The sequence below is a fragment of the Streptomyces sp. NPDC046215 genome (assembly GCF_040646215.1).
Classification (GTDB): Bacteria; Actinomycetota; Actinomycetes; order Streptomycetales; family Streptomycetaceae; genus Streptomyces; species Streptomyces stramineus.
Genome location: NZ_JBEYZW010000052.1, coordinates 1 through 50,088, shown reverse-complemented (window position 1 = coordinate 50,088; position 50,088 = coordinate 1). Strand labels below are relative to the sequence as shown.

At 69.1% G+C, this 50,088-nt stretch carries 47 protein-coding genes and 1 pseudogene; 21 read left to right on the top strand and 27 right to left on the bottom strand.

The features are described 5' to 3' along the window. The first annotated feature begins 6 nt into the window (after nucleotides 1-6). A complete protein-coding gene (locus ABZ951_RS22165) occupies nucleotides 7-4,503 on the top strand; it encodes an SDR family NAD(P)-dependent oxidoreductase (protein WP_344094262.1) in 4,497 nt (1,498 codons plus the stop codon). A gap of 176 nt (nucleotides 4,504-4,679) precedes the next feature. Then, nucleotides 4,680-5,357 (top strand): hypothetical protein, encoded by a 678-nt coding sequence (locus tag ABZ951_RS22160; protein ID WP_344094187.1) that lies wholly within the window; start codon nucleotides 4,680-4,682, stop codon nucleotides 5,355-5,357. 141 nt (nucleotides 5,358-5,498) lie between these two features. Here the strand turns inward: ABZ951_RS22160 and ABZ951_RS22155 are convergent, their stop codons facing one another. Next, on the bottom strand, nucleotides 5,499-6,800 hold the full coding sequence (locus tag ABZ951_RS22155; RefSeq protein ID WP_344094189.1) for a cytochrome P450: 1,302 nt from the start codon (nucleotides 6,798-6,800) through the stop codon (nucleotides 5,499-5,501). Nucleotides 6,801-6,903: 103 nt separating this feature from the next. Further along, on the bottom strand, nucleotides 6,904-7,941 hold the full coding sequence (locus ABZ951_RS22150; protein WP_344094191.1) for a ketoacyl-ACP synthase III family protein: 1,038 nt from the start codon (nucleotides 7,939-7,941) through the stop codon (nucleotides 6,904-6,906). 323 nt (nucleotides 7,942-8,264) lie between these two features. On the opposite strand from ABZ951_RS22150, the gene ABZ951_RS22145 reads away from it, so the two are divergent. Then, entirely contained in the window at nucleotides 8,265-8,642 is a 378-nt protein-coding gene (locus ABZ951_RS22145; protein WP_344094193.1) for a DUF4357 domain-containing protein, read from the top strand. 82 nt (nucleotides 8,643-8,724) lie between these two features. Here the strand turns inward: ABZ951_RS22145 and ABZ951_RS22140 are convergent, their stop codons facing one another. Beyond that, nucleotides 8,725-9,111 carry a fic family toxin-antitoxin system, toxin component gene (locus ABZ951_RS22140; protein ID WP_344094195.1) on the bottom strand — a complete coding sequence of 129 codons (387 nt, stop codon included), beginning with the start codon at nucleotides 9,109-9,111 and terminating at the stop codon, nucleotides 8,725-8,727. Continuing rightward, complete coding sequence (locus ABZ951_RS22135) at nucleotides 9,111-9,350, bottom strand: hypothetical protein (protein ID WP_344094197.1); 240 nt, start codon at nucleotides 9,348-9,350, stop codon at nucleotides 9,111-9,113. Before ABZ951_RS22135 ends, ABZ951_RS22140 begins: the two co-directional genes overlap by 1 nt. Before the next feature lie 179 nt (nucleotides 9,351-9,529). On the opposite strand from ABZ951_RS22135, the gene ABZ951_RS22130 reads away from it, so the two are divergent. The 4 genes from ABZ951_RS22130 to ABZ951_RS22115 all read left to right on the top strand — a co-directional run bounded on the left by ABZ951_RS22130 (nucleotide 9,530) and on the right by ABZ951_RS22115 (nucleotide 13,451). Further along, complete coding sequence (locus ABZ951_RS22130; protein ID WP_344094200.1) at nucleotides 9,530-9,847, top strand: hypothetical protein; 318 nt, start codon at nucleotides 9,530-9,532, stop codon at nucleotides 9,845-9,847. A 102-nt stretch (nucleotides 9,848-9,949) separates the two neighbouring features. Next, nucleotides 9,950-10,525 carry a transcriptional regulator gene (locus ABZ951_RS22125; protein ID WP_344094202.1) on the top strand — a complete coding sequence of 192 codons (576 nt, stop codon included), beginning with the start codon at nucleotides 9,950-9,952 and terminating at the stop codon, nucleotides 10,523-10,525. Between the two features lie 9 nt (nucleotides 10,526-10,534). Beyond that, entirely contained in the window at nucleotides 10,535-11,338 is an 804-nt protein-coding gene (locus tag ABZ951_RS22120; protein ID WP_344094204.1) for a HEAT repeat domain-containing protein, read from the top strand. 298 nt (nucleotides 11,339-11,636) lie between these two features. Then, on the top strand, nucleotides 11,637-13,451 hold the full coding sequence (locus ABZ951_RS22115; protein ID WP_344094206.1) for an ankyrin repeat domain-containing protein: 1,815 nt from the start codon (nucleotides 11,637-11,639) through the stop codon (nucleotides 13,449-13,451). A gap of 109 nt (nucleotides 13,452-13,560) precedes the next feature. On the opposite strand, the gene ABZ951_RS22110 is transcribed toward ABZ951_RS22115, so the two are convergent. The 14 genes from ABZ951_RS22110 to ABZ951_RS22045 all read right to left on the bottom strand — a co-directional run bounded on the left by ABZ951_RS22110 (nucleotide 13,561) and on the right by ABZ951_RS22045 (nucleotide 25,446). Continuing rightward, a complete protein-coding gene (locus tag ABZ951_RS22110) occupies nucleotides 13,561-14,682 on the bottom strand; it encodes an NUDIX domain-containing protein (RefSeq protein WP_344094208.1) in 1,122 nt (373 codons plus the stop codon). Further along, nucleotides 14,679-15,281, bottom strand: coding sequence for a class I SAM-dependent methyltransferase (locus tag ABZ951_RS22105; RefSeq protein WP_344094210.1), 603 nt, complete (start codon nucleotides 15,279-15,281; stop codon nucleotides 14,679-14,681). Before ABZ951_RS22105 ends, ABZ951_RS22110 begins: the two co-directional genes overlap by 4 nt. Then, complete coding sequence (locus ABZ951_RS22100) at nucleotides 15,278-16,561, bottom strand: MFS transporter (protein WP_344094212.1); 1,284 nt, start codon at nucleotides 16,559-16,561, stop codon at nucleotides 15,278-15,280. Before ABZ951_RS22100 ends, ABZ951_RS22105 begins: the two co-directional genes overlap by 4 nt. Next, nucleotides 16,558-18,588 carry an ABC transporter ATP-binding protein gene (locus tag ABZ951_RS22095; RefSeq protein WP_344094214.1) on the bottom strand — a complete coding sequence of 677 codons (2,031 nt, stop codon included), beginning with the start codon at nucleotides 18,586-18,588 and terminating at the stop codon, nucleotides 16,558-16,560. The genes ABZ951_RS22100 and ABZ951_RS22095 overlap by 4 nt, the downstream gene beginning before the upstream one ends. 410 nt (nucleotides 18,589-18,998) lie before the next feature. Then, entirely contained in the window at nucleotides 18,999-19,337 is a 339-nt protein-coding gene (locus ABZ951_RS22090; RefSeq protein WP_344094216.1) for a hypothetical protein, read from the bottom strand. 15 nt (nucleotides 19,338-19,352) lie between these two features. Continuing rightward, entirely contained in the window at nucleotides 19,353-19,544 is a 192-nt protein-coding gene (locus ABZ951_RS22085) for a hypothetical protein (RefSeq protein ID WP_344094219.1), read from the bottom strand. After that, nucleotides 19,541-19,819 (bottom strand): hypothetical protein, encoded by a 279-nt coding sequence (locus tag ABZ951_RS22080; protein ID WP_344094221.1) that lies wholly within the window; start codon nucleotides 19,817-19,819, stop codon nucleotides 19,541-19,543. Before ABZ951_RS22080 ends, ABZ951_RS22085 begins: the two co-directional genes overlap by 4 nt. Next, on the bottom strand, nucleotides 19,816-20,592 hold the full coding sequence (locus ABZ951_RS22075; protein WP_344094223.1) for a glycosyltransferase family 2 protein: 777 nt from the start codon (nucleotides 20,590-20,592) through the stop codon (nucleotides 19,816-19,818). The genes ABZ951_RS22080 and ABZ951_RS22075 overlap by 4 nt, the downstream gene beginning before the upstream one ends. After that, the gene (locus ABZ951_RS22070; RefSeq protein WP_344094225.1) at nucleotides 20,589-21,170 is read right to left on the bottom strand and encodes a hypothetical protein; all 582 of its coding nucleotides are present in this window, start codon (nucleotides 21,168-21,170) and stop codon (nucleotides 20,589-20,591) included. The genes ABZ951_RS22075 and ABZ951_RS22070 overlap by 4 nt, the downstream gene beginning before the upstream one ends. Before the next feature lie 51 nt (nucleotides 21,171-21,221). Next, complete coding sequence (gene hemC, locus ABZ951_RS22065; protein ID WP_344094227.1) at nucleotides 21,222-22,136, bottom strand: hydroxymethylbilane synthase; 915 nt, start codon at nucleotides 22,134-22,136, stop codon at nucleotides 21,222-21,224. 32 nt (nucleotides 22,137-22,168) lie between these two features. After that, nucleotides 22,169-23,080: an endonuclease/exonuclease/phosphatase family protein gene (locus tag ABZ951_RS22060; protein WP_344094229.1), complete on the bottom strand. Its 912-nt coding sequence runs from the start codon at nucleotides 23,078-23,080 to the stop codon at nucleotides 22,169-22,171. A 155-nt stretch (nucleotides 23,081-23,235) separates the two neighbouring features. Then, nucleotides 23,236-23,814 (bottom strand): DUF6624 domain-containing protein, encoded by a 579-nt coding sequence (locus ABZ951_RS22055; RefSeq protein WP_344094233.1) that lies wholly within the window; start codon nucleotides 23,812-23,814, stop codon nucleotides 23,236-23,238. A 355-nt stretch (nucleotides 23,815-24,169) separates the two neighbouring features. After that, nucleotides 24,170-24,670 (bottom strand): ATP-binding protein, encoded by a 501-nt coding sequence (locus ABZ951_RS22050; protein ID WP_344094235.1) that lies wholly within the window; start codon nucleotides 24,668-24,670, stop codon nucleotides 24,170-24,172. Beyond that, nucleotides 24,667-25,446, bottom strand: coding sequence for a TauD/TfdA family dioxygenase (locus ABZ951_RS22045; protein ID WP_344094237.1), 780 nt, complete (start codon nucleotides 25,444-25,446; stop codon nucleotides 24,667-24,669). The genes ABZ951_RS22050 and ABZ951_RS22045 overlap by 4 nt, the downstream gene beginning before the upstream one ends. A 171-nt stretch (nucleotides 25,447-25,617) precedes the next feature. Between ABZ951_RS22045 and ABZ951_RS22040 the strand changes: the two genes are divergently transcribed. From ABZ951_RS22040 to ABZ951_RS21985, 12 genes are all read left to right on the top strand, one after another. Beyond that, nucleotides 25,618-26,058 carry an NUDIX hydrolase gene (locus ABZ951_RS22040; RefSeq protein WP_344094239.1) on the top strand — a complete coding sequence of 147 codons (441 nt, stop codon included), beginning with the start codon at nucleotides 25,618-25,620 and terminating at the stop codon, nucleotides 26,056-26,058. 3 nt (nucleotides 26,059-26,061) lie between these two features. Beyond that, nucleotides 26,062-27,228, top strand: a complete 1,167-nt coding sequence (locus ABZ951_RS22035) for a helix-turn-helix domain-containing protein (RefSeq protein ID WP_344094241.1) — start codon at nucleotides 26,062-26,064, stop codon at nucleotides 27,226-27,228. Nucleotides 27,229-27,687: 459 nt separating this feature from the next. Beyond that, complete coding sequence (locus ABZ951_RS22030) at nucleotides 27,688-28,545, top strand: helix-turn-helix transcriptional regulator (RefSeq protein ID WP_344094243.1); 858 nt, start codon at nucleotides 27,688-27,690, stop codon at nucleotides 28,543-28,545. Nucleotides 28,546-28,557: 12 nt separating this feature from the next. Further along, nucleotides 28,558-28,764 (top strand): DUF397 domain-containing protein, encoded by a 207-nt coding sequence (locus ABZ951_RS22025; protein WP_344094245.1) that lies wholly within the window; start codon nucleotides 28,558-28,560, stop codon nucleotides 28,762-28,764. 202 nt (nucleotides 28,765-28,966) lie between these two features. Next, nucleotides 28,967-30,385, top strand: coding sequence for a helix-turn-helix transcriptional regulator (locus tag ABZ951_RS22020; RefSeq protein ID WP_344094247.1), 1,419 nt, complete (start codon nucleotides 28,967-28,969; stop codon nucleotides 30,383-30,385). Next, nucleotides 30,382-31,266, top strand: coding sequence for an aminoglycoside phosphotransferase family protein (locus ABZ951_RS22015; RefSeq protein WP_344094249.1), 885 nt, complete (start codon nucleotides 30,382-30,384; stop codon nucleotides 31,264-31,266). Before ABZ951_RS22020 ends, ABZ951_RS22015 begins: the two co-directional genes overlap by 4 nt. Nucleotides 31,267-31,461: 195 nt before the next feature. Continuing rightward, the gene (locus ABZ951_RS22010) at nucleotides 31,462-31,590 is read left to right on the top strand and encodes a hypothetical protein (protein WP_344094251.1); all 129 of its coding nucleotides are present in this window, start codon (nucleotides 31,462-31,464) and stop codon (nucleotides 31,588-31,590) included. Between the two features lie 227 nt (nucleotides 31,591-31,817). Further along, nucleotides 31,818-32,786 (top strand): methyltransferase domain-containing protein, encoded by a 969-nt coding sequence (locus tag ABZ951_RS22005; protein ID WP_344094253.1) that lies wholly within the window; start codon nucleotides 31,818-31,820, stop codon nucleotides 32,784-32,786. Between the two features lie 170 nt (nucleotides 32,787-32,956). Further along, entirely contained in the window at nucleotides 32,957-34,081 is a 1,125-nt protein-coding gene (locus tag ABZ951_RS22000; protein ID WP_344094256.1) for a methyltransferase domain-containing protein, read from the top strand. Between the two features lie 30 nt (nucleotides 34,082-34,111). Further along, complete coding sequence (locus ABZ951_RS21995) at nucleotides 34,112-35,017, top strand: protein kinase (RefSeq protein ID WP_344094259.1); 906 nt, start codon at nucleotides 34,112-34,114, stop codon at nucleotides 35,015-35,017. Then, nucleotides 34,998-35,498, top strand: a complete 501-nt coding sequence (locus ABZ951_RS21990) for a GNAT family N-acetyltransferase (RefSeq protein WP_344098208.1) — start codon at nucleotides 34,998-35,000, stop codon at nucleotides 35,496-35,498. The genes ABZ951_RS21995 and ABZ951_RS21990 overlap by 20 nt, the downstream gene beginning before the upstream one ends. Nucleotides 35,499-35,503: 5 nt before the next feature. Further along, complete coding sequence (locus ABZ951_RS21985; RefSeq protein ID WP_344098209.1) at nucleotides 35,504-36,955, top strand: NF041680 family putative transposase; 1,452 nt, start codon at nucleotides 35,504-35,506, stop codon at nucleotides 36,953-36,955. A 21-nt stretch (nucleotides 36,956-36,976) separates the two neighbouring features. On the opposite strand, the gene ABZ951_RS21980 is transcribed toward ABZ951_RS21985, so the two are convergent. From ABZ951_RS21980 to ABZ951_RS21960, 5 genes are all read right to left on the bottom strand, one after another. Further along, nucleotides 36,977-37,663 carry a pentapeptide repeat-containing protein gene (locus ABZ951_RS21980; RefSeq protein WP_344096142.1) on the bottom strand — a complete coding sequence of 229 codons (687 nt, stop codon included), beginning with the start codon at nucleotides 37,661-37,663 and terminating at the stop codon, nucleotides 36,977-36,979. A gap of 137 nt (nucleotides 37,664-37,800) precedes the next feature. Continuing rightward, complete coding sequence (locus tag ABZ951_RS21975; protein WP_344096144.1) at nucleotides 37,801-38,262, bottom strand: Pycsar system effector family protein; 462 nt, start codon at nucleotides 38,260-38,262, stop codon at nucleotides 37,801-37,803. A gap of 667 nt (nucleotides 38,263-38,929) precedes the next feature. Then, entirely contained in the window at nucleotides 38,930-39,151 is a 222-nt protein-coding gene (locus tag ABZ951_RS21970; RefSeq protein WP_344096146.1) for a hypothetical protein, read from the bottom strand. An 8-nt stretch (nucleotides 39,152-39,159) separates the two neighbouring features. Then, nucleotides 39,160-40,071, bottom strand: a complete 912-nt coding sequence (locus ABZ951_RS21965) for an N-acetylmuramoyl-L-alanine amidase (protein ID WP_344096148.1) — start codon at nucleotides 40,069-40,071, stop codon at nucleotides 39,160-39,162. A 76-nt stretch (nucleotides 40,072-40,147) separates the two neighbouring features. After that, nucleotides 40,148-40,507 (bottom strand): hypothetical protein, encoded by a 360-nt coding sequence (locus tag ABZ951_RS21960; RefSeq protein ID WP_344096150.1) that lies wholly within the window; start codon nucleotides 40,505-40,507, stop codon nucleotides 40,148-40,150. Nucleotides 40,508-42,151: 1,644 nt separating this feature from the next. Between ABZ951_RS21960 and ABZ951_RS21955 the strand changes: the two genes are divergently transcribed. Then, nucleotides 42,152-43,672, top strand: a complete 1,521-nt coding sequence (locus ABZ951_RS21955) for a serine/threonine-protein kinase (RefSeq protein ID WP_344096153.1) — start codon at nucleotides 42,152-42,154, stop codon at nucleotides 43,670-43,672. A 528-nt stretch (nucleotides 43,673-44,200) separates the two neighbouring features. Here the strand turns inward: ABZ951_RS21955 and ABZ951_RS21950 are convergent. After that, nucleotides 44,201-44,980 (bottom strand): methyltransferase domain-containing protein, encoded by a 780-nt coding sequence (locus ABZ951_RS21950; protein WP_344096155.1) that lies wholly within the window; start codon nucleotides 44,978-44,980, stop codon nucleotides 44,201-44,203. A 148-nt stretch (nucleotides 44,981-45,128) separates the two neighbouring features. Then, nucleotides 45,129-45,296 carry a hypothetical protein gene (locus ABZ951_RS21945; RefSeq protein WP_344096157.1) on the bottom strand — a complete coding sequence of 56 codons (168 nt, stop codon included), beginning with the start codon at nucleotides 45,294-45,296 and terminating at the stop codon, nucleotides 45,129-45,131. Between the two features lie 778 nt (nucleotides 45,297-46,074). Between ABZ951_RS21945 and ABZ951_RS21940 the strand changes: the two genes are divergently transcribed. Continuing rightward, nucleotides 46,075-47,487 carry an FAD-dependent oxidoreductase gene (locus ABZ951_RS21940; protein WP_344096159.1) on the top strand — a complete coding sequence of 471 codons (1,413 nt, stop codon included), beginning with the start codon at nucleotides 46,075-46,077 and terminating at the stop codon, nucleotides 47,485-47,487. Nucleotides 47,488-47,851: 364 nt separating this feature from the next. Here the strand turns inward: ABZ951_RS21940 and ABZ951_RS21935 are convergent, their stop codons facing one another. Beyond that, nucleotides 47,852-48,721, bottom strand: a complete 870-nt coding sequence (locus ABZ951_RS21935) for an MBL fold metallo-hydrolase (RefSeq protein ID WP_344096161.1) — start codon at nucleotides 48,719-48,721, stop codon at nucleotides 47,852-47,854. Nucleotides 48,722-48,900: 179 nt separating this feature from the next. Next, nucleotides 48,901-50,088: pseudogene (locus ABZ951_RS21930) on the bottom strand (hypothetical protein); the annotation flags it as partial.

Sequence of the window (50,088 nt, the reverse complement as noted above, 5' to 3'; positions counted from 1 at the left end):
GAGCCGGTGCCCTGGCCGGAGACGGACGGACGGCCCCGCCGGGCAGGAGTCTCCTCGTTCGGCGTCAGCGGGACGAACGCGCACGTCATCATCGAGCAGGCGCCCGCCCGGGATGACGACGCCCCGGACCCGGAAGACGGGCAAACAACTCCCTCAGCCCTGCCGTTGCCGTTGCCGTGGCCGGTCTCAGCGAAGACTGAAGGTGCTTTGCGAGCGCAGGCCGGACAGTTGCATCGCTTGCTCACCACCCAACCCGAAACGGTTCTGGCGGATGTGGGGTATTCGCTGGCGTCGGGCCGGTCGGTGTTTGATCACCGCGCGGTGCTGCTGAGCGGGGATCGGGACGGATTCCTGGCCGGGTTGTCGGCTCTGGCCGCCGGTGAAGAGCACGCCTCTGTGGTCCGGGGGACCAGCACGAGCACCAGTGGCACGGTGCTGGTCTTCCCCGGCCAGGGCGGTCAGTGGGCGGGAATGGGCCGGGGCCTGCTGGAGAGCTCGCCGGTCTTCGCCGCGTCCATGGAGGAGTGCGGGCAGGCCCTGGTCCCGTTCACCGGCTGGGACCTGACCGGCATGCTCAGCCGGCCGCAGGACGATCCCGCGTGGGAACAAGCAGGGGTCGTCCAGCCCCTGCTGTTCGCGGTGATGGTCTCCCTGGCCCGCCTGTGGTCCTCCTACGGCATCACTCCTGACGCCGTCATCGGCCACTCCCAGGGCGAGATCGCCGCCGCCCACGTCTGCGGCGCCCTCACCCTGCGCGACGCCGCGAAAATCATCACCCTGCGCAGCCGGCTTCTGGACGAGATGGCCGCAGACACGGGCACCATGACCGCCCTCGCTCTGTCCGGGGACGAAGCCGGCGACCTCCTGGAACACCACTGGCCAGGCCGGGCCTGGGTAGCCGCACACAACAGCCCCCGCTCCACGATCATCTCCGCCGAACAGACAGTGGCAGAAGAACTCCTCGCCCACTGCCGCGAACACCACATCAGAGCGAAACAGATCCCCGTCAGCTACGCCTCCCACAGCCCCCACGTCGAAAGTGTCCGCGACGAGCTTCTGGCCGGTCTCGCAGACATCACCCCCCGCCAGGGAAACATCCCGTTCTTCTCCACCCTCGACAACCAGTGGAACGACACCACCAACCTGGACGCCGGCTACTGGTACCGCAACCTCCGCCACCCCGTCCGCTTCACCCAAGCCGTCCACACCCTCCACCAGGACGGCCACCACCTCTTCATCGAATGCAGCCCCCACCCCACCCTCACCACCGCCATCCACGAAACTACCGACACCACTCCGAACGAGACGGTTATCCCGGTCACCGTCACCGGAACCCTGCGCCGCAACACCAACGACACTCACCGCTTCCTCACCTCCCTCGCTCACGTCCATACCGCCCGGGCGGTTGACTGGGCCGCGCATTACACCCGGTGCTCCCCTCGGCCTCGTCTCACGGATCTGCCGACCTATCCGTTCCAACGCCAGCGGTTCTGGCTCACCGCAGCGCCGGGCACCGGGGACGCGGGAGCAATGGGCCTGGAACCGGCCGGACACCCACTACTGGGCGCGGCGGTGGCTCTCGCCGAGGGGGACGGGTTCCTCTTGACCGGCCGGATCTCCCTGTCCACCCACCCCTGGCTCGCCGATCACACGGTCGCCGGCACGGTCCTCCTCCCCGGTACCGCCTTTCTCGAACTCGCGCTCCAAGCCGGGCACCACACCCACACCCCCCACATCGAAGAACTTACCCTCCACACCCCCCTCACCCTCCCCGACGACCAAGCGACCGTCCTCCAAATCACCGTCAGCACCCCGGATGACACCGGACACCGGACCCTCACCATCTCCTCCCGCCCCGAAACCCCCCACAACCCCGACACCGACCACACCTGGCAACACCACGCCACCGGCACCCTCCGCCCGGAAGCGTCCGGCCCCCCGACCGCGGCCGACCTGCCGTCGCTCCCCGGCAACCAGGCGGTGGAGGCATGGCCACCACCAGGGGCGGTCAAGCTCTCGGCGGCGGAACTGGATCAGCTCTACGACCAGTACGCGGTCACTGGGCTCGTCTACGGGCCTGCATTCCAAGGGCTGCGAGCGGCATGGTGGCAGGGTGCGGACGTGTTCGCTGAGGTGTGTCTGCCCGAGGAGGAAGCGGGCGAGGCTGACCGATTCGGTCTGCACCCGGCGCTTCTCGACGCCGCCCTGCACGCCGCCGCACTCCTGCCGCATGGTGAAAGAGACGGACAGCCTGTCCTGCCTTTCTCCTTCACCGATGTGTCGCTGACCCTGGCAGGCTCCAGCATGTTGAGGGTCCGGCTCACCCTGGGGCAAGGCACAGGGGAACGACGCTCTGTCTCACTCGCAGTAACCGACGAGACGGGCCGCCCAGTGGCCGCCATCGGTTCGCTGGAGCTGCGCCAAGTGTCGGTGGACGCGCTGCGAGCGGCATCTCCCACTCACCGGCATGAGCACCTCCACGGCCTGGAGTGGCAACGGGGGCCTCGTACGGAGGGAGCCCTGTCCACCCCTGCGGCGACATGGGCCGTACTGGCGGCGAACGCCTACGCGGGGGAGGGCTTCGGGTCGCCCGCCCCGGTCACGTTCACCGACCCGGCCGCCTATATGGCGACTGTGGAAGAGGACGGCACGGAGCCTGCCGGAAATCTTCTGCTGCCGGTGCTCGCCGGCAGCGACGGGCGCACGGGGTGCGGCGCAGTGGAGGACATTCACACGGTCACACACCGCGTACTGGGTCTGGTGCAGGCGTGGTTGCTGGACAGCCGGCTCAATGACAGTCGGCTCGTCGTTCTCACCAGAGGGGCGGTGGCGGCCACCCCCGGCGAGGACGTGCGGGACCTGGCGGGCGCGGCGGTGTGGGGGCTGATCCGCTCCGCACAGTCCGAGAACCCGGGCCGTATCGTCCTCCTCGACCTGGACGATCTCAACCCGGACGGTCTCGACCCGGACGGTCTCGACCCGGACGGTTCACAGGACGTCCGGGCCGCGGTGGCGGCACTGGTGGCAGGGGGAGAGCACCAAGCGGCCCTGCGTGACGGGGAACTGCTCGTGCCCCGCCTGGCCCGGCTCCCCGCCCCCCAGGGAGCGGCGGCCGCCGACGAGGTCCCGGACCCGAAGCCGTTCGGGTCTTCCGGCACGGTGCTGATCACCGGTGGTACAGGGGCGCTGGGCATGGCTCTCGCCCGTCACCTGGCCCACGAGCACGGTGTGCGGCGGCTGCTGCTGGCCAGCCGCAGCGGGCCGGACGCACCGGGCGTCGGCGCGCTCCTGGAAGAACTGGCCGCCTCGGGGGTGGAAGCCACGGTCCAGCCCTGTGACATCGGCGACCGTGCCGCTGTGGCGGCGCTTCTGCGCGGTATCCCCGCCGAGCACCCGCTCGTCGGCGTCGTCCACCTGGCGGGTGCCCTGGATGACGCCACGTTGACCTCGCTGACGCCCCAGCACCTCGACGCGGCTCTCCGACCGAAGTCCGACGCCGCGCTCCACCTCCACGAACTGACGCGCGAAGTCACCACGCTGACGGCGTTCGTCACCTACTCCTCGGCCGCCGGGACGTTCGGTTCACCCGGCCAGGGCAACTACGCCGCCGCCAACGCCGTCCTCGACGCCCTCGCCCACCACCGGCACGCCCACGGCCTGCCGGCCCTGTCCCTGGCGTGGGGCCTGTGGGGAGAGACCAGTGGTATGACCGGGCACCTGGGCCGCGCGGACCGTGAGCGCATGGCTCGCACCGGCATCAGGCCGCTGACCACGTCCGAGGCGCTCTCGCTCTTCGATGCGGCCCTGACCTGCGGCCGGCCCACGCTGGTGCCCGTACGTCTGGATACGACGGGTTTCCGTATCGGCCGCGCCGTCCCGCCGCTCTTCCGGAATCTGGTCCGCGTGCCGGCCCGGCGCTCGCGGACGGACGCGGACCAGGGCCCCGACGTCTTGCGTGCCCGCCTCGCGGCCCAGGACACGGCCGGCCGGAAGAACGTGATGCTCACTCTCACCCGCACCCGTATCGCCGCAGTTCTCGGCCACCCGGGCCCCGAAGCCGTCAATCCCCGGGCCTCGTTCCGCGACCTCGGCTTCGACTCGCTCGCCGCCGTGGAACTGCGCAACGGACTGCACGGAGACACAGGACTCCGCCTCCCCGCCACTCTCGCCTTCGACTATCCCACCCCGGTCGCGCTCGCCGAGCACCTGCTCGAACGGCTGCTGCCGGAGGTCGGCGACGGTGCGGAGGCCGTGCCGCCGGCCTTCGCCGAACTCGGCCGCCTGGAGGCGGCCCTGTCCGGCGTGGTGCTCGGCGCCGACAGCCGCAGCGTTCTCGCCCGGCGGCTGCGTGCGCTGGCCGGAGAGGTGAGCAGAGCGGCGGAACCGGGTGAGAGCGGACCCGATCGCAGTGCCGAGCTGCACACCGCGACCGACGAGGAGGTGTTCGCGCTGATCGACAAGGAAATCGGTGGCAACGGATCGGTGGCATCTGACCGGCAGTGAGACAGCCTCCTCGTCCCTCAAGGCGCCCGGTTCAGCAACCACCGTGGGCCGGGAGTCAGTCGGTCCGCGGCCGCGACACCATGTCAGCTGCCCTTGCGACAGGTCCGAACGGGAAAGTATGACTGCCCGGATGAGTACCATCGGCCGCGAGCACACTCCCAGAAGGCGAGAAAACAGTGACTGACCAGACCGACCCCTCGGACGCCATCAGCCTGGCGGACCAGTACCGCGAGAAACTGACCGCCGACCTGGTGTCCAACGCGGACGAACAGAAGCGCATCACTGCCGAGCTGGAAGCTCTTCAAGCGCGCCTGGAGACCCTCCGCCAGGACCACGCACTGATTCTGCGCATGCAGGAATCACTGGCCTCCCGGCCGCTCGCCGCCGCTGACAGTGCCGAGGGACCGGACACCGCCACGAAGGAGGAGACGGCAGCGGTTCCCCGCCAGCGCCGGGGAACCGCCGCGCGAGCGGGCGCCCAAAAGCCCAAGGCACCCCGCCGAGCAGGGAAGACGGGGCAGCAGGACGCGCCCGTCGAGAAGGCCGCACGGGCTGCGAAGGCCCCCCTGCACGCACTCGTCGCCGCGTGTCTGAAGGAGCACGACGAACCTCGCTCGGCCTCCGAGATCACCGCCACCGTCGCCACGGCCTACCCGGAGCGCGAGGTGAAGCCCACGCTGGTGCGCAACGCCTTGGAAACGCTGGTCTCCCGCGGTCAGGCCCTGCGCACCCGGCAGCAGCGCTCGGTGTTCTACTCGGCGGCGAGCCAGGCGGACACAGCGGACACAGGCACAGACGCAGACCGGACCGCTGGGAAAACCGACGAGCCTGCCGAGGCGACAGCGAACTCCTAAGCCTTCCACCGGCCGGCGGGGTCCAGATGAACGGCGGAGGCGGGGACGAGCCCTTTGCGTGCCCGCCTGCACCAGTGGGCCGGGTCCCCCCTGCGCCTGGCAGGCGGCGCAGGGCCCGCCGTGGCGTTCACGAGCAGGTATTCATCCGGTTCGTCCGGTCCATCCGGCGGTGAAGCGGCACGGCAGTCGACTGATCTTATTGAGAGATGTGCTGGCCGTGTACTGAGGCTCCTCCGCTTCGATATCCGGTAGCCGACGCAACAGAGTGGTGAAGAGGGCGCGCAACTGAAATCTGGCGAGCTGGGCAGCCAGACAGAAGTGGGCGCCACCGCCTCCGAAGGCTACGTGGGGATTGGGATCGCGGCTCAGATCGAAACACTCCGGCTCCGGGAAAATCGAAGCATCACGATTGCCTGAAGGATAGAACATCACCACCTTGTCGCCTGCCTTGATGTGTTGGCCGCCGAGTTCTGTATTGATTGCCGCAGTGCGACGGAAAGTCATCACGGATGTGGCGTAGCGAAGAATTTCCTCAACGGCAGTTCCGATACGCCCTTCCAGGTCCTCCAGCAGCCATGCTCTTTGCTGGGGCAGATCGGTCAACAATTTGAGCCCGTGGTTAATGGTTTGCTTTGTGCTGTCATAGCCTGCAATGCAAAGCAGTACAAATAGGTCGACGATCTCGGAATCGGTCAGCCGTTCCCCTTCGGATTCTGCCTCGACCAATACAGTCATAAGGTCATCGGCCGGCTGGGCTCGTCGCCGCGTGGCCAAATCCAGTGCTACGTCGCGCAGAAAGCGATTACCTTTCATCGCCCCTTCCATGAGGGCGAGCCCGTCCGTAGCCGTTTCGTCGGGTGCGACACTGCTCAACGCGATCGCTGCCGCGACGACGTCATCTTGCTGGTCACGAGAGATTCCGACAATGTCGGAGATCACGCGCATCGGAAAAAGTGAGGAACACTTCTCGATGAAATCTGCCCGGCCGTCAGGGCAGGCGGCCAATTCATCGACAATCTGTCTCGCGTGCGCCTCCATGATCTCTTTCATCTGGGTGACGCGCTTCATCGTAAACGCACCGCAGACCAGTCGCCTCAACTTCGTGTGTCCGGGGTGATCCATGGCGAGAAGGGATAGTGAGCCGTCGAGAGTTCCCTCAGGGATGTCCTCGAACAAGACGCCGGCTCCGGCGATGAACACGCTGTTCTGGCGGCTGACTGTGACGATATCCTCATGCCGAACAATGGCCCAGAAGCCCGCACCCTCACTCGGCGCTGAGTTTCCTTCGATGGGTGGATGCCAGGAGACCGGCCGTTGTTCTCGAAGTACTGCATAAGATTTTTCCCGTTGGGCTGCGGTTTGCGACCAGAAAGCTCGCGATGACAGGTCAACGGGATCATATGGCCTTCTGCCCTCGACGGCCGGAAAGCGGTCGGAAACCATCAACCCTCCACAAGGATTAGTGAACGTCTATGGCATCGACGGGCCTATGGCATCGATGGGCACTTAGCTCTGCAACGTCGAATCCGTCACGATGTTCATCTGTCTATCCACGCTCACCCACCCAGGAAGGAAGCGTGGCGATCTCGACGACCGCAGCTGCCATGCCCAGTCCCGGTCCGTATCCCATGAGGAGAATCCGGTCGCCCGGGCTGAGCTCCTCAGCACTGAGCAGATGGTCCAGGGAAAGCAGCTGATCACTGGCCATGACATGGCCCACCCGGCAACCGTAATCCCAGGTGGACTGCTCCATCTGGAACCCCAGGGCGGCGATTCCGGCGCGGACGTTCTTCAGGCTGCCGTGCGGAAGAGCTACTCGCGCAATGTCTGCGATACCGATTTCAGCGTCCTCAAGGGTGCTGGTGAGCAGCTCGTTCTGCGCCTCCCTCGTCTTCGAAACAAGATCAGGGTAGGACCCTCCGCTGTCACGAAACTCGACCATTCTGGCACCCAGGTCGAGCGGCTGATCAACGGGCAGGGTGGATGGATTCAACGACTGATTCCCCCGGTGAATCCCCTCGAGCTCAGGCACCGCCACGGAATTCACAGAAAGTAGCCGAGCAAACCCTGGGCTCCTGGTGAGGATTGCAGCCGATGCTCCGTCACCCAGCACGTATCCCGGGCTCGCCTGCCACCGATTCACCAACGGTGAACTCATGTTGTCCGACGCGGTGATGATAACCGCCTCAGTGGCGGTGCCTTTCAGATATGCCGCCGCCAGCTCAAGAGCGCCGAAGACACCGTTACAGCCCTGACGTACCCCGACCGCGAGCAAATCACCTCCCACCACTTCCCGCATGAGATACGACTGCGGTAGCCAACCACCAGGGCCCGAGGGAAAGGAATCGACGTAGAGCAGCAGCCCCAGCGTCGATACATCTCCCGTCCAGCGTTCCAGCGCCTGGCGTGCGGCCCGGGCAGCCAATTCCGGAGCCGGCGTTTCTTCGGCAACGGCTACCCCGAGAAAACCCGACTCTTCCGCCACCGCGGCGTCCAGCAACCCGTCATCAATCGCTTGGCGAACGCTCGTGCAGTCGGGTACGTCCACCCCCACTGCGGAAATATAGACGTCGGATGTTCGCACCTGCGCTCCTCTTTTTGAGCTCTGTGCCGGGCCTGGAAGCTCTGTTGAAATGGGAGATAATCGCCATTACCGCATGGGCTTGGCAGGGATGGCGGAAATATCATCGCCGATATATTAGCCATCGGGAGGATGCTGAGAAACCCCTAGTGGCCCCAGATTGTGATTCCGCATAAAACTGCGACGGGATCTGGAGTTTGATGGCCGAGGTGGCGTGGGTGGAGGCGCCGGGTAAATTCCCCCGGGTCGCTGGAGATCGAAGAAGATAGGCTGATTCCGCAAGCCAATCCGCTCGGTGTAGCCATCCTCCGGGAGCCTGTATGCCCATGCTCAGCATTCACTTCGATTCCGCGGTGATCGCGCACTTGGCCAACGCCGGCAGCGACGAGACCATCCACGTCACGCTTGCACCGGGCATCGGGGCCGCAGCAACGACGCCGCCGCCCGTCGTGCCTCGCGGCGCCCTCACCGGCTTGCTGCAGGCGGGGCTCCTGGCCCCCGGCGCCGTGCTCACCTTCCACCGGTACTGGGCCAACCGCTTCGGCCGCGCGGTCGTCACCCCTGACGGTCAGTTCGCCGAGGCCGCCACCGGCAACGTCATCAACAGCTGGACGCTGTGGCACCTTTCCGACGGCCGCACGCTGGACGACCTCCGCCGGGAACTCGCGCTCGATTCCTCGTTCGGTGGGTACACACCCGCGTGACAGGGCGGACGTGGGGCGGAGCGCCGGGCGATGCTCCGGGAATTCCCCTGCGACGTTGCGTGGCCGGTCTCGGGCAGGGTCGCTATCCGGTGTGGCTTGCGGTGGGCCAGGAGCGCAGGAGCGCGGCGATCTGGGGTGCGGTGCACGATGGTTCGAGGAGCAGGTCACGCAGGGCGGTGGCGTCGGTGCGGGTGGGTTTGACGGAGATGCCGGAGGCTTCGAGGTACATCACGCCGCTGGCGGCGGCGACGGTCAGGTTCGAGCGTTCCAGCCAGGGGCAGCGGCCCAGGGTGTGGACCAGGGCCGCGGCACGGGCGTAAGGGCCGTCATAGACCGGCCGGTCGAGGAGCTCGGCCTGATGCCGGGCGCAAGCGGCGACCGGTACCCCGTAGTCGTCGGGAGAGGGGTCGCGGACACCGGCGATCTGGGCGACCTGCAGGATCCAGGCCACATCGACATGCAGCTCCATCAGGCGGCACGCGCCCCGGGACCGGCCTTCCGGGCATCTTCGGCTTCGTCGAAAACAGCGCCGTGCTCCTCGATGAACCGGGCGGCCGCGGCCATGGCCCGCTCGCGGATCCCGCTGGCGTCCTCCATCACGAGCTGCGCCAGATAGTCGCCGAGGGACAAATTGCGCGCCGCGGCCCGCTGGCGGGCCAGTTCCGCGACCTCTGCATCGACGCGTGCACCGAGCTGTGTCTTCCCCATACCGGCACGGTAACAGCTGTTACCAGCGGCGGGCAAGGAAGGAAGGGCCCCCGCGGCCGACGCGGCGGCGGGGGTCCGCACATTTACCAGGTCCAGCCGCAGCCGTCGGTTGTGTGCGAGTGCCCGTGGGCGCCAGCATGAGTCCCCTGACGAGAATCGGGCGACGGGAGTGGTCAGCAGTGAGTGCCATCCGAGACGGCGACAAGGTCCGCATTGAGGCCAACGGTTCAGGCTGGGCCAATGGGACCGAAGGCATCGTGGCCGGCGCCTGGAAAGGCCGCCGACGCGTCAAGATCACCAAGAACGCGCCGGCAGGAGTCAGCGCGGTCCTCCTGGAGGAAGACGCCGTCTGTGCCCGGATCGGGGAGACGGCGCTCATGCCGTTGTGCTCCTCGTGCCAGGGCGGCGGAAAGATCGAATGGGAGGACGAAGAGGGGTGGCAGCATGAGGCGCCGTGCGATACGTGCAACGGAGAAGGAGAAATGGGCCTTGGGTAGCCTGGTGGCGGGGCTTTCGGAACTCCGGGCATGCGCTTGACCGCCGTAGGCGACGAGGCCGGGCAGCGACCGTACTGAGACGGGTGGGGAAGGGCAGGGGTAGTGCCGGAGAGGAACATCGATTTCGGGAAGTTCGGTGCCCGGGGCAGCAAGGGCAGTGATGCTGTCGCGCGTCAGCTCGACGAACTCGCGGGCGGCATCGCCACCCCGGTGACGGCCAAGCGCGGCCTGCTAGCGCGTCTGCATTACCTGACCAGGTCCGGCAAGAGCCGCCAGGCCGCCAGGGAAGCCGGGCTGACGGTCACCGACCGGACGCTGAAAGCGTGGTCGGAGGGCAAACGGTCGCCTACGAAGGCCAACCTGGAACGCATCGACCAGGCATATCGGGTGGTGCGCCGCCAGAACGTCGCCCGGCACCTCCTGGCCCGTCTCAACCGCGAAGGCCGCGGGACGAGGGTGGAGATCCACCCCCTCAATCAATCCCAGGTGCCACGGCCGCTGCAACGAGTGGTGGAGTACCGGACCATGAACATACGCCGCTGGGACAAAATCGTCTCCTCCTGGGCGGCCGGTGACCACCAAGCCCTGGACGATACGTGGACCGCCGACGTGCTCCCGGATCTGGGCTCACAGTGGGGCCAGTACGAGTACGTCACCAATGTCGGCTTCGCCGCCTAGTTTCCGGCTATGGCGATGTTCGTGCACATAACCTCGGCGGCGAACGCGTCGCGCATCCGGCGATCCGGAATCCGCGCGACCGGCTCCGGACAGAGCGGCACGCGCGGGGTCTACTGCTTCCCGGTGCTGCCGTCGTACACCCTCACCCATCAATGGCTGCGTGAACTGGCCCGCTTCGGCAGCCGGGGAGGGCTCGTGGCCGTCCATGTGCGACTGGACGACGACGAGCATGTGCTGGTCGGGCGCTACACGGATCGCACGCGGAACGCCCAGGCCACCGTCCCCGCGGCCGAGGCGGTGCGGCGGATCGCCGCACTGGACGACCCGCGCGGGTGGGAGGTTGTCGTCCCCAGGGCGGTCCGGCCGCGCGAAGTGCACCGGATCCGCGCGGCGCCACAGGTGGTGGGCTGGCGTTACCAGCCGGACGCGCACGGCGTCCGCCCGTGCACCTGTTTCGGTTGCCGGGTGCGCGGAGGGTACGGGGCGCGGCGCCTGCGCGAGCGGGTGCCGCATCCGCTGGACGGTCCGCCGCCACCGGCGAGGGTGCTGCTCGCAACGGTCACGTCAGCAGGCGACCCCGGAGACCCGGCCGTGCTGCGGGAAGCGCTGCACTGGTTCGGCATGCGCCGACGGGGCCCGCTCGCCCGGCTGACCCACCTCGCTGCCCACCCCCACCCCGGTGTGCGGGAGGACCTGGTGTGGGCGGTCGCCGGCTGGTCCACCCCCGGGGTGGCCGAGCTGCTGGATCAGCTTGCCGACGACCCGCATCCGGATGTCCGTGAGGCGGTGGAGATGGTCCGTGAGCCGCAGTGATCGCCGAACCGGCGGATCACCGGGCTGAGTTGTGCCAGACGTGACATGGCCGGCCGTCCGCGCGCAGAACTGTCCTCGCCGCCGCGGGCAGAAGCCGGGCCGCCAGTATTACGGCGTAATGAAGCGGCGAACCAAGCCTTCGGCTTCCGACGGCTTCACGGCCTTTCCTCGCTGCCATCCTGGCGGGGCCAGGGGCCAGTCCGGGACAACGCTCAGGGCCCATTGCGCCAGGCTCAGCGACCGGTGCCGCCTGTGTCCGACACGTGCGGCCTCGGCCGGAGGCCGAACGTCCGAGGGCTTGTCGAAGGCACTGAACGAGGTGGTGCTGCGCAGTGCGGGGCTCTTGCAGACGACCTTGAGGATGTACGGCTTGCCGTCGGTGGCGGGAGACCGCGCAGAAGAAGCTGACAGGGAAGAGTCACGGAGGCGTGCGAAGCGTCGTTCTTGTCCCGGCAGCCATGTTCTGGGGGCGTTGTCAGTGGCGGGTGCCATCATCGGCCGCATGACTTCTTCTCGGTTACTCACTGCTTACCAGTCGGCGGGCGATCAACCTTTTCCGCCCGAGTGGTGGTTCGTGCCCGCCCGGCTGCCGCACAAGACCGTGGTCGGCACAGGGCCGGACACCACCATTCTGCTGACCGGTTGGGAAGTGTGGCCGGATTCGCTGAGCATCCGGCTGAGCGTCTTCCGACGCCAGGCGCACGAGAGCCGCGGCGGCGGCCCGGACGGGCTGCGGTTCACCGTGCTGCTTGCCGACGGTCACCGTGCCGGCACCCTGGACCCGGACCAGTGGAGTACCTCCGGCCATGAGACGGCACAGCCCAGTCTCCGGCTCCTCGGCGGAACGGGTGGACTCTTCCACTACGGGATCAAGCTGCACCTGTCCCAGCTTCCGCCCGAGGGCCCGCTCACCCTCATCACCGAATGGCCCGCACAGGCCGTCCCGGAAACCCTCACGGAGTTCGACGGCACGGCGCTGCGGGTGGCTGCGGAGGAGGCGGTGGAGGTCTGGCCGGACCTGCCGCCGCCGTACGAGCAGCAGAACCGCGGCTGGATGACCATGGGGCCGTCGGAAATCATGGCGCAGCCCCAGCATGTGTTCTTCTCCGAGCCGCAGCACCCGCAATCGGTTCAGCGGGACCGCCCGGACTGGGACTACATGGGGTCCGAGGGCTGGAAAGATCCGGAGGTGGTGCGGGCCCGCCTGGCAGCGGGTGCCGACCCCGACGACCCCGATGCGCGACCGTTGCACCGGGCCGCCGCCGTCGGCAGTCCGGAGGTGGTCCGGGAACTGGAGAGGGTGGTCACCAACGTCGACCGGACCGACGACGAGGGCGTCACGGCTCTGTGGGAAGCCGTCTGCCACGGAGCCGAGGAGAACGCAGCCGTGTTGCTCGCCGCCGGGGCTGACGCCTGGACGGCCCGCATCGGCCGCTGGTCGCCCGGGCGGCTCGCCCTGACCACCCGCCTGGCCCCGTTGTTCGGCGACGCCGTCATGGCCAGCTCTCAGCTCACCGACGCCGAGCTTGCCGCCTTCCGTGCCGCCGACGCGCAGGCCGCGGTCTTCGGCGAGGGCCTGAACACCGAGGGGATCTCGGTGGCCTTCGTCTCCGGAGTGGATGCGACGGAGGCGATCCGCCGACTCGAAGCCGACCCGTACCCGACCGGTTCGGAGGAATACGACCCCTTTGACGACTGGGATCACAGCAGTCGGGTCGTCGGGGTGACCGCGGTGCCGGGCGGTTGCGTACTCCTTCAGCCCACCTTCTATGGATTGAGCACCGATTCCTGTCTGACCGCCGTGACGACTGGCGGGGGACGGGCGTACGGCGTCTACTTCAACCCCAAGGGCGGCACCTTCGGCACGCTCGCCACGGACGGTCAGGTCCGGCGCAGAGAGGAAATAGGTCTGCCACCAGATGAGCAATCCCCTGAAGGCTTTTGGACCCATCGCTTTTGGCTGTGGGACGCCGAAGAACGGCTATGGAACGCGAGCAAGCTGGCCTACGCCTGTGACCAGGCCGGGCTCGCAATCTCCGACAGCCGTGCGGTGAACGGGTCTCCCGACGTATGGGCAGAGCTTCACGAGGACAGCGTGCTGCTGACCGACTAGACGGTGCCCCGCTGTTCAGGGTGCCAGGGGCAGGCGTCATCACGGGCCACGTCCTTCTCCCCTGTCCGGTGAAGGCAGAGTGACGGGGTACTGGTGGACCGGCGGGTGGTCAATGGGGAGATCGGACCGCCATGCGCGCAGCGCCTGCGCGGACGGCACGAAGAGCGGATCCGGCAGCGCGTCCGTCCTCGCCCACTCCCAACCGGCTCACCAGCTCTGGCTCCACTGCCGTCGGGCTCCCCGCGTGCACGGCGACCACTGCGACGGCGGTCGCCCGGTTGGTGCCGCCGACCTCGTCGAGCAGCAGCGCGATCACCTCCACGTTGTCCGTCTGAGCGGACAGCGACGTCTCCTCGCGCAGCTCACGGACCGCGGTCTCCTCAAGGGACTCCCCGGGCTCGACCTTCCCGCCGGGGCACTCCCACACCCCGGACCGGTGCAGACCCAGAAGAACCCGCTCCTCGGCATCGGTGACGATCACGCACACCCCCAGAGCGGTCTGGGCGACGGGCGGGGCCGTCGTGCGCGGTCGGCTGGTCACCCGTGCGCACCGGCGGGCGGTGATGAGCTGGCAGGTCACCGGGTCGTCATCCGTGGGCGACGGCAGAACAGTGACGTCCTTGATGAGGAACCCGGCCTCCACCAGTAGGTCCTCCCACAGGGCCGGGGTGAGCACCCACATTGAGGTCGTCAGCATGCCGTCATCGCCCAGACGCACGCCTTCGGGGCGTGGGTGGACGGTCGAGGACGGGCCGAGGCCGTCCCGGTTGGTGTGCAGCACGGAGAAGACCAGGCGTCCGCCGGGCCGGATCCGGGGCGCGAGCGCCGGCAGGAGCTGGTGGGGGTCGACGAAGCCGAAGGAGTGCATGGCGTACGCGACGTCGTACGGCTCTGTCTCTAGGCGGAGGTGCTCGAGGATGTCGGCCAGGATGAAACGAACGCCCGGCTCGTCCTTGCTGTAACGGTCGAGTGCCCGCTGGTGCTGGGTGGGGGAGCCGTCGACCGCGTCGATGACCGCGCCGTAGGCGCGGGCGAGGTGCACGGCATAGCGGCCGGTGCCGCTGCCGATGTCGAGGACCCGGCGGCCGGCCAGGTCGCCGAGCACTTCGTCACCGGGCCCTCCGTCCCAGAACGTCCAGTTGGCGCGCTGGGGTTCGGGCGGGTTGGTTCCGCGATCGAGGTGATAGCGCCCGAAGTCCGTCCACACCTGGCGATCGGCCGTGTCGCTCATCGGTGTCCCCTTGTCTCCGTGTCGTCGGCGCTCCAGGCCCGGAGGGCGTAGCAGCGCAGCGTCCCCAGGTCCGTGGCGCGGACCGTGCCCCACCGCCTGGTCAACAACTCCTCGTCCAGGCCCGTGATCCCAATCGATGCGTGCTCGGGGGGAAGGCGGTCGGCCATGGGGGTGACCACCCAGAAGACGCCGCCGGAGTCCAGGAGGCTGCGCACGCGGTCGAGGAAGGACGGTTTGTCCTTGATGAACGCGAAGAGCAGACGGGCGGTGATCAGGGCGAAGGCGCGCTGCGGCAGGGGCGGCGGCTGCGTGGCCTCGATGTCCGCGCAGCAGTACTGCACCGGCCCGGCGGTCGGCTCGGCGAGAGCGGGGGCGACCGGCGTGCAGTCCAAGCCCGTGACCTCGTAGCCGAGGCCGGCGAGGTGATGGGTCAGCGCGCCGTCGCCGCACCCGATGTCCAGCGCGAGGCGCCCACGGCCAGGACCCGTGTACTGGGCCAGGAGCGCGGTTTCGGCGTCGGTGAGCGGGCTGTAGCGTCGGCCGGATGCCCACAATCTCCCCCAGTAGGCGGCTGGGTTGTCGATCTCGTCGGTGGTCACGCCGGTTCCCCTTCCGGGCGGGGGTGAGAGACGGGGGCTGTGTCGGGAACGTGGTGCATGGTCCGGATCGAGGAGGCGAAGAGCACGACGAACGGGATGATGAGGGCGGCGGTGCCGAGGGCGAGGGTGTTCCACACACCGATCCAGGTGCCGGCCGCCCCGGCGGCGAGGGCGGCGAGCGGTCGGGTGCCATAGGTGATCCACTGCCCGGTGGCCAGCATCCGGCCCTGCATGCCCGGCTCGCACACGGCCTGGCGGATGCTGCGCTGGGTGGAGCCCTGCGCGGTGGCAGCCGCCAGCTGGACGAACAGGCCCGCAGCGACGGCCACTTGCCCGGGTCGGCCGGGCTCGACGATCAGGATCGGTAGTTCGGTGAAGGGGAGGATGGCCAGGGCGGTGAGCATGACCCGGGCCGGGCCGTATCGGGCCACGAGCGGGCGGACGACGAGCGCGCCGGCGACGCCGCCGAGCGCGGCCACGCTCAGCAGGGTGCCCAGCGTGGTCGCCGAATAGTGCAGGTCGCGCAGCAGGTAGACCGACCAGATCGTGGTGAGCACGGCGAAGACGGCGGTGAAGGCGGAGCCGGTCAGCAGCAGCGGCCGGATCGTGGGGTGGCGCACCACGTACACCACGCCCTCCTTCATCTCGTGCCGCATGGTCGTCTGCGCGGGCCGGTCCGGCGCGGGTTCGGGTGTGCGGATGCTGCCGAGGAGGAGGGCGCAGGCGAGATAGGAGGCGACGTCGAGGTAGACGGCGCGGGCCGGGCCGAGGACGGCGACGACAGCGCCGCCGAGCTGGGCCCCGGCGCTGTCGGCCAAGGAGCTGACGGCACCGGCTTTCGCGTTCGCCTCCAGCAGCCGGTGGCGAGGCAGCAGAGAAGGCAGGTAGCTGATGCGGGCGGTGGAGCCGAACACGAGGGCCGTGGAATTAACCAGAGCCACCGCGTACAGCAGTTCCAGCGATAGATGGTCGGCGGCATCGGCCAGCGGGATGACAGCCAGGGCCGCACAGGAGAGCAGAGGCGCGCCGATCATGGTCGGGCGTTTGCGGTGGCGGTCGGCCAGGGCCCCGGCGGGAAGAGCGAACAGCAGCGGCGGCAGCCGCTCGGCGAACGCCAGGAGGGACACCTGCCACACCGAGGCGTGCAGCGAGACCACGGCGATCAGCGGCAAGGCCACCGAGGAGACGCCGCTGCCCACGAGGTCGACCGCGTTCGCGCCGAAGTACCGGGCGAAGTCCCGATGCCGCCACAGGCTCTTTCCCGACGGGGCGCTACTCACCGGATGGCGCTCCCTTCCTCCGCGTCCGCCGGCTGGCGGGGGGAGGGCAGGGCGGCGTCCTGGAACTGGGCACGCTGCATCTCATACAGCTCACGAAACGCCCCGGCCGCCGACGGGGCGAGGAGTTCTTCGAAGGTGCCGGACTCGACCAACTCGCCCTTGTCGAGGACGTGGATGAGGTCGGCGTGCCGTACGGAGGCGAGGCGGTGGGTGATCAGAATGACGGTCTGGCCGCCGTCGGCAAGCTTGCGGATCTGGTCGAAGACTTCCAGTTCGGCCTTCGCGTCGAGGGCGGAGGTGGGTTCGTCGACGATGAGGATCCGGGCGTCGCGGTAGCGGGCGCGAGCGATACCGAGCTTCTGCCATTGGCCTCCCGACAGCTGTCGGCCGCCCTTGTAGCCCTTGTTCAGCAGGGTGTCCCAGCCCCGGGGGAGTTCGGTGGCGACCTTGTCGGCTCCCGCGTAGGCGGCGGCTTGCTCCAGAGCCTGCTCCTCCAGTGGCCGCTCGGGTCGGCCGATGGTGATGTTCATGCGGCAGGTGAACGGCCACCGGTGAAAGTCCTGGCTGACGATGGCGATCTCGTCCCACAGGCGGGCGCGGTCCAGCTCGCGGGCGTCGGTGCCGCTCCAGCGGATGGTGCCGTCGTCCGGGTGATAGAGGCCGGCCAGCAGCTTGGAGACGGTGGTCTTGCCGGAGCCGTTCTCGCCGACCAGCGCCACGATCTTGCCCAGAGGGATATCGAGGGTGACGTCCTTCAGCGCGGGCCGGTCCGTCGTGGGAGCGTCAGCGTTCTCTGGTTCGTCGTCGGTGTCGCTGTCTTCGGGGTAGTGGAAGGTGACGTTCTCGAAGCGGATCAGCGTGAGGTCGTCGGGTACGGGTGCGCCCCCGACGGGGATCGCTCGAAGGGCTGCTTCCTGGAAGAGGCGCTGGAGGTCTTGGACGTAGCACGCCTGCTCGTAGAGGTTGTTGACCTGGAGAACCAGGGTCGCCAGGCTCTGCCCGCCGGTGCGGATGGCCAGCACAGCGGTCCCAGCGACGGACAGGGCCATCAGGCCCGTGGCCAGCAGCGTGCCGAGGGCGATGTAGGTGAGGGCGGCGGCGATGCCGGTCAGGGCGGAAGCGGCCAGGCGGACACGGGCGCGGCTGGTGGCGAGGCGGGACTGCTCCTTCTCGTACGCCTCCGACATGCCCCGGAAGTGATGGAGCAGAAACGGGCCGACACCATGGACGCGGATCTCCGGGGCAGGGCCCGTCTGCATCAGGGACTGGCTCAGCAGGCGCCCGGCCCGCGAGTGCTGCATCCACTGCTGGTAGCTGGCGTACCGGGCCCGCGAGTTCCGCAGGGACGCCCACGAACGCGGAAGGGTCATCAACACCAGGAGAGGCAGCAGTGCGGGGTGGAGCACGGTGAGGACTCCGGCGGCGGCCACGAAACTCACCAGGGAGCCGACGACCCCGGTGCAGGAGCTGACCATACGGCGCGCTTCGCTGGCGCCGATCTTGGCGCTGTCCATCAGCCGGTTGAACTCCGCGTCCTCGACGGCCGACAGCTCGACCTGAACGACGTGGGTGAGGTACATCTCGGTCGCAACGCGCTCGACCTTCGGCTCCAGCCGTCCCGTGCCTGCCGTGGAGGCAGCTGTGGCAAGGGCGCCGAGGATGCCGGTGATGGCCACGCCGATCATGGCGGGGATCGCGTCCTGCACCCGGTGCTCGATGGTGCCACTGGCCAGGACTGTGGCCAGAACGCTGTTGATCGCGATCAGGCCGACGGCCTGACTGACGCCGCGGGTCAGCTCGCCGCCGCCGACCGTCCACATCGCGCGGCGGTCGGCGCGCCAGGCAAGGCGCACGGTGAATGCCACCAGGTGGGGCAGCTGAAGGGCCATCGCCCACAGCGACATCCGGAAGTAAGCGTCCCGGTGATCGGCCCACCGTGCGTCATACAGCAGCGGGCCGCCGAACAGCAGCCGCTCCGACTCCGATCCCTCCGAATCGGCGGGGGTGGCTTTGGGTTTCAGCTTCATGCGGCGCCTCCTGCTGTGGGGGGTGCGGCGGGGGCGGTGAGCGGCTGGCGTTCGAACAGCAAGGGCACCCTCTTGGTGGTCGTATGGCCGTTGTGGTGGTGATGCACTTCGCCTCCTCGTTGACGCGGGGATCGGACGAGTGATCGGGGAAACGGCCCCTGAACGGAGTCGGTCACGGGCTCCCGGGGGCGTTTCGTCGCGCGTAAGTTCGGGTCGGTGTCAATGGGTCTGTGATCGCGGGGCGGGAGCTCGGGCGGGCTGTGTGCGATTCACTCGGCCGTGGCCGCTCACCCGTTCCGGGAGTTGCGTTGCGGACGGAAACGGCCAGCCGCCACGGGCCGCCCTGGGGCTTCCGGGCAACTGGCGCGGTGCCTTTGCATCTGGCCGGGTGACGGGCCCGCCGGGCATGCTCATGGCCCGGCGCCTTCCCGGGGCTGCCGCTGGCGAGAGGATCCGGCCTGCGCTCCCTGACGGTGGCCACCGTTGCCCGGGGCGCTGGTTCGTGCCTTCCCGCCCGTGGCCTGTGGCGTGGAGGTCTCCCCGGAGAGGGCCTGGTGGAGCAGCGTGGGGTCCGTCATCCCGCCGGGCGGGACGACCCACCGGACGTCCCGGCCGCCGGCGCGGGCGCCGGGCAGGGGCAGCTCGATCACGGTGCCTCTGCGGAGTCGGCGCACGCCGCGCAGGTTCCATGCCAGCGCGGGCTTCATGTCGATGAGGAACGTCCAGCTGCCGTGGTAGACGCTGGCCACAATGGGGCCGCTGTTTCAGCCGAGTTGGGCGAGCGCCTGCTTGCCGTCGGCGGCGAGGACTCTGATCGCTTCCCACTCCTCACCGCACCGGGCGCGGTGGACACTGGCCAGGGACGGCTGGTGTCCCCCGTCGCTGTTCCTCGGTTCGGCCGGGACCCCGTACGGGTCGAGCGATATCGCGGTCCAGAGGGTGGGCGAGGCATTCATGTGAGCTCCGGCAGGATGTTGGCTGAGGCGAGCAAAGTCAGGGCGAACGCCGGGCAGTTGCGTGGGCCGACATCAAGGTCGATGCCGCAGGCGCTCATGGTCGCGTCCCGGACGGCGGGGTGGGCGCCGAGTTCGGCGGGCCGCGCGGCGTCAGGATGAGCGACGGCGACCTTCACGCACCGGTCCCCGAGGGTGTAGGTGACGGCGAGGACGTTGCCGGGCCCGCCGAGCAGGTCGATGAGGGTGTCAGCGGTGCCGAAGAGAAGTTCGTTCACCGGCCACACCCCAGACGGGCCCGGAGCCCAGCGGGGTTGTGCGGGTGAGGGCGCAGAACACGGCTGACCGGCACCTGATGCCACCGGGCGCGCTTCCACAGGGCCCTCATGGTCAGGTCCTGGGGCCGGATGTTCCGGTACACCACCGCTCCTGGCACCACGGTCGCCAGCCGCCCATCCTTCTGGACTCGTAGGGCCAGCTCGCGCGCCCCGTGGCGGGGGTGGCGCGGTCCGCGCGTCGCAGGCTGGTGGTCGAACCTCAGCTCTTCGGCTCGGGGCATGCCGAGGTTGCAGCCCGACAGCTCATAGGGAGACTCCAGCTCACACGGGGTCTGTGGCCAGTGCGTCGGCATGAACAGGGACAGCACGTCAGGCGGTAGGGCCGGGGGGCGGGCGGCGGTGAACTGGGGAAGGACTCGGCCGCCGGCCAGGCTCGCTCCGCTGTGGGTCAGGGCGCTGACCATGGCGCGGACCCAGTCGGGGGCCGGCATGGCGTCCGGGCTGGTGATGAGGATCCAGCGGCCGGTGGCGGCCTCGATGCCCGTGTTGTGGGCGTGCGGGAGGCCCGGCCGGGGCTCGTGCACTACCCGCGTCGGCACCCACCACCTCCGCAGCGCCGTGGCGTCGATGACCGGGCGGGGCCCGTGGTCCACCACGACGACATCGATCTCACCGAGATAGGTCTGAACCGCCAGATGCGCGAAGAGCCCGGGCAGTTCCTGGGGGGTGCCGCGCACGGCCACGACAACGGTGACCGGGTCCGGGCAGGTCATGACGCCTGCCCGCCCGCGCCCGGCCGGGTGGTGGAAGCGGTTGGGCTGTCGGTCCCGGGCAGCAGGGCGTACTGCCAGGCCCGGCGCACGCTGTGGGCGGGGGTCTCGGCTTTCAGCTTGGCCATCAGGCTGCGGTTGATGCGGGTGAGGCTGTCCAGGGAGAGCATCCGGGAGCCGCTCAGGTGCTGGAGGGTGATGCCGCCGGTGTGGGCGAGGAGGACCATCCACTCGTTCGGGACGAGCACCGGCGCGGGGGCGCTGACTCTTGCGGGCGTGGGGAACGCCGGGTGGCCGTAGGCGCGGTGGACCAGGAGAGGCATTCGTGGTGCGCAGCCGAGCGTGGTGGCGGCGGTCGCGAAGTAGGACGTCAGCGTCGTCTGCTTGATCCCCATGGCCTCGGCTGCCTGCTTCCTCGTGCGGCCAACGGCGATCAAGGTGAGCGCGGTCAGCAGGTGAGGGTTGAGGAAATCCGAGGCGACCAATGCCTGGTACTCGGGGGCGGGCACAAGAGGGGCGAGAACAAAGCCGTAGGAGGACGCAGCGGACGAGGTCGGCGTGCTGGGGGGAGCAGGAGACATGGGGTCGCCTTTCCGGATGCAGCGGGTAAGAGGCCCAGGCGGGTGGTTGCTCTACAGGGCCGGGGCGTGGACGTGGGCGGGTAGGAGGTCGCGGGCGCCGCTGCTCAGCAGTTCGTGGGCGACGTGGGTTCCCAGGGCGGCGGGGTCGGTGCCGATGTGGTGGGAGTGGAGGAAGCGGCTGCCGTCGGCGGCGAACACGGTGCCGCGCAGGGACAGCCGGCCATCGGGCCGGGTGGTGCAGTGCCCGGCGGCCGGGGCCTCGCAGCGGCCCTTGAGTACGCGCAGTAAGACACGCTCGGCGGTGACCTCCCGGCGCGTGCGGTCATCATCGAGCGACGCCAGGAGACCGATGGTCGTGGCGTCGTCGTCGCGGCACTGCAAGCCCACCACGGCGGCCCCCAAGGGCGGGCACATCCGCTCGACGCCCAGCACCTCCGCCGCCTGCCGCCGTTGCCCCGCCCGGTCCAGAGCACATACCGAGACGATCAGACCATCGACAACACCGGCCTCCATCGCGGCCAGTCGGGCATCGAGACCGCCGCGGAGCGACTCGACCCTCAGACGGGGGTGGCTGCGAGCCAGGTGAGCGGCGCGCCGGACCGAGGAGGTGCCGATGCGGGTACCGTCCGGCAGCCGGTCCAGGGGAAGCCCGGCCCGGTGGACGAGGGCATCCCGGCGGTCTCCGCGCGGCAGGTAGGCGGCGAACCGGGCGCTCATGGGAGTCAGGGGCACACCGGGCACGTCCTTCATACAGCGCACGGCCACATCGCAGTCGCCCTTGAGCAGGGCGTGCTCGACGGCGCTGACGGCCGTGCCCTTTTGGACTGTCGTCACCCCGGCCGGCTCGTGGAGGACGATCTCGGTGGTGATGCCGGGGTGGTGGGTGGCGAGCGCGGCTCGTACTTGCTCGGCCTGGGCTTGGGCCATCGGGGAGGAACGAGCGCCGATGCGCAGGCGGCGGGGCATGGGGGTCTCCTGGGGAAGGGTGGGTGTGGGGTTCAGGGCGCGAGGTCGAGGACGACGGGCAGGTGATCGGACAGGGCCCGCGTCGTCTCGGTGTCGTGGACGGTGGCTGCGGCGATGTGGTCCACGACGTGCCAGTTGGCCAGGATGAAGTCGGAGCGGTGATCGACGGCCTCCGCCGGGCTCCAGTAGCCCACGGTGCGGGGCGGTTTCTCGCCGAGGATGTCGAACGGGTCGTGGAATCCGGCCGTGGTCAGCAGCTGGATGGCCCGCCGGTCGGTGTCGCCGAACTCGCCGCCTGCGGTGAGGTGGCAGTGGCGCGAGCGGAGGTGGGCCGGGATCCGCCGCCATTGCGGCTCGGGGTCATGGACGCCGATGGTGTTCAGGTCCCCGGCCAGCACCACCCGCTGCGGCTCACCCTCGTGCGTGTCGCCATAGCCGGCCAGCCATTTCGCTTCCGCATACCGTTCGGCTCCGCCGAGGAAGGACAGGTGCGTGAACAGCACGGTCAGCAGCGGCTGTTCCCGGATGGCGAGCCGGGCGCGACCGAGTCCGTGATAGAAGGCGCCGCGTGCCGCGTCGGGTTCGTAGTCGTCGACCCGTACGGTGGCCGGCCGGTAGAGCAGGGCGAGGTGATTGCCCCGCCCGTGCCGGGAGAGCACCGGCGGCAGCGGCACCGTGCCCAGCGCGTTGGCCGCCTGCCACAGCCGCCACCAGCCGCCCTCGTCCCAGCCGCGCAGCTCCTGCAACGCGATCACGTCCGCGTCCAGGAACTTGATCTGCTGCTGTCGCCGCCACTCGCCGCCGTCGGAGTCGATGCCGCCGGTGAGGGTGTTGTAGGTGACCAGCCGGGCATGGTCCACCCCCTGCCCGGGGGCGGCTGCGACGGTGTGGCCGTCGGTGACCTGCCAGCGGGCCGGGTCAGAAACGACCAGCTCATGGGCCACGGCCCCCGCCTGGCGGACAGGTAAACGGGGCCGTGCAGGGGAGGAGGTAATGGAGCGCATGGGGCTGCTCATGAACGTCCTTTCGAGAATGCGCAGGGGTCGAACCAGCGCCGGGGGCCTCTGGAGGGCAGGCGCGCCACAGAGGGTGGTGGGGGTTACCGGGTGGGGGTCAGGCACGCGGCCGCGAGCGGGCCGCGGGTGAAGGCCACCAGGCGCAGGTCCGCCGGCCGGGCCTCGCACAATTTGGGCAGGCCCACCCGGTGACGGCGCAGCCCGAGCAGCCCCGGATCGGCGACGGGGTGCCGGGTGAGCGCCCCGTCGGCGCCGAGGATGTACTGGGTGCCGTACAGCTGTGGCTTGCCGCCGTCGTGCATCAGCTGCCGGTCCGTGAAATAGGCCAGGTGCCGGGCCGGGGCATCCTCACGGTCCACCGACTCCAGCAGCAGAGCGTGGGCCTTCTGCTGAAATACCGACTGCCGGTCGCACAGCAGGGCCACCCACCAGGCGGCCTCCGCCCCGACCTCACCCACCAGAGCGGGCCCCGGCCAGCCGTGGGTGTCGAGCATCAGTTCCAGCTCCCGCGCGGCGCGGCTCTCCCATTGCACTATCTCCAGCAGCTCTGCCCGTGTGGGCACCAGGTCCCGCGTGATGCGGGCGGCGACGCCCTCGCGGTGCAGGCGGCACAGCGTGATCAGGAGATCCAGGCGGAGGGGCGTGCGGGTTTCGGTCCTCATGCGGGTGTCCTTCGGGGCACGGCAGAACGAAGAAGCGGTCAAGCAGGGCGCGGCGGTGCGTGGGCCCCTCGGGGGCGGCCGCCAGGGGCCGGATCAGGATCTGCTGCTCACAGCAGGAGAGGAGCGATGCGGGCCACCACCCACCCCGTGGGCGCGATGACCACCAGCACAAGCACGGCACCTCTCGGGACGCGGGCTGCCCGCCTCGGACCGGCCATGCGGTGTACGCCACGGCAGGGTCTTCCGGCCTGCCGCCCCGTCGGCTGCCGCCTCCCAGGAGCACCGGCGAAGGCGCGTGTCGGTGGAGGCGCGGGGGGCATGAGCGGGGCTTCGTCGGCCGGATTCCGGTAGGCGCTCACCGTGTGTGTCCTTGGGCCGCGGGGCGTACGTAGGCCCAGGTGGAGAGGTGGCCGTCGGGCAGGGTGCGGTAGCCCCAGCGGCCGAGGTTCTCCACCAGGTCCAGCCCGCGGCCCCGCTCAGCCCCCTCGTCGGTCTGCCGCCGGGCGGCTGGCCTGCCTTCTCCTCCGGGGTCTTCGACCTCGATCAGAATTGCCCCGCCGCCCTCGGCGATACACAGCCCGATCTCCGTCCCTGGGGTATCGGCACGGCTGTGGCGGTAGGCGTTGGTCAGCAGCTCGGCGGCGAACAGCTCCGCCTCGAACGCCTGCTCCGCGCTTACTCCCCACCTGAGCAGCAGCCGCCGTACGGTGCGGCGGGCTTCGCTGACCGCTTCCCGTTGCCGGGGCACGCCCATCGCCTGCAGGTGCTCGGCCTGGAGCCGGGGGCGTTTCCGCAGCGCGGGAACTGCCTGGGACGCCTGGACCGTGGAGGTTTGCGGGGCGGTCGCGACGCTCATGCCGCACCCCCGCCCATGCTTCTGGGGAGGAAGCCGGGAGGGGCGGGTTCGTGCGGGTTGCCCAAGGCCCGGTAGCAGCGCCGTGCGCCGTCGAAGCTGGTGCGGCCGTGGAGCCACCGGTGGTTGTCGAGGAGATATCCCTGACCGGCCCGCAACGTGAGCATCTGCTGGCTTCGCTTGGCCGCCATCCAGAAGCCATGCAGGTGCATCTGCGCCAGAGGGCTCCAGCGGACGAGACCGTTCTGCCGGTAGCGCACCGCGACACGGCCGCCTTCGTGCCGGGCGAACACGGGGGCGAAGATCCCGGTACTCGGGCCGAAGAACCCCGCGCGCGGACCGGAAAGAACGGCCACCGCGTCCGGGCACCGCTGCTCAAGCTCAGCGTGGACGGTGCGCCCGTCCACCAGGAGGGAATGTCCGCCCTCGGGCGCGGGCTGGGTGCACACCATCAGCATCAGGCGGGGCGGGGTCTTCAACGCCGCCCCCTCGGTGTGCAAGGCCAGCTCACCGTTGGTGAGCCCGGCGAAGCCGGGGCGCTCGTCGTGCCGGCCGGTGTTGTAGATCGCGGTCAGCCCGTCCGCCCCGCTGTCGCGGTGGTGCACGAGGCGCATGACCTGGGTGGCGAACCCCAGCACGCGACTGCGCGTGGTCAACCTGTCGACGGTGACCAGACCTGCCGCGCTCAACCGTCCGGCTACCGTCTCTACCGCCCCGGGGAGTTGAAAGTCCACGTAGTGGCGGGCGAACAGATCCGTCGCGGGGGACGTGGCGCTCATCGGCGAACTCCCGTGAGAGGTAGGTCCGGTGGGGATCACTCTGGGGACCTGGGCCGGGCCGGTAAAGCGACAGATTGTCGACCTGCCACCCCCGCTCTCCCGGGCCCTGGAGGGGGCGGTGCGTGCTACGGTCCGAGCGGCCCAGCCGCACCCAGAACCGCGAGGAATCGCATGACCTACGTGCCGCCGACCTGGCCCGTCTCCATCAAGGGCGTCGCCCTGGACTCGCAGGGCCGGGCCCTGCTGCTCCGCAACGAACGCGATGAGTGGGAACTGCCGGGCGGCCGGCTGGAACCCGGCGACCCGAGCCCGGAGGCGGCACTCGAGCGGGAGGTCGCCGAGGAGACCGGGTGGCAGGTCACCGTCACGGCCGCTGACCTGCTGGACGTGTGGATCTACGAGCCGATGCCCGGCCGCCGCGTCGTGATCATCACCTACGGCTGCACCGTCCTGACCCCGGACAGTGAGCCCGTCCTCAGCCACGAGCACAAGAAGATCGGGCTCTTCGGCGCCGATCAGGTGCCGGGCCTGACGATGCCCGACGGGTACAAACATTCCATCGCCGTCTGGCACGCCCGCCTGGGCGAGCCGACCGCGTACGAACGGACGTGACGCATGCCTGCGGGCAGTTCCCCCGCCTCCGTCACACGCCATGCCCTGTGGCGCTGGGCCACCCCGCAGGCGGAGACCGTCCTCGCGCGCCGTGACCTGGGAGCCATCTTGCGCTTCCACCGCCACGTCCACGGCCAGAACCAGACCACCCTCGGCGACCAGCTCGGCTACGACAAGACCTACATCTCCGCCCTCGAAACGGGGAAGCGCACCATCGACGACGTCGGCTCCCTGCGCCGCATCGCCACCACCCTGCGCCTGCCCCCGCACGTCCTCGGCATCACCGACGCAGCCGACCTCGACCACCAGGCCGTGATCCAGTTCGGCGAGTCCACCGTCCGCCTCGCCGAGATCGCCCGCCAGTCCGGCCACGCCTCCGAAGCCGTCGAAGAACTCTGGCCCCTGGTCGCCCGCCTCGAAGCCCGCGTCGACGACGGATACGCCGAACGCGACGGCCTGCACCTCCTGGCCCGCGCCCGCGTCGGCCTCGGCGTCGCCCTCGGCAATATCCTGCCCGAGGAACGCCTGGCCACCGCCGCCCACTGGACCGCTAAGAGCCTGCCCATCGCCGACTACTTTGGCGACCCCGGCTTCCGCTCGTACGCCCTGCGGATGCACGGCAACGAACTCAGGAAGGCCGGACTCAGGGGCGCCGCCGTCACCCGCCTGACCCGCGCGGCAGCCCTCGCGCCCGACCGCGATGCACGCGCAGCTGTCCTGCCGCTCCTCGCCCGCGCGGCCGGCGCGCTCGGCGACGATCACCTCTTCGACACGGTCGTCGAGGAGTGCGGGCACCTGCTCGACGACGGTGTCCAGCACACGAGCCTGTTCAACCCCTTTGCCTTGCACGAGGTCAAGGTCCGGGGACTCGTCACGACCGGCCGGATCAGGGATGCCATAAGGCTGATCGACATCACGCCGGTGCTCACCACGCCCGTGGCGCCCCAGTGGCGCGTGATCGAGCTGGTCACCGTCGGCCACGTGCGACTCCTTGGCGGCGACCGGACCGGAGCCGAGCAGCCCCTGACGCAGGCCACAGCGGAGGGAGCGGCGCAACGGCTGCCGCACCAGCTCCAACGCGTCATCCGAACCGCTGGACAGCAGCTGCCGGACGTCGCGGTGACGGCGGCGGGGCATCTGCATAGGCTGCGCGCTGAGATGGCCGCTTGACTCAAGCGCCGCGCTGCCGTCCGTCGCGGTGGGGGAGAACGCTTCCAAGGCCGACTGCTCCTTGCAGGCCGCCGCGCGCACGATGGCCTCCGTCGGCCTTTTGCTCGCCAGGTCGATCGATGCAGGGCAGGGCCCGGGAGAGGGCTTCCTGAACAACTGGAGCAGCGGTTTGTCCGGTGCGCATACTCTTGATGTGGGCATGGCGGCATCACCCTTTTCCTGGGGGTGGGGAGCGCAAGCGGGGAAGCGCGGAGCCGTAGATGTTCAACGACCTTGGCGGTCTGAGGCGTTGGAGTATGGCAGCGGGTTCGCTTCTCATGTAACGCTCACCGTGGAAGTGTCCGCATGGGCGGCTCGGGTATACGCCGAGGGAGGCCACTGGCAGGTCGCAGGGCCTGTAACTTCCTCATGAGAGAGCACCGCGCCGAACAACATCAACACGAGGCACGGAGGGGCACGATGGCCGAGGGGCCGACCACACGCCGACGCCAGGTCGGCTTTCGCCTGAAGGATCTACGCGATGGGTGCGGGCTCACAGCCGAGGAAGCCGGTGAACGAGCGGGCGTCTCCAAGGCCACCGTCAGCCGCTACGAGCGCGGGACGGGCGAGATCAAGTGGAACCAGGTAGAAGCCCTTTGCCGGGCCTACCAGGCATCCGACGAGGAACGCGAGGCCCTGGTGGCCCTGGCGAAAGCCTCCAGCAACGCGGGCGCCTGGTGGATCTCCAAGGAAGACCCTCTCGACGACAAGATGCGCCTGCTGATCGCCTTGGAGAACGAGGCGACGCGCATCCGGCAGTACCAGGCCGTGTTCGTTCCCGGACTTCTCCAGACCCGCGCCTACGGGGAGGCCATCGCCGTCCCACCCGGCCAGCAGCTGGACGCCCCGACCAACCAGCGGTACCTCAACGTCCGACGCAAGCGCCAAGAACTGCTGATCAAGCCCGAGGCACCCGCCTATCACGTGATCCTGGACGAGTCGGTGCTCCTGCGCGCCGTCGGCGGTCCCGCTGTGATCAGTGAGCAGCTCGACCTCCTGCTGGAGCGGGCCGCCGCCCCGAACTTCACCCTCCAAGTCCTTCCGCTGGCATCCGGCGGGTTCAGCGCGGCGAACAGCAGCTTCCTCATACTGGGCGGCGCTGATCCGGCCCTGGATGTCATCTACAGCGAACAGGTCAGCGGCGCCCTGTTCCTGGAGCAGCCGCATGAGCGAAAGAAGTGTGCCGAGGCGTTTGCCCACCTGAGCGAAGTCGCCCTCGGACCAGGACCTTCGGCGGACCTCATCGCCGAAGCCAGCAAGATGCACCGTAGGAACTAGCGAGGAACAGACGTGACCAACGAACTCCACTGGTTCAAGAGCAGCTACAGCTCCGTGCCCAACCAAGACTGCGTCGAGACCGCCTTCCCGGCCGCCGGTGGGGTCAAGATCCGGGACTCCAAAAGGCCGACCGCGGCACATCTGGACTGCACCGGACCGGCCTGGACGGCCTTTACGGACGCGGTGAAGGGCAGCGAGATCGCCCCCAGCGGCCACTAGCCTCGGTACTCCTCCGGCCCGGCGCCTCCTGCAGGGGCCGGGCCGGACGGCTGGGCGGCCGAACCGGCCGCCGGTACGCCGCGCCGGCAGGCGGCTCCGGAAGCGTGCGCGCCCGGGGCGTACATCACCTGGATCAGCCCTCTGATGCGGACAGTTCTGCGGTGGTAGACCTGTCCGCATCAGCTCCGAGGAGGGGAAGACCGTGCCGCAACGCTCCAAGGAGTTAGACGACTCCCTGTCGATGCACCACTGGTTCGGCGTCGAAGTCCGCAACTGGCGCCGCGTCCGGGACCTCAAGCTGCCCGCCCTCGGTGCAAAGGTCGGGGTCAGCGGTGACCTGATCGGGAAGATCGAGAAGGCCGACCGAAAGTGCCCGCGTGCCCTCGTGGCCCCTCTGGACGACGCGCTGGGTGCCGGCGGGGCCCTGGTCAGGCTCTGGCGCAGAGTGGAGGAGGCGGACGCCCGGGACCGCGCTGATGCGGACAACCGGCAGACAGCTGATGCGGACAGCGAGGCCGTGCAGCCAAAAGCCACCGATCGGCGAAAGCCGGAAGCGGGCATGCTAGTTCCCGACCCGCCCGCACAGCTGGATCGGAGCCTGCCCCCCGTGCTACGTCGCAACCTCCTGGCCGTCGGAGGAATAGCCGCCCTGACCGCCGGTTCATGGTCCGACCTCATCCCTGCCCCCGGACGAACCCCCCTCCCCAGCTCCGTGCGCCGCGAGGACATCGCGCAGGTACGCGAAGCGTCGGCCGCCCTCGCTAAATGGGACAACCTGTACGGCGGAGGAGGCATCGTCCGGGAAGCGTCGATCGGCGAACTCCAGTGGGCTACAAACCTCCTGGACGTCCCCTGCCCCGACGCGCTCCGAGCCGACCTCTTCTCTGCTGTCGGCCGGCTGTCCATCGTCATGGGAGCCTCCGCGTTCGACGCGCACGCCCACGACGACGCACGCCGCCTCCTGGCCTTCGGAACAGTCTGCGCGGAGGAAGGCGACGACTGGCACCTCCGAGCCGCCTCCCTCAACTGGCGTGCACGACAGGAGATCTGGACCGGGTCGCCCGACGCGGGGCTGACCTACGCCGAGAACGGACTCGTGCGCGCCGACCGGCTCACCTACCGCGAGCAAGCCACCCTGCACAACGCCCGAGCCCGGGCCCTGGCCCGCATGGGAAGGCGGGACGAGGCGCTGGCTGCCATCGGCCGCTCCGACACCGTCTTCTCCAAGTCCAAACCCGGCCAGGACTCGCCCTGGATGGCCTTCTACGACAACGCCCAGCACCACGGCGACACCGGCCACGCCCTCTACGACCTTGCACTCAAGGGCCTGCACACCCCGAGGCCGGCCGTCGAACGGCTCAGGACCGCCATCAACGGCCACGCCCCCGGCTTTGCCCGAAGCCGCGCCTTCTCCCGCACCAAGCTCTCCTCCCTCACCATGATCACGGGCGATCCGCAAGAAGCCGTCGCTATCGCCAACCGGGCCCTGGACGAAGTCGGCCGTCTGCGCTCCCGCCGCGCGGCCCAGGACCTGCGGGAACTCCTCCAGCACTCCAGCCACCACAGCAAGCAGCCGGACGTGACCGAGCTGCGCCACCGCATCACCACGGCGCTGGCGTGATCACCCCACGAGAACAGGCATCCCGCCGCATCCTCGAGGCCGCCTGCGCCACCGCGGACCTCGACAGCCAGGGTGCCACCCCCATCCGCCTCGCCGAGAACGACCTGTGGCGGCTACCGAACGCCGTCGTCGCCCGCATCGCCCGCCCCGGCCAGCACCAGGCCGCAGCCCGGGAAGTCGCCGTCACCCGCTGGCTCGCCACCCACCACGTGCCGGCCGTGCGCCCCCTGCCCATCGACCAGCCCGTCCACGCCGAGGAACGCTCCGTCACTTTCTGGGAAGAGCTCCCACCGCACCGGCACGGGAGCCCCGAGGAAATGGCACCCCTGCTCCATCGCCTGCACGCTCTGCCCATCCCGGATATCGGCCTTGGACAGCTCGACCCCTTCGTCAGGATCGAACAGCGTCTGACAGCCTCCGCATCGGTCCAGGCCGACGACAGGGAGTGGCTACTGCACCACCTCGCCGACCTGCACGCGGCCTGGGCGGACTTACCGGACGGGCTGCCCCGCTGCGTGATCCACGCCGACGCCTGGACCGGCAACGTCGCCGTCACCGCGACGACGGCCTACCTCATGGACTTCGAGCGCACATCCCTTGGACCGCCCGAATGGGACCTGACCTCCACCGCGATCAGCACCGACACCTTCGGCACGCTCGCCTCTCACTCCTACCAGCAGTTCTGTGAGGCGTATGGTCACGACGTCACCACATGGCAGGGGTACCCCGTCCTTCGCGCGATCCGCGAACTCCGCCTCGTCACCTTCGCTCTCCAAACGGCCGAAGACGACCCCACCGCCGTCGGCCAAGCCCGGTACCGCATCGACTGCGTCAGGGGACGGTGCGGCACCAGGCCCTGGCATTGGACGGCGGTGGGCTGACACACCTGTCCGCATCGCCCCGACGCGCTCTGGCGCTAGCCGTCCCCCTTCTGTAGTTTCCTGGCCCACGCAGCACCGAGCCGACCAACGGAGCAACGGCAAGGGGCACTCGCTGCGACAGCAAGAGCGGCGAGGAAGGCAAAAGGACGACGCCTTGTCGTCACTGCTCCGAGCTGATCAAGGAGGCGCAGCCACGTGGGTAAGCGGGACAAGGGTGACGACGACAAGGACGACATGCTGCCCGGTCAGAAGTGCGAGCCGCCCAAGGAGCCGCCGACCCCGGACGGGGCGTCTCCCGAAGGTGATGGGAAGCGCCGCAAGTGACCTGTGAGCGTCATGAGGAGGCTGGGCGGCCCAGCTGGGAGGCACTGGGCCGCCAGCTCCTCACGAAAGGGTCGATGGGGCCCGGCTGGGCAGGAGCATTCGCTGAAACGCCACGGGCGCGATTCCTGCCCTCGGTGATGTGGCCGTATGACCAGGCGAGTGAAGAGCATGTGGTGGCGGACCGCGCCGCTGATCCTGAGGGCTGGGACCGGTACGCCTGTTCAGACATGGCCATCATCACGCAGTGGGACGACGGGGCCAGCAGTGTCTCGGGTACGGATATGACCTCCTCGTCGTCCATGCCGTCCCTGGTGATGTCCATGCTCGGCGACCTCCAGGTCCAGCCCGGGCACAAGGTGCTGGAAATTGGCACCGGCACAGGGTGGAACGCCGCTCTCCTCGCCCACCGCGCCGGCCCCGGACGCGTGACCACGATCGAGGTGGACCCGACGGTCGCCGAGACCGCCCGGCACGCCCTGCAACAGGCCGGTGCCGCCGTCACCGTGATCCACGGTGATGGCCTTCACGGGCACCCGCCCGCAGCCCCCTACGATCGGCTTATCGCCACCTGCGGACTGCGTACCATCCCGTACACGTGGGTGGAGCAGATGCGTCCGGGCGGCGTTCTCCTCATCCCCTGGGGCACTCAGTTCACCTCGACGGAGGCCACCGCACGCCTCGTCACCGCCAGCGACGGAAGCTCGGCCAGTGGCCCGTTCACGCAGTGCGTGACGTTCATGCGCGCCCGGGCCCAGCGTCTCACCGTGGACGACTACGACACGTACGTCACCGCCGAGGCCAAAGCGAGCGCCCAGAAGTCTCACACAGACCTGCCTTACAGCGAGGTGTTCGGCACGACGCTGTGGGACGCCAACCAGTTCGCTCTCGGCCTGTGTGTGCCGGATGTCATCCGCACCAGGGGCCCGGAGGAAAACGGTGCCCGCCCGGTGTGGCTCCTCAGTCTCAACGACCGTTCATGGGCCTGCGTTCTATTCCGTGACGATCGGGCCAAGTTCACCGCCTATCAGTACGGCTGTCGCCGGCTGTGGGACGAGATCGAGGCTGCCCACGCTTGGTGGGCCGAACAGGGACGACCTGGGTTCAACAGCTTCGGCCTGACCATCGACAAGACAGGACAGCACGCGTGGTTCCAAGAGCCGGGCAACCGGATCAAGCCGGGCGCGCTCGGCGGGTAGCTGTCCCACCCTGCACAGGTGCGGGCTCTCACCGTCACCCGCACGGCAGCCAGCCCCAGCCGGGCCCCAAGCACGGAGGCGGCGAGAGCGACACGAAGTGACCCCCACCCCGCGTGAGCAGGGGGGAACAGGCCCGTCTTCGCCATGCCGCAGAGGAAAGTGAGCGACGTATGAGCACCCAGGCACGCCTCATCCAGATCCTCACCAACAAGGGCTCCCTTTCCCCAGGCTCCCCCTGGCGGAACGTGGTGGAAGGCGTGCCGCGCGACCTCTTCCTCCCCGACACCTTCGAGGCCCAAGACCGGACCTTCGACCGGGAGGAGAACCCGAAACGGTGGGCCTGGGCCGTCTTCGCCGACCTGCCGCTCGTCACCCAGATCAACGAGGGCGCTGACCTCGGCCAGGACGCCTACCAGCGCCCCACCTCCTCCAGCTCCATGCCGACAATCATGCTGGAGATGCTCGATCTGCTGGACGTCCACGAGGGGCAGACGGTCTTCGAGGCCGGGGCCGGCACGGGGTACAACGCGGCCTGGCTCTGCCACCGTCTCGGCTCCGCCCACGTCACCACCATGGACGTGGACCCGGACATCACCAAGCAGGCCGAGAGCAACCTCGCCCGCGCGGGCTTCACCCCGCGCGTCCTGTGCGGCAACGCCGAAGACGGATGGCCCCAGGGCGCGCCATACGCCCGGATCATCGCCACCTACACCCTGCCGGAGATCCCTTACGCCTGGATCGAACAGGCACCCGAAGGACGGATCGTCGCCCCCTGGGGCGGGGGGATATTCCACTACAGCTACGCCGTGCTCGACGTAGCCGACGGCCAGGCCCAGGGCCGATTCACGGGGAACCCGGCGTTCATGCACACCCGCAGCCAGCCCGGCGGCGGAGGGCTCCTGCGCGACTTCCTCCACCACGCAGAGGACGGGCAACCAAGCCGCACCAGCCTCTGCCCGCTGGACCTCACCAGCGATCACGACGCCCTGTTCTACGTGGACGTGGCCGTGCCAGGGGCCTGGCACTCCGTAGGCAAGGCTGAGGACGGCAGCGACGAAGCCACCCTCTGGCTCTTCTCCCGCGACAAGAGCTCGTGGGCGACCGCCGAGTACGTGCCCGGCCAGGACGAGTACGAGGTCGAGCAGTACGGCCCCCGCTCCCTATGGGACGAGGTGGAAGCCGCCTACCGCAAGTGGGAGGCGCTCGGCCGCCCCGAACGCGACCGCGCCGGCGTGACCGTCACCCGCGACGGACAGTACGTATGGCTGGACGAGCCGGACAGCATCATCACCTGACCCACCAGAACCACGGCGAGGAGACCCGACGTGGATGACCTGCCCGACGGCCACTTCCGAGCACTGATCTACTCGCACACCGGCGTAGTCACCACGGTGGAGATTCCGGACCACGGATACAGCTCGGACTTTGCTGCGGTCATCAACAGTGAGATGGGGCAGTTCTTCGTCAAGGCTGTGTTCAATGAGCCGGGGGGCCGACGGGACTCGATCATCCGAGAAAAACTGATCAATCCCTACGTGACGCCTCTCTCGCCTTCACTGCTGTGGAGCGTTGACGGTGACGATGCTGGATGGATCATCCTCGGGTTCGAAGTCATCGAGGCGCGCGGCCTCGACTTCGAGCCGGAAACGCGGGACCTTCCCCTCGCCGTTGACCTGCTCAACCGGGCGGCGGCCCTAGAGCTGCCTGACGTCGCTCGGGACTGGCGGGAAGACCGGTGGGACGCCTACGTGAGCGGTGAAGACGAGCTGGCGCTACTCCGCGGTGACGCTCTGCTTCATACCGACATCAATCCGGACAACTTGACGGTCGGGGGTGCGGGCTCGTGGATTATCGACTGGGCATGGCCCACGCGCGGGCCCGCCTTCATCGACCCGGCCTGTTTCGCCGTACAGCTGATCGCAGCCGGCCACAGCCCCGAGTCCGCCGAGTCCTGGTCCGCCGGGTGCACGGCATGGGCGAACGCAGACCCGAAGGCGATCGATGTGTTCGCGGGGGCCTATCTGCGGATGCTCCGTGCTATCGCCAACCGGCGTCCCGAGGGGGCGTGGCTCAAGGGCATGGAGGAAGCGGCGCAGGCATGGGTGGAACACCGAGGCGTCGCCGGGACGGGCCTTAGCTTGTCGTTTAACGAAGCGGGGCCTGGGGCGCCGCCCTGGTGGTGCGAGAGTGGCGGAAGTGGCCGTCGTGCTGATGAATCTGCGCCAGGATGAAGCCGTGGATGACATCGCTTGCCGCCCTGCCCAGCCCCATGAGTTAGCCGCCGTCGCCGAGTTGCGGTGGCGCTGGGTGCAAGAGCTCTACGGAACACCCGATACCACGTTGGACGAGTTCGTTCCCCGTTTCGTGGCCTGGGCCCGGGAGACCGAGCCATCACATCGGTGCATGGTGATGGTCCGTGACGGTCGTGTCATCGGCATGGCCTGGCTGGCGATCACGCAGCGTGTGCCGCATCCGCGCGCGTTCGAGCGGATGTCGGGGGATGTGCAGTGCACGTACGTCCTGCCCGACGAGCGCGACCGCGGCCTGGGCGGCGAGCTGATCGAGGCAGTCTTGGCATGGGCGCGTGAACTTGGACTTGAGCGGGTGACCGTTCATTCCAGTGATCGGGCGGTTTCGGCATACTCCCGGCACGGGTTCGAAGTCTCCCCGCGCCTGCTCCAGGTCGAGGTTAGGCAGGGTCGCGCGGGGTGAGTCTTCTGACCGGTGGCCGGAGCGAGTCGCTGAGATTGTTCTCGCGGTTCCGGTCGGACTTCTACGCGTGCCTTACGGGCCGCTCGGACGCGCTGTTCGAGCTGACGGACGCCCTTCTCTGCACGGAGGGCCCGGTCAAAACGCTGGTGGACCTCGCGCTCGCGCCAGAGCACCGCCGGGGTCACGGAGCCCTGTATGGCGGGCTCAACCAGGGGCGGATCGACTTCGATCGGCTCCGCCGGGCCCTGGCCGGTCTGCCGTTGCCGAGAGCGGCGGACGGCCGGCTGGTCCTGGCCGTTGACGTATCGCCATGGCTGAGGCCGGATGCCGCGACCTGCCCGGATCGTTCCTTCTGTCACACCTATGGCCGGGGCCAGAACGAGCACCGGATGATCCCTGGCTGGCCGTACTCGGTCGTGGCCGCGCTGGAGACCGGCCGCACGTCCTGGACCGCCGTGCTGGACGCGGTCCGGCTGGAGCCGGGCGCCGATGTCGCGGCCGTGACCACCGCCCAAATCCGTGAGGTCACCGAACGGATCATCGCCGCTGGTCAGTGGCAGAAGGGAGACCCGGAGATCCTGGTCGTCCTGGACTCCGGATACGACGCGCCCCGCATCGCACACCTTCTGGCCGGCCTGCCGGTGCAGATCCTCGGGCGGCTCCGTTCCGACCGGGTCATGCGACGGTCGACACCGCCGCGCGTCTACGATCCGAAGGGCGGGCGCCCGCCCAAGCACGGCGGCGAGTTCGTCTTCGGCGACCCCGCTACCTGGGGCACCGAGCAGGCCGTGACGACCACGGACACCCGGCTCTACGGGAAAGCCACCGCGCAGGCATGGGACCGGCTCCATCCCCGGCTCACCCGTCGGGCAGCCTGGCTCGACCACGACGGACCACTGCCCATTATCGAGGGCACCGTCATCCGCCTGGCTGTCGAGAAACTGCCCTCCGGAGGAGTCAACAAGCCGGTCTGGCTCTGGTGGTCCGCCACCGCAGCCACGTCTCAGGATGTCGACCGCTGCTGGCAGTCCTTCCTGCGACGCTTCGACATCGAGCACACGTTTCGCCTGTTCAAGCAGACCCTGGGATGGACGAAGCCTCGTCTCCGAGACTCCGCGGCGGCAGACCGCTGGACGTGGCTCGTCATCGCCGCCCACACTCAGCTCCGTCTTGCCCGCCCACTAGCCACCGACATCCGGCGGCCCTGGGAAAGGCCGACGCCACCGAGCAAGCTCACCCCGGCAAGGGTCCGAAGAGGGTTCAGAAACCTGTGCGCGAAAACGCCGTCGCCAGCGCGTGCACCAAAACCCTCCCAGCCCGGCCCTGGGCGCCCGCCCGGCTCGAAGAACCGGCGGTCGGCCACCCGCCATGACGTGGGACGCGTCCTGGCGACCGGCCAGGCATACAGCCGTCCCGCCCACCACAAGGTAGGAACTAAACCACGGCGCGTTGGATAAACGACAAGCTTAAGGTGCGGCCTACGGAGAGAGGCGGTCCTCGCCGAAGCTGACCTCCAGATCGGACACCAGCGCCTCGGCGAGCTGGAGGACCTGTGCACGGTCGATCACGACCTGGCGCAGCGAAGGGAGCCCGCGCACAGCCGAGAGGTCGTTGTTCCGGAGATCGCAGCCCCGGTACTGGCCGCCTTCGAACTCCGTCCGGCGCATGCCGCAGCCGTCGAAACAGGCCGCGGACAGATCGCAGCGGGCGAACGAAGCCTCAGCCAGGGAGCACTTCGAGAAGATCACCGGTCCTGTCGCGCGGGCCCGGCGGAAGGTGGCGTAGTCGAGCTTGCAGTTCTCGAACAGGACGCTGTCGAAGGCCACGCTGTCGAAGGCGGCGCCCAGGAGCTTGCAGTCGGAGAAGACTGCGCGCGACAGCTTGCCCCCAGACCAGCGCAAGGAGCCAAGGTCGCACCCGGAGAACTCCACCGAGTCCACGCGCAGGTCCTTGAGCGTGGTCCGCTGCGTCCGTAGCCGCAGGACTCGGCCGTCCAGGAGGTGGGCGTCGGCTAGGTCCAGCTCACGCAGGCTGGCGTCGGCATAAGTGAACTCCTCACCCCGCCGACCGGAAGCCCCCAGGGAAGGGACCGTCGCCAGGCGGAGGCCGGGATCGTCGAGCACGGGGAGGATGACGCTGGTCTGCCGGACAGTACGGGGCTTCATCAAGGCGCCTTCCTGCGCGCGGAGGGAGTGGCCGTCGGCGGCCCTTGAACGTCCTTGGGAGACACGGCAGCGGCAGGCCGCCGAGAACAAGAGCGTGCCCCTGGTCTATCACCGCACGGGCAGGGCGGCAGTCGCCTTCACCCGAGGGCGGCGAGGTGATTCGCCGCGAGGAGGAGCAGCGCGCTAAGGCCCGTGGCGATACACGCCACGATGAGACGCCGGTACTTGAGCCTGGCCATCCTGGACAAGATCGCCACCTGGTGAGGGCGGGTGTCTTCCTGGACGGCCGCACGAATCTCCTCCGGGCTCATCTCAGCCCAGGTCGGGAACGAGGTTCCTTCGTTGCCGAGCCGGGGCAGAACCGCAAGCACGACGAACACCAACGAGATCGCGAGGAACCCGGAAGCCAGGCCCACCAGGACGCGAGCGGCAGTGGGCCCCTCGGATAAGGCGGAGCGGAGCAAGGCAGCAATGCCACCGTCGAGGGCGAACAAGGCACCGCCCTTCACGTCGGTCTTCGCGAGGACCTCGGTGACGCTCTTCAACGCCCGGTCGAGACCGCCGTCGGACGGCTCCCCAGGAGTAGGTGTGCTGGTCACAGTTCTCCTTGTCGATCGGCATAGCGAAAGAGCCCGAGCAGGTGCTGCTCGGGCTCGCTTCGTTGGATGGCATGCAGGGAAGACGGTCTTCGTTGGCTCGGGAAGCCCAGCGCGGTGCGGCATTGCCCGCGTCGTCGTACCGCTCGCTCAGGCGCGGTACTTCACGCTGATGCGCGCTGTTTGACGATGAGACGTCAGCACGTCATTCGTTGTCCGGTCCCGATAGCGTGGGGGCAAGCACTACATCCCGAGAGTGGGGGTTCCATGGACGCGCAGGGACGGAGGGGCTCGGGCGCAGAGAGCGCCGGAAGCGCGGTCGCGCTACTGGCCGCACTGGTCAGGACGGCCCCCAGCGCCCTGGCCGACAAGCCGCTGAGAAAGATCACGTGGGGCGACGTCCAGCAGTGGGCTCCAAGGACGGCGAGCACGGCTCCCCATCCGGAGACCGCTCCACAGCGGCCCATCCACTTGCCAGCCGGAGCGGCCCACAGGCTTCACGAGTTCGATCACCGGCCGAGCCGCCGCCCTCTCTTCGCCACACCGCTGTACAACGTCAATGCGCCGGTGGAAGAGGTCCGGCGATCACTCACAGAACGCTAGGAGGGGACACCCCTCCCTCATGGCGAAGACCCCCTCACCGGGCGTCGGCGGTGAGGGGGCCTGTCGGTTACGCGACCGCTGTAGGCGGCGGTGTCGGCGACGGTATCGCCGCGGCCTTCGTCTTGCCGTCTTCGACGCGCTGGACGACTTCGCCGGTCCCCAGGACGGCCGCAGCCAGTCCCAGGATCAGGGCCTGCGGCAGGTCATCGACGTAGTGGGCGACGAGCGCGATGGCCGCCGCGGCGATGGCGTACAGACGGGTGCTGTTCGCGTGAATGAGCGTTCCCATGAACTTCCTCAGCTTCCGTAGGCGAGCTTGTGGAGCAGGTCCCAGCCACGGCGGCCGATCGCCGGATCGTAGGACTGGCCGGTCGTGTAGAGACCGTGCTTGCGGTTGAAGCCGGCCACGGCCTTCTGCGTGGCCGGACCGTAGTTGTCCGAGGCAGGGATCGCCGGGTCGAGCCAGCCGGTGCGCTTCAGAGCCTCCTGAAGCGGCTTCGCCGACGGGTTGCTGCGGCCCGGGGCGAGCCCGGAGGGGAACGGCGGCGGCGTGTACGACGACGAGCCTCCCGAGGAACCCCCAGTGGAACCACCACCGGTCACCGGGCCGGACGGCTTGCCCTTGACCCGCTGCTCAACCCGGTGCCGCATGTCGGCCATCTCGAAGCCCTCGGGGTCGATCTTGGTGTTCGTCCACTCCTTGTGGCCGATCACGCTCCCCGCACCCCACTCGTGCGCCCGGCAGATCGCCGCCGACGCCCGCTCGATCGCATCGAGCTGCGCCGCCGGCCACGGGTCCTCACCGTCGCCGAGGTTGATGCACTCGAAACCGTAGAAGTGGGTGTTGCCGTCGGTGTCGTTGGCCTCGGGGTCCGGCAGGGACTCCTCCGCGATCACCGCCCGCAGCACATCGCCGTCGCCGCGCCCCGTGTGGTTCGCCCGGCCGTTGCCGATCAGGTAGACCGTGCCGTCCTTATCGATCACCCCGTGGCACAGCGGGCCCGGAAGCTCGCTGTACCCGTTCTCGCAGATGCTGACCGACGCATCCGTGCCCGTCGTCACCGTGTGATGCACGATGATCCCGTTCACCGGGCCCCACGGGCCCTTGCCGTTGCGGTGATGCGTCCGCCAGCCGGACCGCTCCACAACGTGGACGCCCTCCTCGCGAAGGGCCGCGACCAGACGGTCGGCATTCAGTGGTGTCGCCACCAGGCGCTCTCTAACTCCCCGCGCCCAAAACCAGTGTTGTCACTCCGCCCCACAGCGGACCCCGTGACCCAGGGGATTAAGACGCGGTGCCCTTCGACGCCAGCCACAGCTGCACAACCATCACCAACAGCGGCGCCACAAACGAGCTGAGCACCAGCCGACGCGTCGCCGCTGCCTGCGCCTGGTCCTCACTGCGCAACTGCCCGGCCCGCTCCGCCATCACCTCGTGATCCCCACGAAGATGCGACAGCCCCGCCTCAACCTGCCCGATGCGCTGCTCCACCGCCCGCTGATCAGCCCGGTACACGTCCTCCGTGACCACCTGCTCCAAACGGGCCGCAAGCTGTGCAATATCGCCGCGCAGGTCCTCACGCAACTGAGACACAGCGCGGTGCAGCTCCCACAGCGTGGGCTCCGCGCTCGGCGGCACAGACACCGCAATCCTCCCGGCACCCCGCGCCTCAAGAAGAACGTACGGGGTCCAAGAACGGCGCCGAGGGAGAGGAAGCGGTCCTCTCGACCTGATCTCCCCGATGCTGCGGAACATCAGCACATAAGGAGATACAGGTGAACAGGTGCTTCGAGGCGAAAGGAACGTTTCCTTATATGCCCGTTTCCAGCCCCGAACGCGCACCGGCACCCGAGGGGCATAGGCAAGAGCCGCGTACGCAGGACGGTCACGGCGCTGCCGGCATGCAGGCACCCCAGCCCTTCTCCCACGCTGGCCGTCCGGACTCCATGCGCAACCGCCGCCCTCCCCGAAGGCGACGTGTACTGCTCTACCCCGAGGCTGCCGCCCACGCGGGAGGCGCTTCCCTGGTAGGACGTGGACCCTCGCGAATCCGACGTGGGCTAAATTACCTCGGAGTTGTCCGCCGATAGTGGGTACCCACTAGGGCGGGATGTGCCAAGCTACGAGGGTTCAACTCTTATGTGTCACGGCCGCCGCCAAGTTGAGATGTGACACCGCCGCGAATGACCAGTGACCACAGCAGGAGCAGAGCCGCGCTGAAGCAGGCGTGAGCTTCGCTCCGACAGCCGCAGGCCATCGGAGCGAAGCCGTCATCGGGCGGCCCCAGATCCACCGACCCCCGGGTACCATCCGGGGGTCGGTGCTATCGCGTCATCCAGTTGCCTAAGACCGGCATCACGTAAGCCGCGATCACTACTAGGGCCTGGTGACGGCGCTCGATCCCGTCCAAGACCACGCCGGTCCCGTCTGAGATCTTGCCCAGCCACTCCCGCACGCGCTGAAACACAGCCATCGCCCCTCTCTCGACCCCGGGCCCTCAGGCCCAAGCCCCAGGCACGGTGCCCGGGGGGCACCTGATGAGGGATCGCTATGCACAGCACTCGCGATGCTACGGCAAAGCCGCCATTTCTTAGGCGTGTTGTGGGTATTTCGTTCTCGCTGTGGACGACGGCATCGTGCGGTTGGTCGAAGGCTGCACCCTGAGCTCCTCGCCACCTTCCTCAGCTCCTTCACAACGCGCGGTCTGCACGTGGTGAAGTCCCGAGTGTCAGTGGGCGGCCGTACGGTGAAGACATCAACCCAAGTGCTGGCTGCGTTCGCCACCTGCCCCGTTCCCCATGGAGCGGGGCAGCTGGGTTTTTCTGGTGCTCGTCCGGTCACGATGAGTTGAGAGGCCGTCCCCTGGCGGTCGGTGCAGTCACCGTCTGAGGCGACTAACTGGGACATGTCTGATTGGCTTGCCGAGGGAATCGTTCCGCTTGATGTGGGGCGTGGCGACTTTTCCGATGTCGAGTGAACTCAGTTGGAACCGCGCCTGCTGACGAACGTTGGTTGAGGCGTGCGTTGGTACTGTCACTGACACGTGATCAACGGAATTCTCTTCCGGCTGCGAACCGGCTGCCAGTGTCGGATCTATACCGGCTTCCCTCTGCACGGGCATGATGGCAACTCGCACATTCGACTGACCCGTACCCCGCCCGCACCGTGGGTGCGAGCTGTTTCACGTGCTCCAGTGTCGGGGGCGGGGCTGCTGTGCCATGCTGACTGCCCTCACGTGATGGGCATTCACGTGGGGGCGATGCGGACGGCGTCTCACGGGGGTGTGGCATGCAGCCGTTGACCGCGACTGATCCGCGCCGGGTGGGCGCGTACCGGCTGCTGTACCGCCTCGGGGAGGGCGGCATGGGCCGCGTCTACCTCGGCCGGTCGAGGGGCGGCCGGACGGTCGCCCTCAAGGTGGTACACGGGACGATCGCCAGTGACCCGGGCTTCCGGCGGCGCTTCGCACGCGAGGTCAGAGCCGCCCAGTTGCTCCGGGGAGTCGGGACCGTGCCGGTCCTGGATGCCGACCCGGAGGCGGAGGTGCCCTGGCTTGCCACAGCGTACGTACCGGGGCCCGCGCTCTCCGACGCCGTCATTGGCCACGGGCCGCTGCCACAGGAGGCCCTGTGGCGGCTGCTCTCCGGACTCGCGAAGGCGTTGACGAGGGTACACGAGGCGGGCCTGGTGCACCGGGACGTCAAACCGTCCAACGTGCTGCTCTCCCAGTCGGGGCCACTGCTTATCGACTTCGGCATCGCAAGGTCCGCCGACGAGACGGCGCTGACCGGGACCGGTCTGGTGGTGGGGTCGCCCGGCTACATGTCACCGGAGCAGGCGGAGGGCCGGATCGTCGGCCCGGCGGCGGACGTGTTCTCCCTGGGAGCGGTTCTGGCCTTCGCGGCGACGGGGCGCGGCCCGTTCGGCGGCGGATCGGTGGCCGAAATACTGTACCGGCTCGTGCACCATGAACCGGACCTCGACGGGGTCGGGGGTCGATTCGGGGAACTGGCCCGGCGTTGCCTGGCCAAGCGGCCCGAGGACCGCCCAACGGCCACGGAGCTCGCCGCCGCGACCAAGGAGCGGGCGGGCACGGGCCCCTGGCTGCCGGCGCCCGTGGTCGCCGCCATTGCGCAGAAGGCGGAGGAGCTGCTTAACGCGGAGGCGGAGGAGCTGGAGGAGGAAGCGGAGCGCCTCGTACAGGAGCGGGCGTCCGGGGCGGACAGGGTGGACACCACCGTGCTTCCTCCGCCACCCGCGGCGGTCCTTCCCGGTCACTCACCGGCCGGCCCGGTCCGCGCTCGTGCCGCGTCCTCCCGACGGGAGAGCGCCGTCAGGGCCCTGACCATGGGTCTTGGCAGACCCCTCTACGGGCTGTTCTTCCTGATCCCGGTCGTCGCCCTTCTCGTCGGAGGGTTCGACCTGCTGGACTGGGCGGCGCAGTACCCCTCCGAATCAGAGCAGGAGAGCGCCGCGCACCAGTGGGCCATGAACGACGACTGGTGGCGCTTCCCCATGACGCTTCTCCTCTTCGGCGCCATGGTCTGGCTCCACGTCTACCGGAAGCGGCTGATGACTGTGCCGCCCGGCAGGGTCCGGCTGTGGTCGGCCGGGATCGGCCTGTACTGGATCGCCCTCATGGCGGGTACGGCCCTACACCTGGTGTGGTTCATGATCGTGGCTGAGGACGTGCCTAATGAGGCCGGTGAGCCCCCCCTCGTGTGGGTGGTCTTGCCCACGATGATCATTGGGGCGGTGGCCTCGCCCGTCCTGCTGATCGCGTCGGTCCTCCGGGTCGTGAGGGCTTGAGCTGAGCTGTCGCCGAGCACGAATTCGTGGGAGTAGTCGTGTACGCGCCGCCATCATAGGTGGGTTAGGCAGCGCACGCTCCGCAGCCGTATGAAATGCTCTGCCATCGAGGGGTCCCGCTTGTTGGCAGAGCAGGATCGCCAAATGGTGGCCGATTTGATCGGCTGCAGGTGATCTTCAGTTGGGGCGGGTTGGCCTGGACGACGCCGTGGAGGGGGACTGCGGCACAGCCATCCTCGTGAGGCTGCGCCCGGGACAAGCGGGAAGTCCGGGCGCAGGAAGGGGTGTCGCGACGGCCACCGCACGATGGATGCCGGAACCGAGTAACCGGGTAGTGGGGGCCCCGATCGTCCCGACCGCGACCGTGCCGGCCTGACGACCGCGCGCCCCTCCAGGCTGGCTGGCACGAGCTCGCCCTGTGCGGCCACTCGGCACCGTCGCGGTGCGCGAGGTCGCCTTCGGCCGCGACCCGGACCCCTCTGGCTTTTGCCCCCTATGACGGGGTGCCGGGCGGTCCGGCTCCACAGGTCAGTCGTTGGGCTGGGCCACGACGGCCCAGGTGCGGTGGGGGAGGTGGAGGACGTCGCCGGGGAAGCGGTCGGCGATGACGCGGCTGAGTTCGTCGCTGAAACGGTTGACTGCCTCGTCGGGCAGGCTCGCGCCGACGCCGGCGCTGGCCCGGATGCGACCGATCCACGCCTGTGGGGTGTACGGGACGTCGAGATCGAAGGAGAAGGTCTCGATGCCGGTGAACCCGGCGGTGGCCAGGTCGGTGAGCCAGCGCGGGTAGAGGCCGGTGCCGCCGCCCATGGACCAGGCGGGGTTGTAGCGGGTGATGAGTTCCTCGGTGGCCGTTATGAGGTTGCCGGGCAAGGGCAGCCAGTCGAAGTGGGCGATGACAACACGGCCGCCCGGGCGCAGCAGGCGGCGGATCTCAATGCCGGCCTTCGGCGCGTCGAACCAGTGCCAGCACTGGCCGGCGGAGACCACGTCGAAGGAGCGGTCCGGCATGCCGGTGTCCTCGGCGGTACCGGTCCGGTAGTCGATCTTGACTCCTGCGGCGCGGTCGAGTTCGCGGGCTTGGCCGAGCAGAGGTTCCGCCGGGTCGATCCCGGTGACGTCGGCACCGGCCTGGGCGAACAGCCGTGCCAGGCTGCCGGTGCCGGTGCCGACATCGAGGACGGTCTGTCCGGGTAGACCCACGCCTCGCGCCGTGAGTCGGATGAGCAGCTCGGGAGGGAACCCGGCGCGGTGGCGGCCGTAGTCGTCGGCAGTGAGGCCGAAGTCGGGGTCGAAAGACTGGGGCATGGAGGACCTCCAAGAGCCTGTCCGAGAGAATGGTTCGGGGTCGGGGTCGGGTTTCCGGTGCTGGTTGGGGTTCTGCGGCCTCGACTCGCCGTCAGCCGACCGGCGTTCAGCGTATCCGGCGCTGATCACCCCGTTCGGCGGCCTCTGTTCAGGATGACGCCCGGTCCGCGGTCGTGCCTGCTGCGTCGACGCGAACTGTAGGGTCGACGACGAGGTGGGCGGGGACGCCGGGACCGACGAGGTCGACGGGAAGACCGCGATCGACGGCCGCGGTCCGCAGAGCGACGAGGCCGAGGACGACGGGGGCACCGGACACCCCACCCGATGCCGCGTAACCCCGCAAGCAAGGCGCCAAGAGAGTTGGTTGACGGTTCCCTGTAATCAGCGACGGGACCTACACTGCGTGCTCATGCCCACGCCTCCACCCCCGGACGTGGCGGCCCCGCGCGCTCTCGCCTCCGCGGCCGCCGTACTGCAGGGCTGCCGATTACAGCGCCTGCTCAGCACCGGCTATCCCACCGGACGGCGGAGATACCTCGATGCGGAGATCGCTGACCACTTCGGGGTCTCCGGCCAGTACATCAGCAACCGCCGCAAGGGCAGGTCCGTACCCGCCCTGGAGAAGGCCGTCCGCCTGGCCAGCTTCCAGTTTCTGGAACAGGATGCGGCGATCATGCGCCGAGCTGCTCCGCGGGCTGAATCTCCCCGCCTCCGCCGATGGGGGTGCCCTGTTCACCGCGCTGGGCGCCGACGTGAGCCACCACCATGACCGGCCGGTCAGCCATCAACTGGTGGCCTTCGCCACCAGGACCGTGAGTGGCCTGCCCGGCACACTGAACGGGGCGGGGCAAGCAGAGACCCTCAGGCAATGGTCGAGGCCGCCGGCCTGGCCAAGGCCGTACGGAGAGTCCGCCGGGCTCCCCGCCCCGACCGCACCGCCCCCCGCGAGCAGGCAGAACGAGCGGTCCTCGATCCCGTGCCGCTGCTGGCCTCACGCGTGAGGGTTTCCCGAGTGCTGCGGCGCTCACCCGCCCCCGCCCCCCGCCACCGCGCACCAGCGCACCAGCGCTACGAACATCAGGAGAAGACCGCTCATGTACCAGCCGATCAGCACCACCAACCGTTCGATACCCTCTCGGCGGGCGGTGGTCCTCGGAGCGGGAATGGCCGGCTTGTTAGCCGCCGCTGTTCTCGCCCGGCACGCCGATGAGGTCGTCATCATCGACCGGGACGACGTGCCCTCCGCACCCCTGGCCCGCAAGGGACTCCCGCAGGCCCGCCACGCCCACCTGCTGTGGTCGGGTGGTGCCCGCACCATCGAGGCCCTCCTGCCCGGCACCCACCGCCGCTGGCTGGAAGCCGGAGCACGGCGGATCCCGCTGCCGACCGGCCTGGCGTCCCTGTCCCCGCAGGGCTGGATACGCCGGTGGCCCGAGATGCAGTACCTCATCGCCTGCACCCGCGACCTGCTGGACCACGTCGTCCGCGAGCAGGTCCTCGCCCTGCCCGGCGTCACCCTCCTCACCCGCGCCGAACCCGTCACCCTCCTCGGCGACGCGCGCAAGGTCACCGGCGTACGCGTCCGCAACGCCGCCGACGGCACGGAACGAGAACTGGAAACCGGCCTTGTCGTCGACGCCACCGGCCGCGGCTCCCACGCACCCCAATGGCTCGCTGCCCTCGGCCTGCCCGCCGTCCGGGAAGAAGTGGTCGACTCCGGGCTCGTCTACGCCACCCGCATCTTCCGCGCCCCCGACGGCACCGAGAACTTCCCCGTCGTCAACGTCCAGGCCGATGCCCGCCGGCCGGTACCCGGACAGACCGCCACCCTGGTCCCCGTCGAAAACGGCCAGTGGCTGGTCACCCTCTCCGGCACCCGCGGCGGCGAACCGTCCAAGGACCCCGCACTCTTCGAACCCTTCGCCCGCCAGGTCCGACACCCCGTCGTCGCCGACCTCATCACAAACGCCGAGCCCCTGACCGGCGTCACCGTCACCCACAGCACCGTCAACCGCCGCCGCTACTACGAACGCCTCACCACCTGGCCCGCCGGCCTGACCGTCCTCGGCGACGCCGTCGCCACCTACAACCCCGTCTACGGACACGGCATGTCCGTCGCTGCCCACAGCGCCGACGCCCTCCGCCGTGAACTGAACAAACGCCCCCTCGACGACCCCGAACTCACCCGCCGCGTCCAGCGCGCGACCGGCAAAACCGTCGACACCGCCTGGGCCCTGGCCACCGGCCAGGACATCCTCTACCCCCACGCCACCGGCACCCAGCCCCCGGCCGCAGCCCGCCTGCTGCGCGCCTACACCGACCGCCTCACCCTCACCGCCACCGGCCGCCCCTCCGCAGCCCGCGCCCTGATCACCGTCATGACCCTCTCCGCACCCCTCACCACTCTGCTCCACCCTGACACAGTGATCGCCACTCTGCGCGGCCCCGCCCGCCGCCCCCTGCCAGGGCCGCCACTGACCGCTGCGGAACTGTCCCACCAGCGATAGCCGAGAAGAGCAAGAGAGTCCTCTTGTCCAGTGCGGCTGCCGCGATTGCGAAGAGTTGAAGCCCTCCTGAGCTACCGCCTGCCCTGCTCGGCTGCATAGCCGTGCAGGCGCCCGGCCGGATGCCCGGTCCCTGCTGGTGCCCCACCTGGCCGGCGGGCGGGAAGTACGAACCCGAGTGCAGGCCCAAGGCGCTGTGCTGCCGCAAGAGGAAGAGCCGCCGGGTGGGACCACGTCACGTGCCCGTGGCGCAAGCCTGAGCAGGCCGAGGTCTGGCGATGCCGGGTTGCCCTTCAGCGCACATACGCCGACGCACATACGCCGAAAAGGAGGCGCTGTAGGCGCGCGACTTCGGTTGGCAGCTCCTTCACCAGCGAATGGCGGTAAAGTCGACCGGTTGGGACCGCAACAGCCGAGTGCGCTCTGCCAGTGTTTTCAACCGTCGGGACATCTCATCGCCGGACAGTCGGCGGCGGTCGCCATGGCCTGGCAGAACCCATTCGAACCGCAGTCGTCCGGCCGTTCTGGCCAGTGAAAGGGCCAACTCCTCGATGGAGTACCAGGTCACACTTTCCGTGACTTCCAGATCGTTGGTGGTGCGTGACCAGTAGAAGCTGTCCCCGCTGAAGCAGTACCGGTCATCTGCGAGGTAGAGCACACTGCCCGGGGTGTGCCCGGGCAGTGGGTGGGCGGTGACCCCCTCGCCGATCTCCAGAGGTTCGAGACCCCGGATCACCCGGTCCGCGTCCGGCGCCGCATCGAGGTCGCCCTCGTGGATCCACAGCCGGGCGCCGAAATGGTCCGCGTAGCGGCGGCCGTGTGCAGCGTGGTCGCGGTGAGTGAGCAGCACATCGGTGACCGTTCCCGATGCTGCGTAACGCCCCGCGAGCTCACGGCTCCAGCGCGGTGTGTCGATCATCATGACCGTGCCGGAGGGCCGTAGGAGCAAGTAGGAATTAGCTCCAGCAGTGTGCTTTGAGTTGTGCCCGCACAGGAGTACGCGGTTATCCAAGGCCATCGGAAAGGGATCGAGCTTCTGGTCCGCTCGCCCGGAGACAGGACGGATTGAGCGAGTGGGACAGGCGAACACGGCCGCGTGTAAGCGCCGCGTCTCGACCTCGTCGCGCGGCAACCGCAGGATCTGGGACTTTCCGTCGGCCTCGCCGATCAAATCGGGCGCGAGCTGTCGAGCAACGTCGCAGTTGAAGCAGCGGTCGTCCACGTACCAGCCGTCCACGGCAAGGCTCCTTCCGGAGGGAACGGTCCCCGACCAGGACCGCTTTCCAGGGATACCCCACCCACAACCGGAATCGGTAGGCCCTGCCGATCTTGCACTTCCGATGCCGATGCGCTCTCTCTACCCGATCGACGCAAGGGCCCTATGGGTGATTTAGGCTGATTTGGCGCTGCTCGCGGTCAACCGATGTCGAGCTCTTGTGCCTCCAGATGGCGTTGCAGATTGAGGTGGCGGAACTGGTAGACGGCACCCGTCCTGCGGAGCACCCCGCGTTCGCTGTGCGCGTCGGCCAGGAAGGCCATGAGATCGCGAGGGGTTCCCTTGCGTATCCGCAGGTAGACCTGGGTCAGGGAGAAGAGTCCCCAGGCCGTCTCCCCGAAGCCGATCGCCAATCCCGTCACCACGCCCACCACGGGCGCGGCGACCACGGCGGCGGTCCGTCCTGCCACCAGGTCCGCGATCAGCCCCGCCACCGGGCCGGCGGCCAGCGCCCAGAGCAGCATGATCCGGCGCGCCGTACGGCGGTCGTGGGCGAGCGAGCCGGAGGGGCTGCCCCAGGCGGTGACGTCGAGGGGTTCGGGACGCAGGCCCGTCATGAAACCGACCACGAACCCGATGGCGAGTACGGACACCAGGGCGAACCTGATTCCGGTGACGGGCCCGACGGCGAAGCCGGTCACCATCCCGGCAACGGTGCCGGGTACGACTTTGGACTGCCGCCAGGACCAGCTGATCCGGTTGGCCGGCCTCCGCCGCTGCGCGGTTGCCAGAACGGCCACGGCCCCGACCGACAGGCCCGCGCCCAGCCCGGCGGCCGGCCCGGCGACGGACCAGGGCACGGCGGCGACCGCGATCGCGGCGCTGCCCGCCACCAGCAGCCGCGCCCACCTGACGGGCAGCGCCCGGTGCAGCTCCCACCAGGCAATTTCGGTGCTGCCGGTGAGGTTGTCCCGCATGTGGTGGGCCAGGACGACGAACGTGCGCCGGGCCTCAACGTCGGTCCAGGGGCAGGGGCGCCGAGGTCTCGGCCGGTACGCGGTGCGGATGAACGCGCCGAACAGGTGCCGCTCCACCTCTTCCCGGGTGGCGTAAACGAGCAGTTCCGAGGGGCCGCGCGAGGAGGGAGGAGTCGGTGACCCGGGTGCGCCCTCGGGGTTGTAGACCGCTCGGGCGAGGGAGACACCGAGCGGTGTGGCGAGCGTGCGCGCCACAGGACAGGCACCGCCCAGACGCCCGAGCACCTCGCCCCACCGTTCCTCGACGGCGGCCGCGGCCGCCGCCGTGGGGGGGCCGCCGCCGCCGCGGGCGGCGCCCCGGGGCGGCCCGCCACCCCCGCCCAGACGGCCGCGGGGCTGGAGCGCCAGCCC

What these genes read in the sequence shown, in the direction of transcription:
- ABZ951_RS22140 (WP_344094195.1), bottom strand. Translation starts at nt 9,111, where the DNA reads ATGGAGCTGCATGTCGATGTGGCCTGGATCCTGCAGGTCGCCCAGATC.
- ABZ951_RS22075 (WP_344094223.1), bottom strand. Translation starts at nt 20,592, where the DNA reads ATGACCTGCCCGGACCCGGTCACCGTTGTCGTGGCCGTGCGCGGCACC.
- ABZ951_RS22085 (WP_344094219.1), bottom strand. Translation starts at nt 19,544, where the DNA reads ATGAATGCCTCGCCCACCCTCTGGACCGCGATATCGCTCGACCCGTAC.
- ABZ951_RS22040 (WP_344094239.1), top strand. Translation starts at nt 25,618, where the DNA reads ATGACCTACGTGCCGCCGACCTGGCCCGTCTCCATCAAGGGCGTCGCC.
- ABZ951_RS21950 (WP_344096155.1), bottom strand. Translation starts at nt 44,980, where the DNA reads ATGCCCCAGTCTTTCGACCCCGACTTCGGCCTCACTGCCGACGACTAC.
- ABZ951_RS22035 (WP_344094241.1), top strand. Translation starts at nt 26,062, where the DNA reads ATGCCTGCGGGCAGTTCCCCCGCCTCCGTCACACGCCATGCCCTGTGG.
- ABZ951_RS22120 (WP_344094204.1), top strand. Translation starts at nt 10,535, where the DNA reads ATGGCGATGTTCGTGCACATAACCTCGGCGGCGAACGCGTCGCGCATC.
- ABZ951_RS22145 (WP_344094193.1), top strand. Translation starts at nt 8,265, where the DNA reads ATGCTCAGCATTCACTTCGATTCCGCGGTGATCGCGCACTTGGCCAAC.
- ABZ951_RS21980 (WP_344096142.1), bottom strand. Translation starts at nt 37,663, where the DNA reads ATGAAGCCCCGTACTGTCCGGCAGACCAGCGTCATCCTCCCCGTGCTC.
- ABZ951_RS22005 (WP_344094253.1), top strand. Translation starts at nt 31,818, where the DNA reads ATGGCCATCATCACGCAGTGGGACGACGGGGCCAGCAGTGTCTCGGGT.
- ABZ951_RS21940 (WP_344096159.1), top strand. Translation starts at nt 46,075, where the DNA reads ATGTACCAGCCGATCAGCACCACCAACCGTTCGATACCCTCTCGGCGG.
- ABZ951_RS22030 (WP_344094243.1), top strand. Translation starts at nt 27,688, where the DNA reads ATGGCCGAGGGGCCGACCACACGCCGACGCCAGGTCGGCTTTCGCCTG.
- ABZ951_RS22045 (WP_344094237.1), bottom strand. Translation starts at nt 25,446, where the DNA reads ATGAGCGCCACGTCCCCCGCGACGGATCTGTTCGCCCGCCACTACGTG.
- ABZ951_RS22055 (WP_344094233.1), bottom strand. Translation starts at nt 23,814, where the DNA reads ATGAGGACCGAAACCCGCACGCCCCTCCGCCTGGATCTCCTGATCACG.
- ABZ951_RS22095 (WP_344094214.1), bottom strand. Translation starts at nt 18,588, where the DNA reads ATGAAGCTGAAACCCAAAGCCACCCCCGCCGATTCGGAGGGATCGGAG.
- ABZ951_RS22135 (WP_344094197.1), bottom strand. Translation starts at nt 9,350, where the DNA reads ATGGGGAAGACACAGCTCGGTGCACGCGTCGATGCAGAGGTCGCGGAA.
- ABZ951_RS21990 (WP_344098208.1), top strand. Translation starts at nt 34,998, where the DNA reads ATGAATCTGCGCCAGGATGAAGCCGTGGATGACATCGCTTGCCGCCCT.
- ABZ951_RS22070 (WP_344094225.1), bottom strand. Translation starts at nt 21,170, where the DNA reads ATGTCTCCTGCTCCCCCCAGCACGCCGACCTCGTCCGCTGCGTCCTCC.
- ABZ951_RS22110 (WP_344094208.1), bottom strand. Translation starts at nt 14,682, where the DNA reads ATGAGCGACACGGCCGATCGCCAGGTGTGGACGGACTTCGGGCGCTAT.
- ABZ951_RS21970 (WP_344096146.1), bottom strand. Translation starts at nt 39,151, where the DNA reads ATGGGAACGCTCATTCACGCGAACAGCACCCGTCTGTACGCCATCGCC.
- ABZ951_RS22050 (WP_344094235.1), bottom strand. Translation starts at nt 24,670, where the DNA reads ATGAGCGTCGCGACCGCCCCGCAAACCTCCACGGTCCAGGCGTCCCAG.
- hemC (WP_344094227.1), bottom strand. Translation starts at nt 22,136, where the DNA reads ATGCCCCGCCGCCTGCGCATCGGCGCTCGTTCCTCCCCGATGGCCCAA.
- ABZ951_RS22155 (WP_344094189.1), bottom strand. Translation starts at nt 6,800, where the DNA reads ATGGTTTCCGACCGCTTTCCGGCCGTCGAGGGCAGAAGGCCATATGAT.
- ABZ951_RS22000 (WP_344094256.1), top strand. Translation starts at nt 32,957, where the DNA reads ATGAGCACCCAGGCACGCCTCATCCAGATCCTCACCAACAAGGGCTCC.
- ABZ951_RS21955 (WP_344096153.1), top strand. Translation starts at nt 42,152, where the DNA reads ATGCAGCCGTTGACCGCGACTGATCCGCGCCGGGTGGGCGCGTACCGG.